52 protein-coding genes and 6 pseudogenes (2 of these 58 running past the window's edge) are annotated in these 56,193 nt (G+C 69.4%); 29 read left to right on the top strand and 29 right to left on the bottom strand.

Features of this window, described 5'->3' with window-relative positions; genetic code table 11:
* From ACWD68_RS14890 to ACWD68_RS14865, 6 genes are all read right to left on the bottom strand, one after another.
* On the bottom strand, window positions 1-481 hold the beginning of the coding sequence (locus tag ACWD68_RS14890; RefSeq protein WP_451806824.1) for an ABC transporter ATP-binding protein. 1,472 nt of this gene lie to the left of the window's left edge; 481 of the gene's 1,953 nt are visible here — the first part of the coding sequence; the start codon lies at window positions 479-481; the stop codon falls past the left edge of the window.
* A 397-nt stretch (window positions 482-878) separates the two neighbouring features.
* A complete protein-coding gene (locus ACWD68_RS14885) occupies window positions 879-1,379 on the bottom strand; it encodes a LuxR C-terminal-related transcriptional regulator (RefSeq protein ID WP_451806823.1) in 501 nt (166 codons plus the stop codon).
* A 31-nt stretch (window positions 1,380-1,410) separates the two neighbouring features.
* Window positions 1,411-2,841, bottom strand: coding sequence for a glutamine synthetase family protein (locus ACWD68_RS14880; protein ID WP_451806822.1), 1,431 nt, complete (start codon window positions 2,839-2,841; stop codon window positions 1,411-1,413).
* Window positions 2,841-4,370 (bottom strand): amino acid permease, encoded by a 1,530-nt coding sequence (locus ACWD68_RS14875; protein WP_451806821.1) that lies wholly within the window; start codon window positions 4,368-4,370, stop codon window positions 2,841-2,843. The genes ACWD68_RS14880 and ACWD68_RS14875 overlap by 1 nt, the downstream gene beginning before the upstream one ends.
* A gap of 78 nt (window positions 4,371-4,448) precedes the next feature.
* Entirely contained in the window at window positions 4,449-5,453 is a 1,005-nt protein-coding gene (locus ACWD68_RS14870; protein ID WP_451806820.1) for a hypothetical protein, read from the bottom strand.
* Window positions 5,454-5,668: 215 nt separating this feature from the next.
* Window positions 5,669-5,863 carry a hypothetical protein gene (locus tag ACWD68_RS14865; protein WP_388967310.1) on the bottom strand — a complete coding sequence of 65 codons (195 nt, stop codon included), beginning with the start codon at window positions 5,861-5,863 and terminating at the stop codon, window positions 5,669-5,671.
* Window positions 5,864-6,331: 468 nt separating this feature from the next.
* Between ACWD68_RS14865 and ACWD68_RS14860 the strand changes: the two genes are divergently transcribed.
* The 3 genes from ACWD68_RS14860 (at window position 6,332) to ACWD68_RS14850 (ending at window position 8,198) form a co-directional block, all read left to right on the top strand.
* Complete coding sequence (locus ACWD68_RS14860; protein WP_451806819.1) at window positions 6,332-6,991, top strand: hypothetical protein; 660 nt, start codon at window positions 6,332-6,334, stop codon at window positions 6,989-6,991.
* Window positions 6,992-7,104: 113 nt separating this feature from the next.
* On the top strand, window positions 7,105-7,470 hold the full coding sequence (locus tag ACWD68_RS14855; protein WP_451806818.1) for a hypothetical protein: 366 nt from the start codon (window positions 7,105-7,107) through the stop codon (window positions 7,468-7,470).
* Window positions 7,467-8,198 carry an HAD family hydrolase gene (locus ACWD68_RS14850; protein WP_451806817.1) on the top strand — a complete coding sequence of 244 codons (732 nt, stop codon included), beginning with the start codon at window positions 7,467-7,469 and terminating at the stop codon, window positions 8,196-8,198. The genes ACWD68_RS14855 and ACWD68_RS14850 overlap by 4 nt, the downstream gene beginning before the upstream one ends.
* Window positions 8,199-8,282: 84 nt before the next feature.
* Here ACWD68_RS14850 and ACWD68_RS14845 read toward each other — a convergent pair whose 3' ends face one another.
* The 7 genes from ACWD68_RS14845 to ACWD68_RS14815 form a co-directional block, all read right to left on the bottom strand.
* Window positions 8,283-9,329 (bottom strand): hypothetical protein, encoded by a 1,047-nt coding sequence (locus tag ACWD68_RS14845; RefSeq protein WP_451806816.1) that lies wholly within the window; start codon window positions 9,327-9,329, stop codon window positions 8,283-8,285.
* Window positions 9,323-10,345, bottom strand: a complete 1,023-nt coding sequence (locus ACWD68_RS14840) for a glycosyltransferase (protein WP_451806815.1) — start codon at window positions 10,343-10,345, stop codon at window positions 9,323-9,325. The genes ACWD68_RS14845 and ACWD68_RS14840 overlap by 7 nt, the downstream gene beginning before the upstream one ends.
* 1 nt (window position 10,346) lies before the next feature.
* Window positions 10,347-11,639: a serine--tRNA ligase gene (serS, locus tag ACWD68_RS14835; protein ID WP_451806814.1), complete on the bottom strand. Its 1,293-nt coding sequence runs from the start codon at window positions 11,637-11,639 to the stop codon at window positions 10,347-10,349.
* Window positions 11,632-12,342, bottom strand: coding sequence for a histidine phosphatase family protein (locus ACWD68_RS14830; RefSeq protein WP_451806813.1), 711 nt, complete (start codon window positions 12,340-12,342; stop codon window positions 11,632-11,634). Before ACWD68_RS14830 ends, serS begins: the two co-directional genes overlap by 8 nt.
* Window positions 12,339-13,262 (bottom strand): aminoglycoside phosphotransferase family protein, encoded by a 924-nt coding sequence (locus ACWD68_RS14825; RefSeq protein WP_399363639.1) that lies wholly within the window; start codon window positions 13,260-13,262, stop codon window positions 12,339-12,341. The genes ACWD68_RS14830 and ACWD68_RS14825 overlap by 4 nt, the downstream gene beginning before the upstream one ends.
* Window positions 13,262-14,512: a methionine adenosyltransferase gene (locus ACWD68_RS14820; RefSeq protein WP_451806812.1), complete on the bottom strand. Its 1,251-nt coding sequence runs from the start codon at window positions 14,510-14,512 to the stop codon at window positions 13,262-13,264. Before ACWD68_RS14820 ends, ACWD68_RS14825 begins: the two co-directional genes overlap by 1 nt.
* A 78-nt stretch (window positions 14,513-14,590) precedes the next feature.
* A complete protein-coding gene (locus ACWD68_RS14815) occupies window positions 14,591-15,484 on the bottom strand; it encodes a phosphotransferase (protein WP_451806811.1) in 894 nt (297 codons plus the stop codon).
* A 350-nt stretch (window positions 15,485-15,834) separates the two neighbouring features.
* Here ACWD68_RS14815 and ACWD68_RS14810 point away from each other — a divergent pair, with 350 nt between their 5' ends.
* Together ACWD68_RS14810 and ACWD68_RS14805 are read left to right on the top strand one after the other, a co-directional pair.
* Window positions 15,835-17,196 (top strand): helix-turn-helix domain-containing protein, encoded by a 1,362-nt coding sequence (locus ACWD68_RS14810; RefSeq protein ID WP_451806810.1) that lies wholly within the window; start codon window positions 15,835-15,837, stop codon window positions 17,194-17,196.
* Entirely contained in the window at window positions 17,183-17,884 is a 702-nt protein-coding gene (locus tag ACWD68_RS14805) for a 2'-5' RNA ligase family protein (protein WP_451806809.1), read from the top strand. The genes ACWD68_RS14810 and ACWD68_RS14805 overlap by 14 nt, the downstream gene beginning before the upstream one ends.
* A 478-nt stretch (window positions 17,885-18,362) precedes the next feature.
* Here the strand turns inward: ACWD68_RS14805 and ACWD68_RS14800 are convergent.
* From ACWD68_RS14800 to ACWD68_RS14790, 3 genes and pseudogenes are all read right to left on the bottom strand, one after another.
* Window positions 18,363-19,205, bottom strand: a pseudogene (locus ACWD68_RS14800) (tetratricopeptide repeat protein); the annotation flags it as partial.
* A 126-nt stretch (window positions 19,206-19,331) separates the two neighbouring features.
* Window positions 19,332-19,730: a hypothetical protein gene (locus ACWD68_RS14795; RefSeq protein WP_451806808.1), complete on the bottom strand. Its 399-nt coding sequence runs from the start codon at window positions 19,728-19,730 to the stop codon at window positions 19,332-19,334.
* A 619-nt stretch (window positions 19,731-20,349) separates the two neighbouring features.
* Complete coding sequence (locus ACWD68_RS14790) at window positions 20,350-21,315, bottom strand: pirin family protein (RefSeq protein WP_451806807.1); 966 nt, start codon at window positions 21,313-21,315, stop codon at window positions 20,350-20,352.
* Window positions 21,316-21,586: 271 nt separating this feature from the next.
* Between ACWD68_RS14790 and ACWD68_RS14785 the strand changes: the two genes are divergently transcribed.
* From ACWD68_RS14785 to ACWD68_RS14775, 3 genes are all read left to right on the top strand, one after another.
* Window positions 21,587-22,102 (top strand): MarR family winged helix-turn-helix transcriptional regulator, encoded by a 516-nt coding sequence (locus tag ACWD68_RS14785; RefSeq protein ID WP_451806806.1) that lies wholly within the window; start codon window positions 21,587-21,589, stop codon window positions 22,100-22,102.
* A complete protein-coding gene (locus ACWD68_RS14780) occupies window positions 22,099-22,539 on the top strand; it encodes a MarR family winged helix-turn-helix transcriptional regulator (protein ID WP_451806805.1) in 441 nt (146 codons plus the stop codon). The genes ACWD68_RS14785 and ACWD68_RS14780 overlap by 4 nt, the downstream gene beginning before the upstream one ends.
* An 80-nt stretch (window positions 22,540-22,619) precedes the next feature.
* Window positions 22,620-22,967 (top strand): tetratricopeptide repeat protein, encoded by a 348-nt coding sequence (locus tag ACWD68_RS14775; protein WP_451806860.1) that lies wholly within the window; start codon window positions 22,620-22,622, stop codon window positions 22,965-22,967.
* 221 nt (window positions 22,968-23,188) lie between these two features.
* Here ACWD68_RS14775 and ACWD68_RS14770 read toward each other — a convergent pair.
* Window positions 23,189-23,475: pseudogene (locus ACWD68_RS14770) on the bottom strand (M56 family peptidase); the annotation flags it as partial.
* A 21-nt stretch (window positions 23,476-23,496) separates the two neighbouring features.
* Between ACWD68_RS14770 and ACWD68_RS14765 the strand changes: the two are divergent.
* Both ACWD68_RS14765 and ACWD68_RS14760 read left to right on the top strand, forming a co-directional pair.
* On the top strand, window positions 23,497-23,988 hold the full coding sequence (locus ACWD68_RS14765) for a class I SAM-dependent methyltransferase (RefSeq protein WP_451806804.1): 492 nt from the start codon (window positions 23,497-23,499) through the stop codon (window positions 23,986-23,988).
* Window positions 23,946-24,302 carry a hypothetical protein gene (locus tag ACWD68_RS14760; RefSeq protein ID WP_451806803.1) on the top strand — a complete coding sequence of 119 codons (357 nt, stop codon included), beginning with the start codon at window positions 23,946-23,948 and terminating at the stop codon, window positions 24,300-24,302. Before ACWD68_RS14765 ends, ACWD68_RS14760 begins: the two co-directional genes overlap by 43 nt.
* Before the next feature lie 18 nt (window positions 24,303-24,320).
* Here the strand turns inward: ACWD68_RS14760 and ACWD68_RS14755 are convergent, their stop codons facing one another.
* The gene (locus ACWD68_RS14755) at window positions 24,321-24,773 is read right to left on the bottom strand and encodes a transposase (protein ID WP_451806802.1); all 453 of its coding nucleotides are present in this window, start codon (window positions 24,771-24,773) and stop codon (window positions 24,321-24,323) included.
* On the opposite strand from ACWD68_RS14755, the gene ACWD68_RS14750 reads away from it, so the two are divergent.
* On the top strand, window positions 24,748-25,962 hold the full coding sequence (locus tag ACWD68_RS14750) for an RNA-guided endonuclease InsQ/TnpB family protein (RefSeq protein ID WP_451806801.1): 1,215 nt from the start codon (window positions 24,748-24,750) through the stop codon (window positions 25,960-25,962). The two genes, ACWD68_RS14755 and ACWD68_RS14750, sit on opposite strands and share 26 nt — an antisense overlap.
* Window positions 25,963-26,004: 42 nt before the next feature.
* Here the strand turns inward: ACWD68_RS14750 and ACWD68_RS14745 are convergent, their stop codons facing one another.
* Together ACWD68_RS14745 and ACWD68_RS14740 are read right to left on the bottom strand one after the other, a co-directional pair.
* Window positions 26,005-26,472 (bottom strand): BlaI/MecI/CopY family transcriptional regulator, encoded by a 468-nt coding sequence (locus tag ACWD68_RS14745; protein ID WP_451806800.1) that lies wholly within the window; start codon window positions 26,470-26,472, stop codon window positions 26,005-26,007.
* Between the two features lie 31 nt (window positions 26,473-26,503).
* The gene (locus ACWD68_RS14740; protein ID WP_451806799.1) at window positions 26,504-27,910 is read right to left on the bottom strand and encodes a PepSY-associated TM helix domain-containing protein; all 1,407 of its coding nucleotides are present in this window, start codon (window positions 27,908-27,910) and stop codon (window positions 26,504-26,506) included.
* Between the two features lie 203 nt (window positions 27,911-28,113).
* On the opposite strand from ACWD68_RS14740, the gene ACWD68_RS14735 reads away from it, so the two are divergent.
* The 3 genes and pseudogenes from ACWD68_RS14735 to ACWD68_RS14725 all read left to right on the top strand — a co-directional run bounded on the left by ACWD68_RS14735 (window position 28,114) and on the right by ACWD68_RS14725 (window position 30,260).
* Window positions 28,114-28,773: a peptide deformylase gene (locus tag ACWD68_RS14735; RefSeq protein WP_451806798.1), complete on the top strand. Its 660-nt coding sequence runs from the start codon at window positions 28,114-28,116 to the stop codon at window positions 28,771-28,773.
* 242 nt (window positions 28,774-29,015) lie between these two features.
* Window positions 29,016-29,516, top strand: a pseudogene (locus ACWD68_RS14730) (ATP-binding cassette domain-containing protein); the annotation flags it as partial.
* Between the two features lie 477 nt (window positions 29,517-29,993).
* On the top strand, window positions 29,994-30,260 hold the full coding sequence (locus ACWD68_RS14725) for a hypothetical protein (RefSeq protein ID WP_451806861.1): 267 nt from the start codon (window positions 29,994-29,996) through the stop codon (window positions 30,258-30,260).
* Window positions 30,261-30,399: 139 nt separating this feature from the next.
* Here the strand turns inward: ACWD68_RS14725 and ACWD68_RS14720 are convergent.
* Window positions 30,400-30,654: pseudogene (locus tag ACWD68_RS14720) on the bottom strand (ISAzo13-like element transposase-related protein); the annotation flags it as partial.
* 67 nt (window positions 30,655-30,721) lie between these two features.
* On the opposite strand from ACWD68_RS14720, the gene ACWD68_RS14715 reads away from it, so the two are divergent.
* Window positions 30,722-32,080 carry an IS4 family transposase gene (locus ACWD68_RS14715; RefSeq protein ID WP_451806797.1) on the top strand — a complete coding sequence of 453 codons (1,359 nt, stop codon included), beginning with the start codon at window positions 30,722-30,724 and terminating at the stop codon, window positions 32,078-32,080.
* 17 nt (window positions 32,081-32,097) lie between these two features.
* Here the strand turns inward: ACWD68_RS14715 and ACWD68_RS14710 are convergent.
* Window positions 32,098-33,060, bottom strand: a pseudogene (locus tag ACWD68_RS14710) (ISAzo13 family transposase); the annotation flags it as partial.
* Window positions 33,061-33,107: 47 nt separating this feature from the next.
* Here ACWD68_RS14710 and ACWD68_RS14705 point away from each other — a divergent pair.
* Window positions 33,108-34,212: pseudogene (locus ACWD68_RS14705) on the top strand (ABC-F family ATP-binding cassette domain-containing protein); the annotation flags it as partial.
* 170 nt (window positions 34,213-34,382) lie between these two features.
* Here the strand turns inward: ACWD68_RS14705 and ACWD68_RS14700 are convergent.
* Window positions 34,383-35,816 carry a dihydrolipoyl dehydrogenase family protein gene (locus ACWD68_RS14700; protein ID WP_451806796.1) on the bottom strand — a complete coding sequence of 478 codons (1,434 nt, stop codon included), beginning with the start codon at window positions 35,814-35,816 and terminating at the stop codon, window positions 34,383-34,385.
* Window positions 35,817-35,935: 119 nt separating this feature from the next.
* On the opposite strand from ACWD68_RS14700, the gene trxA reads away from it, so the two are divergent.
* Window positions 35,936-36,313: a thioredoxin gene (gene trxA, locus ACWD68_RS14695; RefSeq protein ID WP_266764259.1), complete on the top strand. Its 378-nt coding sequence runs from the start codon at window positions 35,936-35,938 to the stop codon at window positions 36,311-36,313.
* Between the two features lie 127 nt (window positions 36,314-36,440).
* Here trxA and ACWD68_RS14690 read toward each other — a convergent pair whose 3' ends face one another.
* The 3 genes from ACWD68_RS14690 to ACWD68_RS14680 form a co-directional block, all read right to left on the bottom strand.
* Complete coding sequence (locus ACWD68_RS14690) at window positions 36,441-37,877, bottom strand: aldehyde dehydrogenase family protein (protein ID WP_451806795.1); 1,437 nt, start codon at window positions 37,875-37,877, stop codon at window positions 36,441-36,443.
* Window positions 37,878-37,998: 121 nt separating this feature from the next.
* Entirely contained in the window at window positions 37,999-39,177 is a 1,179-nt protein-coding gene (locus ACWD68_RS14685) for a 4-hydroxybenzoate 3-monooxygenase (protein WP_451806794.1), read from the bottom strand.
* A gap of 94 nt (window positions 39,178-39,271) precedes the next feature.
* Complete coding sequence (locus tag ACWD68_RS14680) at window positions 39,272-40,306, bottom strand: LacI family DNA-binding transcriptional regulator (RefSeq protein ID WP_451806793.1); 1,035 nt, start codon at window positions 40,304-40,306, stop codon at window positions 39,272-39,274.
* A 170-nt stretch (window positions 40,307-40,476) separates the two neighbouring features.
* Here ACWD68_RS14680 and ACWD68_RS14675 point away from each other — a divergent pair, with 170 nt between their 5' ends.
* From ACWD68_RS14675 to ACWD68_RS14660, 4 genes are all read left to right on the top strand, one after another.
* Window positions 40,477-41,901 (top strand): amidase, encoded by a 1,425-nt coding sequence (locus ACWD68_RS14675; RefSeq protein WP_451806792.1) that lies wholly within the window; start codon window positions 40,477-40,479, stop codon window positions 41,899-41,901.
* 20 nt (window positions 41,902-41,921) lie between these two features.
* Entirely contained in the window at window positions 41,922-42,146 is a 225-nt protein-coding gene (locus ACWD68_RS14670; RefSeq protein WP_451806791.1) for a hypothetical protein, read from the top strand.
* A 292-nt stretch (window positions 42,147-42,438) separates the two neighbouring features.
* A complete protein-coding gene (locus tag ACWD68_RS14665) occupies window positions 42,439-43,929 on the top strand; it encodes a flotillin family protein (protein WP_451806790.1) in 1,491 nt (496 codons plus the stop codon).
* Between the two features lie 208 nt (window positions 43,930-44,137).
* Entirely contained in the window at window positions 44,138-44,584 is a 447-nt protein-coding gene (locus ACWD68_RS14660) for a type II toxin-antitoxin system PemK/MazF family toxin (protein WP_451806789.1), read from the top strand.
* A gap of 459 nt (window positions 44,585-45,043) precedes the next feature.
* Here the strand turns inward: ACWD68_RS14660 and ACWD68_RS14655 are convergent, their stop codons facing one another.
* Window positions 45,044-45,877, bottom strand: coding sequence for a TIGR02452 family protein (locus ACWD68_RS14655; protein WP_451806788.1), 834 nt, complete (start codon window positions 45,875-45,877; stop codon window positions 45,044-45,046).
* A gap of 258 nt (window positions 45,878-46,135) precedes the next feature.
* Between ACWD68_RS14655 and egtA the strand changes: the two genes are divergently transcribed.
* The 4 genes from egtA to egtD are packed head-to-tail and all read left to right on the top strand — an operon-like array spanning window position 46,136 to window position 50,551.
* A complete protein-coding gene (egtA, locus tag ACWD68_RS14650; RefSeq protein WP_451806787.1) occupies window positions 46,136-47,473 on the top strand; it encodes an ergothioneine biosynthesis glutamate--cysteine ligase EgtA in 1,338 nt (445 codons plus the stop codon).
* Entirely contained in the window at window positions 47,470-48,801 is a 1,332-nt protein-coding gene (gene egtB, locus ACWD68_RS14645; RefSeq protein ID WP_451806786.1) for an ergothioneine biosynthesis protein EgtB, read from the top strand. Before egtA ends, egtB begins: the two co-directional genes overlap by 4 nt.
* On the top strand, window positions 48,801-49,592 hold the full coding sequence (gene egtC, locus ACWD68_RS14640; protein ID WP_451806785.1) for an ergothioneine biosynthesis protein EgtC: 792 nt from the start codon (window positions 48,801-48,803) through the stop codon (window positions 49,590-49,592). The genes egtB and egtC overlap by 1 nt, the downstream gene beginning before the upstream one ends.
* Window positions 49,589-50,551: an L-histidine N(alpha)-methyltransferase gene (gene egtD / locus ACWD68_RS14635; protein ID WP_451806784.1), complete on the top strand. Its 963-nt coding sequence runs from the start codon at window positions 49,589-49,591 to the stop codon at window positions 50,549-50,551. Before egtC ends, egtD begins: the two co-directional genes overlap by 4 nt.
* 136 nt (window positions 50,552-50,687) lie before the next feature.
* On the opposite strand, the gene ACWD68_RS14630 is transcribed toward egtD, so the two are convergent.
* Complete coding sequence (locus ACWD68_RS14630; protein WP_451806783.1) at window positions 50,688-51,950, bottom strand: extracellular solute-binding protein; 1,263 nt, start codon at window positions 51,948-51,950, stop codon at window positions 50,688-50,690.
* Between the two features lie 217 nt (window positions 51,951-52,167).
* On the opposite strand from ACWD68_RS14630, the gene ACWD68_RS14625 reads away from it, so the two are divergent.
* Entirely contained in the window at window positions 52,168-52,383 is a 216-nt protein-coding gene (locus ACWD68_RS14625) for a dodecin (RefSeq protein ID WP_266764246.1), read from the top strand.
* A gap of 42 nt (window positions 52,384-52,425) precedes the next feature.
* Here ACWD68_RS14625 and ACWD68_RS14620 read toward each other — a convergent pair whose 3' ends face one another.
* Window positions 52,426-52,917 carry a phosphatase domain-containing protein gene (locus ACWD68_RS14620; RefSeq protein ID WP_451806782.1) on the bottom strand — a complete coding sequence of 164 codons (492 nt, stop codon included), beginning with the start codon at window positions 52,915-52,917 and terminating at the stop codon, window positions 52,426-52,428.
* A gap of 289 nt (window positions 52,918-53,206) precedes the next feature.
* On the opposite strand from ACWD68_RS14620, the gene ACWD68_RS14615 reads away from it, so the two are divergent.
* The 3 genes in view from ACWD68_RS14615 to ACWD68_RS14605 are tightly spaced (at most 29 nt apart) and all read left to right on the top strand, a layout consistent with a single transcriptional unit that may run on beyond the window.
* On the top strand, window positions 53,207-54,610 hold the full coding sequence (locus ACWD68_RS14615; protein ID WP_451806781.1) for a glycoside hydrolase family 43 protein: 1,404 nt from the start codon (window positions 53,207-53,209) through the stop codon (window positions 54,608-54,610).
* Between the two features lie 28 nt (window positions 54,611-54,638).
* Window positions 54,639-56,018, top strand: coding sequence for a glycoside hydrolase family 43 protein (locus ACWD68_RS14610; RefSeq protein WP_451806780.1), 1,380 nt, complete (start codon window positions 54,639-54,641; stop codon window positions 56,016-56,018).
* A gap of 29 nt (window positions 56,019-56,047) precedes the next feature.
* Window positions 56,048-56,193, top strand: partial view of a jacalin-like lectin gene (locus tag ACWD68_RS14605; protein ID WP_451806779.1) — the start only. 1,204 nt of this gene lie beyond the right edge of the window; the window shows 146 of its 1,350 coding nt (coding positions 1-146); it begins with the start codon at window positions 56,048-56,050; the stop codon falls past the right edge of the window.

The following is a 56,193-nucleotide window of genomic DNA, read 5'->3' as shown; positions in this document are numbered from 1 at the left end:
CCACGCCTCTGTCGGCGGCGTCCCAACGGTCGTTGTATCCGGGGTTGTCGTACGCGGCCAGTTCCGCCTTGGTCGCTGCGTCGAGGAGCTTGAGTTCGGCCTCCCGGGCAATACGCGGGGCCAGCCGGGCGGACAGCGCGGTGGACGCGATGCCCAGCAGGGCACGCAGACCGATAGCCCCCGACAGGACGACAAGAGAAGGTACGGCGGAGCGGATCTGGTCGCTGCTGATGTGCTGGGAGGCGATCAGCGGCTTGATCACACCGGTGGTCGCCATCAGCCCGAACGCTTCCAAGACCCCCGAGAGGAGCTGGATGCCGAGCAAGGCGATGACCGCGGCGCGGTCGACCTGCCAGCCCAGTGCCAGGGATCGGCGGATCAGTTGGGGCAGACGTCGGGCCATCGAGCGGGTTGTGATCGCGTTGGCCGCCTCGATGCGGCGGTCGCCGGGGATGACGAACTTCAGCTCCTCGTCCGACACTCCGCTTCGCGGGTCGGCACGGTTGTGGCAGCGGGTTTCGGGATGGTGGTCATCGGCTCCAGCCCTCTGCCGACACGCGGTGCCCGGCCGGGATGCCGTCGAGCGCGGTTGGGCCGGCGTGCTGCTTGGCGAACCACCGCTCGCCGCCTGGGCCGTTGCTCTCCCACCCGGACGGCCGGATACCTCCAGGCCGAGGGTGTTCGGCAACCGACGTGTACGCGTTGGTTGCCGATTCCACCAACTGATGGAGTGCGCCGGGCATATCGGTCACGTCGGTGCGCCCTTCCGTCTGTCGAGCATCCCGCTGCACCACAGGTCGTGATTATGCGGATGCACTCAGTGTTCGCATTCAGGTGGGTAGCTTGGCAAGAGCCACTGACATTGCGGTCTGACCTGGTCATCTGCACGCCAGGACGGGAAGGACTGTGCCTGAGACCATCTCGACGAGGGACTCGTCGAGCACGCCGTACCTCCAGCCGAGCGACACGAGATGCGGGCCGTTGTCCGCCTTTACGCGCTCTCGCAGCGCCCTGAACCGCCGCAGAGCTTCGTTGCGGCTGATACCGGCGTTCTCCGCGTAGTCCTTCGACGTCGCACCGGCGGCGACCATCCGCCACGTCTTGATCTCCTCGTCCGAGAAGGCCTCCGGCAAGCCGGCCTTCTCGGGGCGCTGTATCTGCCAGGTGACGAAGCAGGCATGGACGACGGCCGCGCGACCGCGCACGCCGAGCTTCTGCCCGCAGTGCTTCATCTGCACGTTGATGGTCCCGGCGGTGATCGTGAGGTCGGAGGCGATCGTTTCGGTGCTCTGGCCCTGCGCGATCTTGTTGGCGATCCGAAGCTGTGCCGGTGTGAGATCAAGCAGCGTCGCGGGAGGGCGAGTCAGTCGGGCACTCACGGGTGTAGATCCTTTCTGGGGAGAGGGGGTGTCAGGCCCGGGCCAGCCACCGCTGCCGCTCGGCATCGGTGACCAGGCGCTGGTCGTGGTCGAGTTCCAGTCGGGCGAGCCGGGCGTAGTGCTCAACCGCCTCGGCGCCGAAGGCTTCCTGCGCGAGGGCGCTGTTCTGGAAGGCGGTCAGAGCCTGGCCGAGAGTGGATGGAACGGGGGGACCGCCTGCGCGGTAGGCGTTACCGGTCTCTTCGGGACCAAGGGCGAGCCTCCGCTCGAGACCGTGGTCGATGGCCGCCAGGACCGCGGACAGGGCCAGGTACGGGTTGGCATCCGCACCTGGCACACGGATCTCCAGGTGCAGGCCTTCACCGCGGCCGACGACGCGGACCGCGCAGGTGCGGTTGTCGTGGCCCCAGGTGAAGGTGGTCGGTGCGAACGAGCCGGGCGTGAACCGCTTGTAGGAGTTGACGCTGGGCGCGTAGAACAGGGCCAGCTCGGGCAAGCCGTTGAGCAGACCCGCAATGGCATGCTGACCGGTCCGGGACAGTTCGTGTTCGCTGCCGGGCTCGTTGAGTTGGCTGATGGCCTTCGACCACAGCGACACATGCAGGTGCAGGCCATTGGCTCGGCCGGTTTCCGGGGCCGCCATGAACGTGGGTGCCAGACCGGCGCGCGAGCCCAGGGTGCGCACCGCGTGCTTGAAGAGCAGGTGCCGGTCGCAGGCGGTGAGTGCGCCGCCGTACGGGAAGGTCACCTCGACCTGTCCGGGGCCGGCCTCAGTCTTGATGGCTTCGACGGGCATCCCGGCGCCTGCCAGCGCCCGCTGAAGACGGCGGAAGAACCGGTCGGACACGGGGTCGTAGTCGAGGGCGTAGTCCAGGTTCCCCGTCGTCAACGGCCGCAGGCCCTGATAGCCGGCCTGGTCCGCGTCCGCGTACGTGCCCTTGTAGAGAACGAACTCGGTTTCGATCCCTGTCCTGGGGTGCAGACCGTGCCGGGACAGCCGGGTCATCTGCTGGTGGAGGATCTGGCGAGGCGCGAACTCGATGGGTGTTCCGTCGTCGTGCACGGCGTCGCCGAGCACGACGACGGTGCGCGGCAGCCACGGCACGACGCGCAGGGTCGCCAGAGCCGGTTGCACGGACAAGTCCTGGTAACCGGTCTCCCACGAGGTCAGAGCGAAGCCGTCCGCCGGGCTCATCTCGGGATCGGTGGCCAGGATGTAGGCGCATACCTCGGCGCCTTGATGTGCGACGCGCCTGAGGAAGTGGTTCGCGTCGTACCGCTTCCCCTTCAACCTGCCCTGCAGATCGGGAACGGCCAGCAGCACGGTGTCGATCGCGCCAGCCTTGACGAGGTTCCGCAGGTCAGTCAGCGAGAATGCCTTCTCCGAGCGCCCGTCCGAAGCAGGAGCGGCTGCCGCGCTGAGGCGCGCCAGAGCGCCGTTGCTCGTCGCGGCCCCCGTCATCACACGACCTCGTCTTCGTACGTGCTCGCGGAGCGGTCGAAGTTCTGCGCCGGGACTTCGTACGAGCTGCCCTGCTTGCGCCACCATCCCCAAGCCAACGCAAGGACGACGAACAAAGCGACCGGCGCGTAGTTGAAGGTCTCGACGGACACCAGGGCGCCGCCGGGGCGGGTCTGGGGCAGGCAGAACAGCACCGTCACGAACACCACCCAGATGACGGCGATGGTGCCGACCGTCACGCCCCAGCGGCCGAGGTTCCACGGACCGGGCTGGAACCGGTCCCGGTTCCTGATGCGCAGATAGATCGGGAGGGCGTACGCCGGCGTGATGCCGACCACGTTGATGCTGGTGATCGCCGCGTACGCGACCGGGCTGTACAGGCTCGGCAGGGCGAGCAGGGCAGCGCACACGACGGACAGCAGCACGGCTTTGCGCGGCGTACCGGTGCGTCGGTCGACCTGCCGCCACAGGTGCGAGCCCGGAAGCGCCCCGTCGCGGGAGAACGCGAACACCATCCGAGAGGCGGCAGCGGTCTCGGCATTGCCACAGCACAACTGGGCGATGATCACGACCAGGAGCAGTGCCTTCGCCCCGGCCAGGCCCAGGGCGTCCAGGAAGATCTGTGCCGGCGGGACGCCCGTGGCTGTCCCCACGGTGCCCGCGTAGTCCTGGATGGCGAACGTGAGCCCGGCCAGCAGGACGAATCCGGCCAGCCACGACCATCCGATCGAATGGATGATCCCGCGGGGTGCGGACACCTGGGCGTCCGTGGTCTCTTCCGACAGGTGCGCGGAGGCGTCGTAGCCGCAGAACGTGTACTGGGCCAGCAGCAGACCGAGCACCGCCACGTACAGGGGGCTGGACCAGCCGGTGTTGTTGACGAACTCGCCGAACATGAAGTCGACGGACTGGTGGTGGGAGGGCACGATCACCAGTGCGCCGACGATCGCTATGACGCCGCCCAGGTGCCACCAGACGCTGATGTTGTTGAGAATGCTGACCAGCCGGACGCCGAACAGGTTCAAGGTGGCGTGCAGGGCCAGGATGCACACGTAGATCATCATGATTTTGCCCGGCGTCGGCTCGAAGCCCCACTGCAGGTTCAGTAAGGCGCCGGTGAACAGGGCGGCCCCGTAGTCGATGCCGGCGATCGCGCCGAGCAACCCGAGCAGATTCAGCCAGCCCGTGTACCAGCCCCACTTGCGGCCGCCGAGTTGCTCCGCCTGGTAGTACAGGGCTCCAGAGGTGGGATAGGCGGAGGTCACCTCGGCCAGCGAGGCACCGATGAACATCACCATGGCACCGACGAGCACCCAGCCCCACAGCATCACGGCGGGACCGCCGGTGTTCAGGCCGAATCCGTACAGCGTCATGCATCCGGACAGGACACTGATGACGGAGAAGGAGATCGCGAAGTTCCCGAACGGCCCCATGCGCCGGGTCAGCACGGGCTCGTAGCCGAGCTCCCGCAGATACGTATCGTCCGGCTTTCGAGGCACCGCACGGTGGGTGGGACTCACACGAGACATGGACAGCTCCTAGGTTCAGAGAAAGTGGACACTCGGCAGGTTCATGCCAATGTGCGGATGGTGGGTGGCCGATACTGATCACGGGTGCCGCCCGGTGCGCGGCCTGTGGGTACGGGCGAAGGAAAGAGACTCGGCGCGTGCTCGAAGGAGCAGCGTCTCGCCGGGGTCCGGTCCCGCGGCCCCGTCATGGACCGAAGTCCACGGCTCACGGGCTGCATATGGGCCCATCGCCTCGAAGACCTCGGCTGCTTCCAGATACTGGTGGCCGGCCCACAACGCATAGGCGAGAAGGTTCAGATCAGCCACCGAACACTGGCTGACCGTCGTTTTTTGGAACCAGTCGTGGAAGGCGTTCAACGTGCAGTCGAGCGTCGACTCCTGCGCCCACTGGCGCCGCCACAGCGGATCGGCCCGCGATCGCCGTCGCTGCTCGATCTGCGCGTACGCGGGCAGAAGCAACAGTGGCGATCCGACGGGCCGCTGCGACGCGATCCACCGTCCGAAGTCAAAGATCGCGGCCAAGGAAGCCGCGCGCGGCCCCTCAAGGGCGAGCAGGAACTGCAGGACGCGGTGGTAGGCCTCACGGTTGTACGGATCACGCTGGTTGACCTCGTAGAGCAGCCCCCACGGCCCCGCTGGCAGCATCGGCTCGGCTGGCCTCAGGCGATGTTCATGGCGCAGCTGCCGCGTGTCGATCTGTGCCAACGCGACAAGGCACACCCACGGCACGGGATCGTGCGGCGCACGACGAGCCGCCAGCAGGGCCTCACGCCGCGCCCTCATCTCGAACTCCAAAGTCTGTGGATGTTCTTGACGGTGCGCACGCAAGGCCCGCTCGACGGCCACGCGAACCCCCATCAGTTGGGCGTCGTAACTGCCGGGCTCTTCGGCGAGCCACACGCCGACCACATCCGATCGGGCTGCTGCCACCGCCAAGAGCTGGGTACGTGACGTTCGCAATGTCCAGTGCGTGCCCGTGTCCAACAGCAGTTCCCGCGCCGTCTTCCAACGTCCCGCCTGCAGTTCGACCAAGGCGACACGGAGTGCGTCGTCATGGCCGGCCGGGTGATACACGAGACGCATCACCGCCCCTCGAACCGGGAACGACGACGCTCTGAAGCAGGAACAGGACTGCCCGCCTGAGGAACACGGATGGTGCGATGCGACGGGCTTCTCAAATTGATCGCGTATGTCATCAAAGGGCCTCAGGAGGATGGGGGGGTGAATGAGCCACAGAATGGATGGCGCGAACTGGTTCGGGGCGAACGACAAACACCTCACCCATAGGATGTATGACCCTAAAAGCGAATCTGGCCGATCATGTCCGCAACACCGTTGACGAACCGGTTGATGCTCGGAGCCATCGAGGTGCTCGCCAAGAAGAACCCGAAGAGGCTGCACACAATTGCGTGCGCCGCATTCAGGCCACTCTTCCTGACGAAGACGAAAACGAGAATGCCCAGGAGCACGACGGCGGAGATGCTAATGGCCACCGCACACCGTCCAGTGACAGTGCGCTCCTGACGGGTGGGTTGCATCATGCGAGCGGCGGAGCGACAGGAGCGGGCTCCGGGCCGACCCTGCTCGTGTGGCGGAGGACAACGTGGACTCCGTTGGAAGAGATCAGCAACAGCTTCGCGTTCCCTGCAACACGACGAGCGCCAGCTCGGCAGAATGACCATGCTCTCGGTCAGTTCGTCTCCATGTCGTACTGCGGGCCTCCCCCAACACTGGCGGCAAAACATCCCACGCACACATTCCCAGGGTGATATCACTTGTGTGATTCCCGCTCCACCAGGAGTAATTGAGGTTGCGCGCACTCACTCACGGGGAGGCATAAGGTACATCAGCAGTCGCTGCGAAGCTGCGCCCGGTGCGGTGGCCAACTAAGCAACTACAACACCGAAACCCTGCGCTTCGCATGCACCCGCTCCAGGGTCCTGGAAGAGCACACACCTATCGTGCCGGAACACGTATGGCTCGATCCAGACGTCCGCAAGGCACTCACGGCATGGGACTTCGGCCGAGCCAGCCGCCTGATCCGACTACGCGGCGCCCTTCGGCAGGACGACATGGCACAACTCACCGGCCTGAGCCAGGCATTTATGTCCATAGCACTTACCGCCTTCGTGAACCAATGGGACATCACCGAAACCGAACCCCTCCACCGCTCGGCAGCCGGAAGCCGCCTCTCCTACGAACTGCTCGATGGCCTCCAGCGCACCACCGACAGCCTGCGGACCATGGACGCGAGCGACGGCGGCGGCACCCTCACGGAGCTGGGCGACGCGCACCTACAGTTACTCAAGGGCCTCGTGAAACAGACCTCGTACGACGAGGCGACAGGCAGACGGCTCGCCGCGATCATCGCCGACACCGCCTTCAAACAGGATGGTTCGTCTTCGACTCCGGCGAGCGCGACCGAGCGCTCGGATACCTGTATGCCGCGCTCCGTGCAGCCAAGGCCTCAGGAGACATCCGGCTCGGCGCCGGCGCACTGTCCTACATGCCCATCCACGGCTACTCCACCGGGGCACTGCACAACACTGTTACCGCAGTACGACGAGCCCGCGAAAGAATCAAGCAGCTCGGCACGCCCGCCCTCGAAGCCATGCTGTTGACCCGACAGGCCCGCGGACACGCGAAACTCGGCGAGCGGCAAGCGGCGCCTACCGCGCTGGGACGGGCAGCTGAACTCTGCGCTCAAGGACGCTCAGAGCACGACCGCAAGTGGTTGTACTGGATCAACGAGGGCGAGATCCACGGACAGGCTGGCAGCTGCTACCTGGACCTCGGCGACGCCTGCGGCGCCGTCGCCAGCTTCGCGAAGGCCCGGAAGGCACTCAACCCGGCGGACCACCGCACCAGGGGTCTGTTCCTCTCCCGAGCCGCAACGGCCCACATCGAGCAGGGCGACCTCGAAGCCGGCTGCGCCACGGCACACGAGGTCCTCGACCTCGCCGAGAATCTTCAGTCGGCACGGTTCGGCAGTCACGTCACGAGCATGATCCAACAACTCTGCCCCGTCGCCCACAGCCCGTACGCTCAAGACGTACTGGAGCGACGCGCCGCCATGGCAGCAGCAGGGAGCCTAACTTGACCGACGCCAGGCAGATTCTCGTGCTGTGGGACATCGACCGCACCCTGCTGTACGTCGGTGACTTCGACCGGCAGGTGTACCGGGAGACCTTCACGGAGATCGTCGGACGTCCCGTGGAACACCTTCCAGCCCGCGGCACCGGCGTCACCATGCCTCTCGCGATTCGGTCCCTGCTCCTGGACAACGGCGTCCCCGAGGCAGACGTCCCCGGCCTGGTGCCGCGCATGGTGGAACTCCTGCCGCGGCGTCTCGCCGCGCACGTCGACGACCTTCGTGAGCGAGGCGTGCTCCTGCCTGGCGCCGTGGACGCGCTCAAGGCCGTGCACGCACAACCGGGCTGCGTTCCTACCGTCGTCACGGGAAACCTCAAGCCCAACGCACTGCTGAAGCTCGAAGCGTTCCACCTCGACGGGTTCCTTGACACAGAGATCGGCGGATACTCCTCGGCCGACGACCACCGCCCAGCTCTCGTCGCCGTCGCACAGGAGCGAGCTCAGGCCAAGTACGGAGCCACCGCCTTCAGCCGCTCCAACACGGTCATCATCGGAGATTCCCTCGAAGACGTCCGTACCGGGCTTGAAGGCGGCGCTCCTGTGATCGGAGTCGCATCCGGCAAGACCACCGCCGCCGAACTCTCCACGGCCGGAGCCGACGTGGTCCTCGACAGTCTCGAAGACGTCCCACGGCTCTTGGACGCGATCGTCAAAACGACCCACGACCGCAACTGATGACAGCTGCCCGCCAGGGGGCCTCAACTGCCCGTATTACATGAGTGATACCGGCACTCGCGTCTCCGCCCTCGACTCAATAAATCATCCAGTGTGCCTGACTCGATCTACTTTGACAGAGAGGGAGATGCCGAGCTCCTCCTCAATCGCCATGGCCACGGCTGGCCATGGGACATTCGGCTCACCGAACAGTCGCCAATAGCGATACGAGGCACGAACCAGGGAGCTGACGCCCAACCTCGCCGAATCAGGGTCGATCGTTCCGATCACCCGACGTGTGATTCCGCCAGCCCCTCGCGCGGTGGGACGGATGCCGTGCGCGAGGAGGAGAGTGGCGGTGCGGACGGCGTCCAGAGTCGGTGGGGGCGCCAGGGGCGCGAACCTGCCGAAGACGAGGTCCATCCACCCCAGCCGCGTACGTGCCCAGGCCAACCGCTCCAATCCGGTGCCGAGGTCTACCGCCATTCGCGCAGGGTTGGCGGCGTTCCATAGAAGGACGATGTCACCGAGAGACAGGTCGAGATGGTTGAAGCGAAGGGTGACGCCTTCGACTTGGCGACGTCGCCATGCTGCCAGCTTTCCTTGGACGCTGATGTGGCGCGCGTGGAAGCCCAATCGCGACAGCACATTGAGCCAGCCATCCAGGATCACACCGTATTCGTCCATGCGCTGAATTGGCTGGACACGGGAAACGTTGACGAACGAGGTCAGAAATCCATCCCGGAGGTCGCCCGATGCGTCGCGTTGCCCGGTGAAACGGACAACAGGCTGAGGCAGGAAGCCGCTGCGGTAGGTCACCGGACGCCCATCTTTGAGGAGGGGGTCGAGGGCTTGGACGGCCGAGATCGTCAGCTCGGTCTCGCGGCCCCACCGAAGTGGCAGGCAGGCGTCCTGCGGGACGCCCTGGGCGGCGAAACTTGCCTTCAGTTCCGCCAGCAGCCCCTGCCACGACGGGGCTTGGCGGGGCGGACGGTACGGCGAGCCTCTGTGGGGGTGCTCGATTGCAATCCGCCCGTCGGCGATGGTGAACTCCCAGTGGGGTCCCAGAGCTTGGCGCAGGACCGCAGGTAAGCGGCCCTCTGTATCGGTCGGCGGACCGGGCGCAAGCTCTCTGAGACCGCTCGTCAGCATGGCCGAGTCGACATCGCCGTGAAGTGGCGGGCCGGATCGAAGCGATGCATTCCGATCTCTTGGGTCTCCGTGTGGTTGAGGTCTTCGGCCTGCTCAATCGCGAGGGCGAGAAGCTCCGCAGCGGTTTCGTCGTCTTCGTCGGCATCGGCCACCGTAATCACGCCTGTCCGTTCACACAGGGCCGCCTCGGCGCAGGTCCCCTCGCGCCATGTGAGCGCAGCCATAGGGGTGCCGGTGCGGAGGGACTCGCCGAAAACGGCAGCGCCGGCCTCCACGTAGGTACGGGCGTAGGTGTAGACGAAGACGGAGGCGTCGCGGATGGCGGCGGTCTTGGCGGGACCGCCGAGTTCACCGGCCCACTTCACGTGGTCCGCGCTGAAGAGGCGTCCGTGGCGTTGTACATACGCTTGGTCGAAGACCGGGCCGACGATTTGTATCCGGCGGCGGAGGATCTGGGCGGCTCGGACAGCGATGTGGGGCGCCTTTTCCTCGTCTATGCGGCCGAGCCACACGAGGTCGTCACCGGCGACGGCCGACGGCTCTTCCTCGTCCAGGCCGAGGTGTACAGCGAGTTCAGGGATCGGCTGGTGGTCTGCGTACCGCTCGACCATCTCAGGCGAGTAGCAGTAAAGCCGTGACCGTTTGCCGTCGAAGGCCGCATCGGCGTGCTCGAAGACGGGCGAGTGCTGGAACGTGGCAACGTCGCAGTCCAGGTCGTTCCAGGTACGCGTCCAGGCCGGCAGCGACGGGTATTCGTGCCCCACGACCAGGAGGTCGTATCCGGTGCTGCGGAGATCGCGCGAGGCGAGCGACCCGGTGGTGGTGTCCTCCAGGCGGACCGGCCGACGAACCCAGTCGTTCTCCAGGTTCGTGAGCCAGCCCGGCCCGAGGAGGTGTACGTCGGCGCCTGCGGCTCGGGCGCCTACGGCGACCGCCCATAGCCATCGTTCGATCCCGCCGTAACCGGCGGGTGGAAAGGCGTAGCTACTGGGGAAGTCGCAGACGCCGACGAGCACGTTATGCCTCCGGTGTTCCGTCCGCCGAGATACGGCGGAAGCCGAGGTACGGGACGAGAGATGCGGGCAGGACGATGGAGCTGTCCTGTTGCTGGCACTGCTCAAGGAGAGCGGCCAGGGTGCGGCCGACGGGGAGGCCGGAGCCGTTGAGGGTGGCGACGAGCTTGGGCTTGCCGTCCTCGCCGCGGGTCCGGATGTTGGCCCGGCGGGCCTGGAAAGTGCCGAAGTTGGAGACCGAGGAGATCTCGCGGTACGTGTTCTGGCTCGGGATCCAGACCTCGATGTCGTACGTGAGCTGGGCTGAGAAGCCCGTGTCACCGGCGGCCAGCTTGACGACGCGGTAGACGAGGCCGAGTTCCTTCAGGCACGCCTCGGCGTGGCCGACCATCGTCTCCAGCGTTGCGTCCGCGTCAACCGGGTCGACCATCTGGACGATCTCGACCTTGGCAAACTGGTGCTGGCGGATCAGGCCCCGGGTGTCACGACCGTACGAGCCTGCTTCGGACCGGAAGCACGGCGTGTGCGCCGTGAGCGCCAGCGGCAGCTCGGCCGGAGGGATGATCTCGTCGGCGTAGAGGTTGGTCAGCGGCACCTCGGCGGTCGGGATCAAGAACAGCTCGCGGTCGGCGACGCCGGTCTTGAACAGGTCCTCCTCGAACTTCGGCAGCTGCCCAGTGCCGGTCATCGTCTTGCGGGTGACCAGGTACGGGACGGCGTGCTCGATGTACCCGTGCCGACGAGTGTGCAGATCGAGGAAGAGCGTGGCCAGGGCACGCTCCAGGGCTGCCCCGGCGCCGCGCGAGACCGCGAAGCGGGGGCCGGACAGCTTCGTAGCCCGCGCGAAGTCGAGGATCCCCATGCCCTCGCCGAGGTCAACGTGGTCCTTCGGCTCGAACGGGAAGGCCGGCGGAGTACCGACCCGTCGGACCTCGACCGCGAAGTCCTCGGAATCGCCGTCTGGGGCCGCTTCGTCCGGCAGGTTCGGGATGCTGAGGAGGAGGTCGCGAAGCTGCTCCTCGATCTGGCTCTGACCGGTCTCGATGTCCCGGATCTGCTCCTTCAGCTCGCGAGCCCGATCCTTCAGCTTGGAGATGTCGCCACCCTGCTTGGCCGTCTGCTGGACCTCGCTCGCCACCCGCTTGGACTCAGCCCGCAGCTCGTCAGCCGAACGGATGTTCTGGTTTCGACGAGACTGGAGGGACTCCAGCTCGGACAGGTCCAGAGAGTAGCCGCGACGAGCGAGCCGACGAACCGCTTCGGCACCCATTTCGATTAGGGCGCGGGCATCATGCATGAGGAAGATCCTTTTGATCCGGCGGGTGGGATACGGAATCGACGGTAGCAAGCGCCGAGCCCTCGTCGATCCGGAATATGTCCACGCCACCGCGGTCGACGCGACCTCGGGGAACATCTCTGTCAAGATCGCTCAGCAGCGCCGAGCCCCAGTCAGGCAGCTCGTCGTCGGGTATGGCGATCGGCTCGACGTACGGCGCCTCCGGGAAGAAGAGCGGCATGGCCTTCTTCGACGATCGGCACTGGTACCAGAGGAGTACGGAGACCAAAAGGCCGTGGCCTACGAGGACACGGGGACCTGGGTGCTCCAGGGCCGCCAGGACTCCCGTGAGCATCCTCCGAATGCCGTCGCGCTGTGACTCGGTGCCACCCGCCGGCCGCTCGCCCGGACCCTGGCCGTCAAGCCAGATCGCGTACTCCAGGAACGGGCGGCCCTCGAACTCTCCATAGTCGAGTTCGTTCAACCGAGGATCGATGACCAGGTCCGCCGCCGACACATCCATCAGTAGAGAAGCTGTCTGCTGGGCACGCGGGAATTCGCTGGTCAGCCACGTCTGTACGGTGTGGAGGGGGAGAGTGGAGCGGCTCAAGCTCAGCGATTGCCGCCCCTCCTCGGTCAGGCGGATGGGTTGGGATGGGGCGCCGTTGACGAGGTACCGCTTGCTGCAGTCCGTTTGGCCATGGCGGAGGATGTACGTCGTCACGATCCGCTCCAAGAGGTCGGCGCCAAGAGGTGGGTGAGCACTTCCGCCATAAGGTCCGCTCGTGGGTCGCCGGACTCCACGTAGAAAAGGAGGCCGTCGACGCCCAGGAGACGGCACCAGGGTGCGAGCACCGGGACGGGAATCCGGGAGACGCGTGAGGCGGTGGCCAGCCGCCTGTCGGTATCGCGCCCCAGGTCGTAGTAGACGGTCCAGAACGCCCAGTCGAACGCCGGGTCACCCACCATGGGAAGCGGATCGATCAGCCGGGGGTGACCCAGCCGGTCGAACAGTACGTTCTCCCGGTACAGGTCCGCGTGCAGCACCGTCGCCCGGCGGGGGCCCTCCTCCAGGTCGGCAGCAGGGCGCCCGGCTTCGGCGAGGGAGCGCCAGCCGCCGAGATCGAGTTTCTGTAGCCGCCATTCGATCCGGGGCCGGATTTCCTGCGCGAGGTAGTCTGCGAGGCGCGGCAGACTCTCCGGCCGGCGCCTGCGCTGCCCAAAGACGTGCAGCCCCTGGAGGGCCGCAGCCACGATCTGGATCTCCCGCCTTGGCCACTCCGCGCCACCGGGTTGTCCTCCGACGAGTTCGAGTGCGGCGACAGCCAGGTCGTCCGCGGCCTCCACGACGCCGACTGTCGGTCCGCCGGACCAGAGTCGTAGCGCGTCCACCTCACGGCGGTAGCGGGTGGGATCGAACCACGCCTTGAGGAGCAGCGGACACCCGTCAAGGCAGGTCGCCGTCGCGATCACCGAGGCGTGTCCGGCGTCGTGATAGGACACAAGCGACAGCTTCCAGCGTTCCGCCGCACGTGCCAGCCGCCCCGGCGCGGCATCGAGCCACCGCTGGGCAGCAGGCCCGTAGTGCGCAAGTAATCGCCGTCGGCACCCTGCGGGGATCTCTCCGAGCGTCCGCTTCGTCATCAGCTCAGCACGATCCCGTCGGAGACCAACTCGTCGGTCAGCGCCGGGAACTCTCCCAGCGTCTCCGCTACGAGGGCCTGCACCTTGTCGATCTCGGCGTAGGGAGCCGAGAGGCGGACCAGGATGCGCCACGGCTGATCGAGGCGCTGCCCGGTGGTACTGACCAGGTGCACTTCCGCGTGCCCGTTCGTGCTCTCGTGCAGGCGCTCGGCCAGGCGCTGGGCGGCGATGTTGTAGAGCTTGCCCACGTGGTAAACGGGGTTCTTGCCGTTGGCTCCCTCCAGGTTCATCGGACGCAGCGGCGTGATCAGGCCGTTGACTCGGTTGCCGCGCCCGACGACACCCTCGTCCCCCGACTCGATCGAGCTTCCGGTGTAGGTCAGGTACAACTCGTCCTTCTCTGGCACGTCGCGGGCGTTGAGCCGGAAGCGCGCCTGAGCACCAGGCAGCCGAAGGCCCGCCAGCCGGTGGCACTCGGCCAGGACGCTCTCCGCGTTGCGGACATATTCGACCCGGCTGGCGACGTGGCGCGATTTCTGCGGAACACACAGCACGACGTCGGCCTGATCGCCGTCCCAGTAGCCCATGAGCTTGACATCGGACCCGCACCAGGCATGGGCGCGAGTGAAAACGCTCTCGCCGGAGAAGTGGTTCACCAGCTCACGGACGAACGACTCGAAAGCGTTCTCCGGAGCCCAGCCGGTCCCCAGTGAGGTGTCGTTCGACAGCCGCACCCGCCGCTCCCGCAGGTCATCGACGGAGCGCGGATTGAACCAGCGTGTACGGTCCGGGACCCCGTCGCCGGTAAGGACCGCGCCCGGGCTGGAGTTGCTGGTGATGTTGAAGACGATGTCGAGGTGGTCCGACACCTCGGGGAGCCGTTCGGCGAAGAACGCCCTGACCTCAGTCTCGACGATCTCCTCGACCGGGATCTTCTCGCCCCCGCACATGGGTGCTGCCCGGCCATTGACCAGGACACGCACCGGGGCTGTCATCCTGCCGGCGCCGTATCGGACCTCGCTGCCCCCACCGAGTAGGGCGAGCTTGTCGAAGTTGTGGTGAAGCACGGCGCCAAACCGCGCGACGGTGTGGTGGCTGTAGGCACGGGACAGCCGCTCGGCGAGGTGGTCAGCCAGGGTGTCCGGGTGTCCGAGGCCCTTCCGCTCGACGATGGTCGTCGTATCCGGCTTGGCCATGGCGGTATCGATGACGAGGTGACTGTTGTTGATGATCGTGCTCGTACGAGGCATCACGAACTCCGTTCAGGGGGACAGAAAGGTGAATGAGCGCGGGTGTCAGCACGCCTGGACGGGCGATGCGCGAAGGAATCAGCGAGGTACGCCGACGACACGCAGGAGTGAGACGGTCCGAGCCAACGCCGCATAGGCGGCTGGAGCCTGCTCCTCGGCCGTGAGGCGGCCGACTTCGCGGGCCGTGACGAGGTCGATGTCTTCAGGACGACGGCGATCGAGCCAGAGCAGCAAGCGCCAGGCCAGCACAGGACCGCTGAACGGCAACCGGGTCATGAGGCCGACTGGGACGTCTTTGGGTGGCACGCCCTCGTACAGCAGGTCACGTACAAGATGGAACACCACGTCGGTGTAGTCGACGACGGCGGGGCCTCGGGCGCTGGCTTCCCAGTCCACGACGTGCACTCGGTCGTCGTCGACCAAGAGGTGCTCGGGCTTGAGGTCGCCATGCAGGTGGACGACGGGATGCGATTCAAGCGGTTGAAGGGCCTCGGTCAATGCCTCCCACCACGGTCGTAGTCGGCAGCGTGGAGAGAACTGGTCGAGCAGGAAGCGGTGCTGGGGCACAAGGCGACCGTGGCGGTTCTCCCAGCCGAGGCCGGGTGCAAGACTGGCCGAAGACCGGTGGAGTCGGTGGGTCAGATTAAAAACGTGACCGAGGTACCCCTCGATTGCCCGGCCGGTACGCACCCCACAGGGCACGCCCGGCAACATACCGAACACCGTCCAAGATCCGTCCTCTCCCGTGCCCGTGGCCAGGACCTCGGGGACCGACAGACCCAAGTGAGCGGCGCGCTCCACTGACTCCACCTCCCGCTTACGGCGGCCCTCGGGATCAATCCCCATGTAGATCTTGAGCAGAGACCGTTCGTCTACTGCCCGCCGCGTTCTGGCGAACGGCTTCGTGATCGCCTGGCCGAATGGACCGTGTTTGAGCTCGATCTCGTGCATCGTCGTGTCAACGGCGGGCACAAGTCACCTCCTGTAGCCGGGGTCTTGACATTCGCCCTTTCCAGGCAGGGGTCCGCAACGACCTGAGTGTTGATCAGCGGCCAGGGAATGCGGGCTGGCTGTGGCCATCAACGATGTGGCAGGAACCGGCTGACGGCACATTCCGGCGGTGATATCACTTGGGTGATCAGACTCTTGAAGGCCCGCAAGAAGGTGGCAATGGAGGGGCGGCGGTAGCGGTGGCAGGCAAACCAGGACGGTGCGAGGGGTGCGGGCTTGTGCTGAGCCGGTACAACCGTGAGCCGCGCTGTGCCCCTTGCAGCCGGTTGCTGACAGCCGCCGAGCCGGACCCGGTCCGGGTGCCTAACCACGTGTGGCAGGACGCGCAGGTCGTCATGGCCTTGCGGGACGGCGACTTTGGGACGGCTCTCACCCGCGTGCGCAAGCTGGCCTCCTTACGGCAAGAGGAGATGGCCCGTCTCACGGGCCTGAGCCAGCCGTTCCTCTCCGCTCTCGAGTCCGGTTCGAGGCGGCTGACCAACTTCGACAAGATCGTGACTGTGCTGGAGCGGCTGGCCGTGCCGCCGCACGCGCTGCCGCAGCTATTCGCTCGGAACGCTCCCGAGCCGTTCGAGGAAGCTCACCGGCACCCGGAACCTGTCCGCGAGACAGCTGCCCGGGAACCTTGGGAGAGCCCGCTCGACGTGGCGAGGCGCCTGAGCACGACCATCTCGTCCAACACCGACCCCACCACCTTGACCGTGCTGGTCCAGCAGGTGGGCGCCATAGTGGACCGGTACGAGGCCGACGGTCCGCACCAACTCGGTCCCAAGACTGCCGAGTTGCGTAATTTCATCCAGACACTGCTGGAAGGGCGCCAGCCGCCTGGGCAGCGGGCAGAACTCTTCCGTCTTGCAGCCCAAGCCTCCGGCCTGCTCAGCTACATGGCGGTCAACGCGGGTCACGAGGCCATCGCCGAGGCCTACAGCACCGAAGCCCTCCAGCTCGCCCAGGAGATCGACGACCTGGAGCTGATGATGTGGATCTTCGGCACCCGCTCTCTGGGCGCGTACTACGCGGGCCTCTACGACCAGGCGCTCGAATGGGCCGATGCCGGCTTGGCCATCGATCGCGACAACGCGCAGGCGATCCGGCTGCTTGCTAACGGCCGAGCACGTGCTCTCGGCAAGCTCGGCGACGCCGTGGGCGCGCAGAGGGCCATCGCAGAGGCCGAGGATCTCAGCAGTAACCACCGGCTCCCGGGCGGGCTGACACCGTGCATCTCTTTCGCCCCGTACAGCATCGCCCGCACACTGGCGAACGCCGCTACCGCCCATGTCGCCCTCGGCAACACACGGGACGTCATCGAGTACGCGGAACAGGTCGACGAACTCATAGAGCAGTCCGACTCCGACTGGAGCCGGGCCTTGGTCCGCCTGGACGTGGCCACTGCTCTGCTCGCAGGGCCTCAGCCGGATGTGGAGCAGGCCATGGTGCTCGGCAGGCAGGTTCTCGAAGCCGGGGGTGGCCCGCCGATTCGATCGGTCATCCAGCGAGCCGGTGAACTCCACGCCCGTGCAGCATCGTGGCACCAGCTACCTGTCGTCAGGGATTACGCCGAGGCGCTACGCACTTGGCACACCACCCCGTTAACCCGAGCGGTGACCAACTTTGCCAAGATGGCACGCTTGAGCGATAGCCGTACGAGAAGGGCACCGAGTGCTGCTGACTGAGGATCCCAGCGCGTTTCCCACCGCCCCGCCGCCGAGCGTCGATGACCCCGAGGTCATCGCGGCACACGACTGGGCGGCCTTCGACCAGGTGCAGGAGATGAGTAACCACTGGGACCGGGCTGGGTGGACTCCATCTACGCGGGCCTACTACTGGATGCTCAGCTTCCCCGCTGACTCGGCGCTCGCCGAGCACGCTCGACACTGCCAAGACAAGATCCGAAACCTGAACTTCGACTCCATCGACGCGGACGGTCTGCACCTGACCCTCGGCCGGATCGGCACCACCGACGACGTCACGCTGGAGCAGTTGGACACACTGCTCGCCACCACAGCCGCGATACCTACAGCCAGGTTCCGGCTCCAGGCCATACCGATGACCGCATCCCGCGGCGCGGTCCGCTACAGCATCGCCCCGTGGACTCCCGTGCTCGACCTCCACTCCAAGCTGTCCGCCACCACCGCGCAATGCCAGCTGCCTTTGCGGAAGCCGACCGCGGTGCTGCGGCCGCACATCGGCATCGCGTACTGCAACCGCCCCACGGACGCCTGCGTTGTCCGGGAAGCGATCCACCCGCTCCGCGACATGGACAGCGTCGGCGTCCCGGTCGATCGCCTGGATCTGGTCGAACTGCGTCGCGAAGACCGCGCCTATCGCTGGCGCGCCATCGATCAAGTGACTCTGAACTGATCGCATCCCCGGCACCCTTCGCAGACGTACCAGCTCAGAGGCGCCCCCGCCTCTCCGCTCCTGGGAGTTTTCAGGGACTTTCAGCGCTGTCCGAGGGACTTCCGAGGGACTTTTCGCCGCCTAACACGGCAAGCCCCCGAAAGATCGGAAAGGGCCTCCGACACAGGTCAGAGGCCCTTCCAAGGCAAAGCCGCAGGTAGCGGCAGACGAGTCGGGCTGTACGTCGGGTTCTGTCGTCCAGACAGCCCGTCCACCACGTCGTGGAGCACTCCGCCCGCAACCTCCCGCGCTCGACTCGCGGCGATCGCTCCACCGGTTCGAGGGCGTCGAGCGTTGCTATCGGTCAACGCTCCTCGAAGGACAGATGACGTTGCTGTGGGGATGGAGCTCGAAGCCGACCGCGAACCAATGCAGAAGCCCCGCATCATCTGAAGGTCCGAGCCAATCAGGACCTGCTCGCCGTCGTCCCAGGCGGGGCCGTAAGCGTGCGGGCGGTGTGGTTGGCGATAGTGCCAGCAGTGGGGCCACTGACGTAGCAATAGCTGGGCTGGGGGACGTCGTCGCGCAGGAGGGCGTCTTCAGCGGCGAGCAGGGCGCGGGCGCCTGCGGACATCTCGCCAGTGGCGGCGTAGGCGCGAGCGTGGGTGATGCGGAGCAAGACTTCGGTCTGGCCGTCGACGTGACCGGAGCCGCAGGTGATGGCGCCTTCGACACGGCCGACGCAGTGGAACGCGCATCATCGAGGCGGCGCAACCGTGCGGGGCGGCTTCACAGACGAGCTGATAGCAGCGCTGGGCGGCCCCTCCATGGCCCGAGATCATGGTGCTTCCAGCCTGCGAGGTACGCGAGTTCGACCCGAGCGCCAAAGGCGGCCCGCCGTAAGGCTTCACTCGCGAAACTGCCCCGGAGCATGGGCGGCGATGTCGGCCCGGTAGGCGGTGACCGTGGTCAGGCCATGCCCACCACCGAGGCGTTCGTCGGCCGCGCTGAAGGCCTCAGTGATCTGGGATACGACATCCACGTCCTCTGCCCCGACCACGAACCTGCCGGTGCGGGTGCGGAGCATGCGGGCGTGGCCTCGTGGTCGTGGGCGACGGCATGGCGACGCCAACAGGGGTGAAGGCGGCAACCCACTCGGAAGCGGCGGCGCTCGACGTCGGCGCGGCCGAGGTCGGTTGCAGCCAGGACGGGATCCCGTTCGGCAGGCCCCTCGGTATATCCGGTGCGTGTAGGCCGATCTCGGTCTGGGCGATGATGCGGCCTGCCCGCGGGACAGCGCTTCAGCGAGGTACTGCCCAGTCCGCACGGTGGGCTGGCGGGTGTAGGGGTCCGCCCCGGCCCGGAGGCGACAGGCTCGCCCAACAGCAAAACCCTCGCTCACTGGCGACGCCACGAAGAAGCGACGCCAGCAGCAGACAGCCGGCGATTCAGAAACCTTGAGGGCGCCCTAGGACTCTTGTCGCGTTCCCGGCGTGAACCCCGGATCGGTCAACAGCGAGATCTCATAGCCGCCATCACCCGACACGAGCGAGTCGCTCTCCCAGTGCAACCCAACCTCGTCCAAGCCCTTGTTTCGGACGAGCCAGTCGTAGTTCTTCAGCGCGATGATCGTCTCTTCGGTCATGAGACCGAGGCTAGTGAACTGGACATTCAGCCGCTGGTGTTCACCCAAAAGCGTCATGGAACAGCCGCCCGCAATCCTCCAGCGCTCGATTCCGCGGCGGTCGATCCCACCGGTTCGAGGAGCGTCGAGTGATGCCATCGGTCGACGCGCCTCGAACCGAACCGATGACATTGCGGCGAGGTTGAAGCCTCGAAGCCGACCGCAAACCAGTACAGAAGCCACGTATCACCTGGAGCTCTGAATCAATTCAGGGCCGCCTCAACTTCGTCCTGCGCGCGGCCTACGTCTTCGCTGCTCACAGTAAAAGCGACTCCGGTGCCGTCATGAGACCAATGGTGACTGCCGCTCACACGTTCTGGGGCACGGCATGGCTTGCCGACAAGCCACTTTCGAGACCCGTCGGTACAGCGGCACCCTCCCCATGGCGGTCCGCCCAGGGGGTGAGTAGGCCATCAGCGGCACGCCGGGGCATTGTCCGATTCCCACAAAGCCCCCTCGTCACGGACCTCTCCTCACTATCGCTGCCCAGGCACTTGGTGGCGCCTTGCCCCAGCACAAGAACCAAGGGTCAGCATCCGCCTGGCGAACACGCGAGCGGCAGTTTCCGGGGCAGGTGCTCCAACAGCTGTGACGGCAATGCAATAGTACTGACACTCCGTCAAGAAAGTCAGCGTTGGGTCAGCATTAGGCTGACTAAACCCGTCTACAGGCGGCCAGACGTGAGAACGCAGCTTTGTCCGTCGGTTCGTTCCCGAGGAGCGATCGCCTCTCGGGAACTCCGGGTGCCGAGCGGGGACAGCTGTGTCCCGCGAGAGGCGTGCATCAGAGCTGGAACCCCAGGTCAGCGCACCCTTCCGCGCGGTTTCAGCGGGCCAGGCGGGAGTTCGGGAGCGGTCAGTGGTGCCCCGTCGTAACCCACCACCTCACCGAATCGGGAGCCCTTCATCCAGTCCGAACGGGCCTGCGCGATATCCTCGTTGGACCGCCCGATGAAGTTCCACCACATGATCAGCTCTTCGTCGAACGGCTCACCGCCCAGGAGCATGAGGCCCGCGTCCGACTCGGCGCGCAGGGGGAGTTCGGTGCGGCCGCAGCCGAGGTAGAGCATGGAGCCGGGGAGCACCGGCACGCCGTCGACATGGGCCTCGCCGGACATGGCGAGAACGGCGTACTCGAAGTCGGGGTCCAGTGGCAGACGTACGTCCGCGCCGCCCGCGAGGGCCAGGTCGGCGCCGACGATCGGCGTGTACGTCGTTCCGGGTGAGGCCGTGCCGTCGAGCGTGCCCAGCAGGAGTGTGGCCCGCAGGCCGGGGGCGGTGACGACGGGTAGTTCGGCGTGGTGCTCGAAGTGCGGGTCGGTGAGCCGGTGGCTGTCCGGCAGGGCGACCCAGAGCTGTGCGCCGTGCAGGAGGCGGGAGTGCGAGCGGGGGCTCTCCTCGGAGTGGCTGATGGCGCGGCCCGAGGTCATGAGGCCCAGCTCGCGCGGGCGGATCGTCTGGAGGCTGCCCGTGGAGTCGCGGTGCAGCACCTCGCCCTCGTGCAGCCAGCTGACGGTCTGCAGGCCCATGTGGGGGTGCGGCGGGACCTGCATGCCGGGCTCGTCGGCGATGTCGTCGGGCCCGTAGTGGTCGACGAAGCACCAGGCGCCGACCATGCGCCGGCCCAGATTGGGCAGCAGGCGGCGGACTTCGGTGGACTCGCCGAGCTTGACCCGGCGGGGGCTGAGGAGTTCGCGCACCGGCTCGGCCACCACGAACCCGCGGCCACCGCAGAGGGCGGGAACCGCCTCCCGATCAAGATTGCTCATGTCGCACAACCTAGCCCTGTCGGGGACCTCTCGTCAGGTCATCGATCCGCCCATTGAGGGGCACTTGGCTCAGAACCGGCACGGTGACCGAGGACCCGGACCACAGGCCCGTACGCCATGGGACGGACCGCCGGCGGACTGTCGACGGTCCGTTCGAGGGACCGTTTGAGCGAACGATCGAGAGGCTGTTGACGGACTGTTCGGCAGAGAGTTCGAGGCGGCACCCAGGAAATAGTAGCCATGGACATAATAGCCATGTACGGTTTCTCGTATGAGTTCAGCGAAGTCGGTATCCGAGAACGCGACGCCCGGTTTCCTCGTCTGGCGACTGTCCATGAAATGGCGTGTCGCGGTCGACCGGGCGGTGGCCCCCCTGGGCCTGACCCACGCGCAGTACTCGCTGGTGGCGTCGCTGTACGGCATGCACCGGGACGGCCTGCGCCCCAGCCAGCGGGAACTCGCCGACCACACGGGACTCGAACCGCTCTACGTGTCGAAGCTGGCCCGCTCTCTGGAAGCGGCCCGCATCATCGATCGCGTCCGGGACCCGGCGGACCCCCGGGCGGTGCGACTGTCCCTCACCGAGGACGGGCGCGCGATCACCCGCCGCGCGATCACCGTGGTCCAGGGCCTGCTGGAACAGCTTCTCGAACCACTGGGCGGCCTCGGCGGCGAACGCACCCAGGCGTTCAGCCGCGAACTGGCCACCCTGCTCGACGTACCGCTCGATCCGCACACCGGAGCCGAGCCGCATCCCGACGAGGTTTCATCCAAGGAGCAGCCATGACCACCTCCCCTCCCCCCGTCAACGGCCAGGTCATCGGCCTCGCCCACTACGCGAGCCGCGCCGCCCTGGAGCGGGTGCTGGCCCGCAGCGGCACCACCTTCGAGCAGTCCGTGGCCCTGCGGGCCGTCTCCGACAACGGCGGAACCGTCGAGCGCGACCGGCTCGTGGCCCGGCTCACCGGCGCGCTGAAGATCGAGGAGCCCGCTGCCCGGCGGACCGTCGACGCGATGACGGCGCTGAAACTGCTGGAGGAGCCCACGACCGAGCAGGTGTCCCTCACGGACGGCGGCCGGGAACTGTTCGAGTCGATCCGCACCGCCGGCAACGAGATCGCGGCCCGGCTGTACGCCGGGATTCCGGCCGAGGACCTGGCGGCCGCCGGACGCGTGCTGACCCTCGTCACCGAGCGGGCCGACGCGGAACTGGCCGAGGCGTAGCCATCCCGCCGCCACACCCCTGACGGTAGTGGAATATTCAACCAACCAGTGCGGTTGTGGCTCGTCGAAGGAGGTCAGTGGTGGAAATGACGTACTACGACCACGGGACGGCCGCGGAGCGCTGGGAGCGGGCGCAGCTGTTCTTCGAGGCCAAGGACTACGCCGCGGCGGCGCGGGTGCTGGGCGGACTGGTCGAGGAGACGCCGCAGCAGACCGGACCCCGGCTGCTGCTGGCGCGCTCCTACTACCACTCGGCCCAACTGCGGCGCGCCGAAACCGAGTTGCGCGCCCTCGTGGAGCTCGACCCGGTCGAGCACTACGCCCGGCTGATGCTCGGACGCACGCTGCAGCGCCTGGGACGGAACGACGAGGCGGCGTCGCACCTGCGGATCGCGTCCGCGCTCGCGGGCGACTTCGAACAGGCTTGATCCGAGATCCGGATCCGCGATCCGCGATCCGCGATCCCGATCTCGGGCTCGGGCTCGGGCTCGGGCTCGGCAAAGGCCTGCGTTGCCAGGCCTCCGTCGCGAAGGGCCGGTCACGTCCGTGACCGGCCCTTCGCGCGTGTCCGGCCGCGCGGCGGCCGGGAAAGGACGGTCGATCAGGCATTGGATCGGTCAGGGTGAGCGGATCCACCGCGGAGGGGGATCTAGAACGGCGTCGCCGCGTGCAGGATCAGGAACATGGTCACCGCCGAGTTGGCCGAGGACATCGCGGAGACGAGCGTCCCGGCGGCAGCGCACCAGGCCGCCGGCCCCACCGCCGTGCCAGCAGGGCCGCGACCCGGCGCGGCACCGGGCCCACGGCCGCGAACCCGGCGAGCGCGGGCACGGGGCCGCCACGGGACAGCAGCGCGGCCTTCCCGATCGCCCGCGCCACCACCCTGCGGCTACCGACCGCCCGCGCAGCCTCCTCGTCCGCCCACCGCTCCGCCGTGATCGCGGTCAAGGCTTGCTCATGCGGCAATTACGCCGCTGCCCCTTCGATCTGCTGGGCTTGACCCCATGGACCCGCCGCTGCCGACCGCCCGTCGGCGACCTACGACCGCATCGGCATTGGATACAGCGACATCCGACATCCCGATCCCCGATTGCACGCCTTGATCGGCCAGGCACTGGGAAGCGCCCGCACCGTTGCCAATGTGGGTGCCGGTACCGGCTCCTACGAGCCGGAAGGCAACGTGGTGACCGCAGTCGACCCCTCGCAGGTCATGCTCGACGAACACCCTGGGACGAAGAAGGTGAAGGCCGGAGCGAGGCGCTGCCATTCGCGGACGGCTGCTTCGACGCGGCCATGGCCACCACGACCGTCCACCACTGGCCCGACCTGCACCGCGGACTCGGCCAACTACGCCGCGTCGCCGGCAGGCAGGTCGTCTTCACCTGGGATCCCACTACCGGCCGGAGTTGTGGCTGCTTGAGGAGCACCTGCCGGAGATCCGCGAGCTGAACCACGCCCGCTTCACGCCTGTGACCGAGGTCGCCGACGCGCGCGACGCCCACACTGTGACGCCCTTTCCCATCCCGCACGACTTCACCGACGGCTTCCAGTGCGCCTGCTGGCGCCGACCGGAGTGCTACCTCGACCCGGTCATCCGCCAGGCCAGCTCCACCTTTGCTCAGCTGCCGCCATCCGTCGTAAAGCCGGCATTCGCCCGGCTCCGCGCCGACCTCGAATCCGGCACCTGGCAGCGCTGCCACGCCGACCTGCTGGCTCAGCGAACCATGGACAACGGATATCGCCTGCTCATCGCAGGCGGGTAGTCGCGTCAGCCTCACTGGCTACGCGGTCCGTAGGCTGACAACTCCTGCCAGGCCGAGAAAGCTGTTCAGCAACTTCACGTCGTCCTGGGGCAGGGCCGCGCGAACCTCGGCGTCCGACCAGGCGTCCGGCAGTGGATTGCCCGGTAGTCGGGCGGTTCCGACCACCATCAGGAGGGCGAGGCTGAGCGTGCTGCAAAGAGCCATGACGGTGAACTCGATCAGGTCGGTCTCGAAGTCCTCGCAGACCTTCCACATGATCTCTTCGCAGCACGTCCGCATTTCGTCGTTGAAAACGGTCCGTCGATGCTTGATATCAAAGACCAAGTGTGCGTGCAGGTTGTAGACGACGTGATGGCCACGCCGTACATCGGGTTTTTGATTCGCAGCGCGGTGATATGAACCAAGGATAGATTTGACGCCGAGTCGAACCGAGGGGGTGGGCTCAATGATCCGGGCGTACAAGTTCCTCATGCGGCCCACCGTCCGTCAGGACCAGGCCCTTCGCGAAATGCTGCGGGATCACTGCTCCCTCTACAACGGAGCCCTGCAAGAACGGCGCGACGCCTACCGTCATCCCTCAAAGACCACCGTCAGCTACGGGATGCAGTCCGCGCAGCTCAAGGAGATCCGGGTGTTCGACCCGGCGCGTCAGGGCCGCTGGTCGTTCAGCTCGCAGCAGGCCACCCTGCGCCGCCTGGACAAGGCGATGCAGGCGTTTTCCCGCCGCGTCAAGTCCGGTGACACCCCGGGGTACCCGCGATTCCGTGGGGTGAACTGGTTCGATACGGTGGAGTTTCCCAAGGATGGGGACGGCTGTCGCTGGGACTCCACCCCTCATGACCCGGTCACCCGCGTCCGCTTCCAGGGCGTCGGGCACGTCAAGGTCAACCAGCACCGTGTCGTGGCCGGCAGGGTCAAGACGGTGTCTGTGAAGCGTGAAGGCCGCAAGTGGTTCGTTGTGCTCACTGCCGACCAGGACCAGCCGGAGCCGCTGCCCGGGACCGGCAGTGTGGTCGGGATCGACCTGGGCATTGCGAACTTCCTCGCCGACTCGGGCGGCGCCTTCGTGCCCAACCCGCGACACGGCCGCCGTGCAGCCGCCAAGCTGCAAGCCGCACAGCAGGCCCTGTCCCGGTTCCCGCGCCGCAAGGCCAAGGACCGCACCGCCAACCACCAGCGCGCCGTGGAGAAGGTCGCCCAGCTCCACAGCAGGGTCCGCCGCCAGCGGCTCGACCACGCGCACAAGACCGCGCTCGACCTGGTCCGCACACACGACTTCATCGCGCACGAAGACCTCAAGATCCGCAACATGAGCAGGGCTCCCGCGCCGAAACCCGACCCCGACCGGCCGGGCAGCTTCCTGCCGAACGGAGCCGCCGCGAAGGCTGGGCTCAACAAGTCGATCAACGATGCCGGATGGGGGGTGTTCCTGACGATCCTGCACGCCAAGGCTGAAAGCGCCGGACGGGAAGTGATCGCCGTGGACCCCCGCAACACTTCACGCACCTGCCCCCAATGCGGGCACACCGCCAAGGAGAACCGGCCCACACAGGAGAAGTTCCACTGCGTCGCCTGCGGCCACACCGCACACGCTGACACAGTGGGCGCATGCAACGTCCTACGGGCCGGGCTGGTCCGTCGCGAAGCACAACCCGCTTAGCGAGAAGCCACCCCGTTCACGGGGTGGAGGAGTCACGAGGCGTCAGTCTTCCGTACCCCCCGTACCGCCGGCCGCCCCGTGCGGCACTCCCGCACCGCCGTTCGCCCGCGCCACCTCAGCCGTCGGCGCCGCCTCCAGCAGCGCGCGCAGCACCTGTTCGTCGTCCGGCGACAGCGCGGTGACGAAGCTGGCGAGCACGGCCTCGCGGTCGTGTTCGCCGTCGAGGAGCCGGCGCATCTTGAGCGCGGCGAGGCCCGCGACGTCGGCGGTGGGCGTCCAGACGAAGGACCGTCCCTGCCGTTCGCGGGCCACCGCGTCCTTCGCGAGCAGCCGGGTCAGGATCGTGACCACGGTGGTGTAGGCGAGGTCGCCGCCGAGGCGTTCCTGCACCCAGGCGGCGGTCACCGGGACATCGCTCCCACGCAGGGCGGCGAGCACCTGGACCTCCAACTCGCCCTGCCCGCGGCGCCGGTGGCGGGGCGGCCGGTCCTCGCGGTTGCGGTGCGCCATGTCCCTCTCCCTCCGGCTGTCGCGTGTCGGATCACGCTACCCGGCCGTCGCGGGTGCGCCTGCCCTTCCGGTGGGCGATCTCGCCGAGGAGCACGTCGACGGCGATGAACACGGCGAGCGGGATGCCGAGCAGGGGTACGAAGTAGCCGAGGACGGCGACGGTCGCGAGCGCCGGGACCAGGATCTGCGGCGGCACGTGCTGCCAGGCGCCGCGCGGGATCGGCCGGCCGAACGCGGAGGCCCGGCCGCGCAGCCACCACATGCGGTAGCCCCACACGATGAGCAGGATCAGCGACAGCGCGAGCGCCATCAGGGCGATCTGGTTGACCAGGCCGAAGAGCGTCCCGGTGTGGGCGTCGATGCCCCAGCGGGTCAGCTTGGCGAGCAACGGGTAATCGGCGAAGCGGAGTTCGTCGACGACCTTGCCGCTCGCCGGGTCCACGGCCACCGCGTCCTGCTTCTCGGGCCAGCTGCGCTGGATCTGCTTCACCACGTACGCCGAGGAGGCGTCGGCGGGTGGGACGACCTCGACGGGGTCGCCCAGTCCCTCGGCACGGGCGGCCGCGAGGATCGTGTCGAGTTCCTCCGGAGTGGCGGCGTCCTTTCCGGCACCCGTGCCCGAACCGTTGTGGCCCCCGTGGTCGCCGCTGGTCGCCGCCGAGATCGAGGGGGTGGCCTGGTGGAGCGAGGTCCGCAGGGTGTCGATGTTGGCTCCGGCGTACGTCGACCAGGTCAGGCCCGTCGCGGAGAGGAAGATGAATCCGACGGCCGCCCAGACGCCGACCGTGCCGTGCAGTCCGAGGGTGCGGCGGCGGCCGCTGGTCCCCCGCACCTTGCGCTGCGCCCTGCGTCGGCCGTACCACAGCGCGAGGCCGCCACCCGCGATCACCCACAGCCAGCTCGCGGCGAGTTCGCTGTACAGGCGGCCGGTCTCGCCCAGATGGAGATTGCCGTGCAGCCCGTCGAGCCAGGTGCGCAGCGGCAGCGCGCCTGTCGAGCCGTACTGCTCCAGCGAGCCGCGCACCTTCGCGGTGTACGGGTCGACGAACACCGCGAGGCTGTGGTCGGGGTCGACACCCGGGACGCCGGAGAGCAGGACCCGCGTCGTGGTGTCCGCCTCCGGGGAGGGGCGGACGGCCGAGACCGTGCCCTCGGGGTGGGCCTTGCGGGCCGCCGCGACCTGCTCGGACAGCGGCAGCTTGTGGTCACCGGCGGGAACGGTCAGTTCGTGCGTGTACAGGATCTTCTCGGCCTGGAAGGACGCGGCGTACAGCAGGCCCGTCGTGGCGGCCACCAGCAGGAACGGGGCGACGAGCACGCCCGCGTAGAAGTGCAGACGCAGGATCAGCGGGCGCAGGGCGGACCCGATACTTCGGGCCGGCGCGGGGGCGGCGGACTGCGGGGACGCGTCCGTCGTCGGAGCGGGAGCGGTGGACATCGGCGGTGTACTCCGGTTGTGCGGGGGACGGAAAGGAGCCGTGGGCCGGGGAGTTGGGCTCCCTTCGCCGGTGGCGGTCCAGTAGTCGGGGCGCGAAGGCGACGAGTTCCCGCGCCTCCATGTGGCCTGCGTCACATACGGAAGTCGCGGGACTCGCCCGGCGCCGCCTCGATCCGCTCGATCCGGCTTGGCATCCTGGCGCGATGGCATCCGAACGTGACCCCAGCGACTCCCGCACCTCCCTGAGCGACCTGGTCGAGGAACTCCTCGGCCACGAGGGTCCGTTGCCGATCGTCGCGGCCGGCGACCCCGTGCTGCGCCGGCGCACCGAGCCGTTCGACGGTCAGCTGGACCCTGGCCTGCTGGCCCGGTTCGTGGCCGCCCTGCGCGCCACCATGCACGCGGCGCCGGGGGTCGGTCTCGCCGCGCCGCAGGTCGGGGTGCCACTGCGGCTCGCCGTCATCGAGGACCCGGCGCCGGTGTCGGAGGAGGTGCGCCGCGCTCGCGAGCGGGTGCCGCAGCCCTTCCGGGTCCTGGTCAATCCGTCGTACGAAGGGATCGGTCCGGGCCGTGTGGCGTTCTTCGAGGGCTGCCTGAGCGTTCCGGGCTGGCAGGCCGTGGTGGCCCGGCACACCGAAGTGCGGCTGACCGCGCTGGACGAGCACGGGCGACCGGTCGACGAGGTGTTCAGCGGCTGGCCCGCGCGCATCGTCCAGCACGAGACGGACCACCTGGACGGCACGCTCTACCTCGACCGCGCGGAGCTGCGCTCCTTGTCCTCGAACCGGGCGACGGCGGAACTGTGGGCCCAGCCGACACCGGAACACGCGGCCGAGGCCCTGGGCTTCACCCTGCCGGACTGACGCGCCGGGCGGATGTCACCCTGCCCGGCGAGCGGACGCCACCGGCCGTCGGGCCACCGGTGGTGTAGCGGCATCGCCTCCCGGCAGGCACTCATCGGCCACCCGGCCGCTAATTCGGAGGCGCTCCGGCGTCCGCCTCGCTACGTTGAAGACATGTCCACGCCTCGAATCTCTTAGCTCAAGGACCCGCTTCCACGCCACCCGTGTGTCCTTCTGCCGATAGATTCCTGGAGCGTTTTCCCATGATCACCGTTCGCGGTGTCGACGTGCGCGTGGGCGCCCGTCTGCTGTTGTCCGACCTCTCCTTCCATGTCTCCCCCGGCGACCGCATCGGCCTCGTCGGCCGCAACGGCGCGGGCAAGACCACCCTCCTGAGCACCCTCGCGGGGCAGGATCGGCCCGCCACCGGGTCCGTCTCCCGTACCGGGCCGGTCAGTTACCTGCCCCAGGACCCTCGCGCGGCCGACCCCGCGGCCACGGTCACCGACCGGATCCTGTCGGCCCGGGGCCTCGACCGTGCCGTACGGGCGCTCCGGGCGGCCGAGACCGCTCTGGCCGACGGATCCGAGCGCGCGATGAACACCTATGTGCGCGCCGAGGCGGAGTTCCAGTCGCGCGGCGGGTACGCGGCCGAGGCCGAGGCGGCACGGGTCGCCGCGGGCCTCGGGCTGCCGGCCCGGGTGATGGACCAGCCGATCGGGACCCTGTCCGGCGGGCAGCGCCGCAGGGTCGAACGAAGCCGTAAGGAATCAATGTGGTGTTTCACCTCCTGCCGCGACGAACTTGAGTACGTCGGCGGCCGTGGCGAAGCGTCGTTCGGCGGGTGTCACGACATATTGGTCCTGATCGAGGAGAGGCCGAACGTCCTCAATGGCGTTGCGGATGGTGCCGCGACTGACGCCGAACACATCGGCCAGAGCCTGCTGGTCGCATAGACCTCGTCGGGAAAGAACTGTTGCCAGGATCCGGTCGGCGTCGGTGATCTTTTGGCGGAAAAGGCCACCGCGGGTTCCTGCGCGCCGGTCACCGCCGCGCTGGCGATGTCGGCGTTCTTCGAGGGTGGCCTGGTAGGGCACGGCGATCCTGTCGATCAACGCCTGGAAGTCTGATCGGGGCATGCCGGTGAGAGCGGGGTGGGACAGAGCCTGGGAGAGTTCCATGCGGCTGGTGGTCGCGCCGCCCTCCGCCCAGTCGCGCAGTTCGCGGGCGGAGGAGAAGTAGTGCGCGGTCTGCGTGACGGTGTGCTTCTGCGCGTCCATGAGCGTGCGGGTCTCGCCGATGACCTTGCCGATGGTGACCGCGTTGATGGCCAGCAGATCTACCAAGACCTTCTGGGAACAAACGCGGCGCAAGTAGATCACGGTGATGAGGATGCGGTCGGCGTTCGAGAGCAGGGGTCTGCCGTGTGCTCCGGTGGCCTGCAGGCGCCGGCCGCCGCGCTGCTGGAACTTGCGTTGTTCCGCCTGGGCGGCTTGCGCGGGGGCTAACTGGTCGCGCAGCGTGTCCAGTTCCGAACGCGGTCATGCCGCTCAGACGCGGATCGGCGAGCATCGCCAGAACCTGCGCCCTGGTGCGGTCGCGATCATTGGCGCTGACCTGGCTGCCGCCGCCAGCACCGGTGGCGGCGATCGTGTAGTTCCAGGATCCGTGCTGGTCATGGGGCGTGATCGGCAGCGAGCGTAGGTGGTCGCGGCTGACGGAAATGCCCACCGGGTAGGCATCGGTGTCCAGTTCGGCGTGAACACGCAGGCCGGTGCGGGTGCGGGTCGCGGCGATGCTGTTGACCACGACTTCGTGGCTGGCCAGAGGCCTGCCACGCCAGTTCATGGTGATGTGGGAGAACAGCCGGTGCTCAATCTTGTTCCATTTCGATGTGCCCGGCCAATGCCGTTGCTTGAGGTCGTCAAGCAGTTCGTGACGCCGGAGCGGCGTAGTCGTTGGGCGGGGCATGCATCCTTGGGTGGGGTTGTCTGATCACGTGCGGCTGGGTGTGGTGACTCGGTGGGTGACGCCGGAGCTGGTCGCCGAGGTGCTGGAGGACTGCGGGGTCCGGGACAAGAAGCCCGGCGCGCTGCCAGCGGGGTTCATGGTCTACTTCACCTTGGCCCTGGCGCTGTTCCAGCAGGATTCCTATGACGATGTCGCCGAGCAACTGGTCGGCAACATCCCGGAGTTGAGTGCCAGCATCCCGAACAAGTCGTCGTTCACGCGGGCGCGCAGACGTCTGGGGCCACAGGTTTTGGAGTCCCTGTTCCGTGAGCTGGGCGGCCCTCTGGCGCCGATCGACCCGGAGGGCTCCTTCTACCGTGGGATGCGGCTGGCCGCGGTCGACGGGTTCGTGCTGGATGCGCCGGACACGAAGGCGAACCGGGCCGCGTTCGGCGGGCCGACAAAGAACGACTGGCCGGCTGGGTTCCCTCAGGTGAGGGTGGTGACGCTGACCGAGTGCGGCACGCACGCCCAGATCGACGCGGCCGTGGGTGGATTCAACGGCGGTGAAAGGGAGTTGGCGATCGATCTGGCGCCCTCCGCGAGCAGAATGCTCGTCATCATGGACCGGGGCTTCCCCGGGGTCGAGTTGTGGAAGGCCTATCTCGGGGCCGGAGCGCACCTGCTGATCCGGGCCCGGTCACCGGTGGCGCACCGGCCGGTCGAGTATCTGCCCGACGGGACCTATACGGCGAGGATGAGCCTGGCCGGCCAACGGGCCTCGCATCCGGGCGGAGTGACCGTGCGGGTGATCGAGTACCGCGTTGACGGCGGCGAGGTGGTCAGGCTGCTGACCGATCTGCTGGACCAGACCGCGTATCCGGCGGCGGAGCTGGCCCGGCTCTACCACGCCAGGTGGGAGGCGGAGTCGGCGTTCCGGCAGATCAAGACCGTCCAGCGCGGGCCGGCCGAGGTCCTGCGCTCAGCGGACCCGGAGCTGGTGCGGCAGGAGGTCTGGGCGCACCTGGTCGTGCACCACTGCCTCACACGAGTCATCATGCGTCTGGCCGACGACAACGGTATCGATCCCGACCGGATCTCGTTCGTCAAGGTCCTCAAGCACACGCGGCGCAGTGTGGTCCGGCAGTGCGCGGACACACCGAAGAAGATCAAGAAGTTCCTGGCAGTGCTGGCGGCGAAGGTGCACCGAAAGCTCGACAACGGCGTCAGACGTCTGCGTGAGGCGGACCGACACCTCAAGCGGCCGGACTCGAAGTACTCCTCGAAGCTCTCCTATCGGATCAACACTCGAGACCGGCAGCCGACACGGCACGTCACACCCAAGGTCATCACCCTGCAACCAGCGATAGTTCACTGAGTCAAGCAACGGCATTGTGTGCCCGGCGGAAAGTGGCAGACAGTCACCGTGAGACCCATCTGGGCGGCGAACGCGGCCAGTTCAGCCTTCCAGAGCCTGTAGCGGTAGCTGTTGGATCCTCCGCAGTCCACAGTGATCAACAACCTGTCGGCATCCGGGTAGTCCGCCCGGCCACGGGCCCGCCACCAGCGGCGGATCGACTCGACGGCGAACACAGAGGTGTCGTGATCGGTGCCGACGTTCACCCAGCCGCTGTCGTTGGCCAGATCGTAGATGCCGAAGGGTATCGCCACGTCGACCTCGGGGCCGATGAAGTAGAAGCTGTGGTCTTCCACCTGCACCGGATCGCCTGCGGGGCGCCACTGCCGCCCGGGGTTCGGCAGCTGGCCCAACTGCTCTTTCTTCTTGGCATCAATGCTGATCACTGGTTGGCCGGCCGCCTGATGCTTCTTGACCTGTTCGTTGATGTAGCGGAACTGTGCGTCTCGATCGGGGTGTTGCTTTCCCTCCAGCGTCTTGGTGCTGGCCTGCGGACTGAAGCCCTGCCCCTTCAGCAGCCGGCCGACAGTCGGAGCGGACACCGGGTGCCCTTGCCTGGTCAGCTCCTCTGCGAGGTTGCGCAGCGACTTGGTAGTCCAGCGCAGCGGCGACATCGGATCGCCTCGTTCGTCCGGCTCCACCAGCTTCAGCAACGCCGGGACCAGAGAGGGATCTTGTTCCTCGGTGGGCTTGCGGCCGCCCCCGGGACGCCGGACGCAGCCGTCCGGCAGCGGATCCTCACCGGCCTCCAACTCGAACACACCGTTGCGGACTGTCGTCTCGCTCACCCCGGCCACCCGCGCCACGGTCCGTACTCCACCGTGTCCGAGCAGCCGCGCTTCCTGCGCCAGCATCAGACGCCGCTGACGCTCGTTCAGATGCGGCAACACGACCCGGAACCGCAGCGCGAGCTGATCCAGAACGTCGCCAGTCAACCTCATACCAGAGCAACGAACTCATCCTATGAAAGCAACGGGTTGTTCCTTTACGGCTTCAACTGGCCCGCATCCTGTTCGCGGACGGCGGCACGCTGCTCCTCGACGAGCCGACGAACCATCTCGACGTCGACTCGATCGCCTGGCTGCGCGGGTTTCTGACCGGTCATCGGTCGGGGCTCGTCCTCATCAGCCACGACACCTCCCTGCTGGCCGACGTGGTCAACCGCGTCTTCCATCTGGACCCGCACCGCGCGACGCTCGACGTCCACAACACCGGCTGGGCGGCCTACCTCGCCCAGCGCGACGCCGATGAGCGCCGGCGGATCCGGGAACGGGCGAACGCCGAACGCAAAGCGGCGGCACTGCGCGCGCAGGCCGACAAGATGCGCGCGTACGTGTCGACGGCCGTGGCGGCGAAGAACATGGCCCGCCGTGCCGACCGCCTGCTCGCCGGGCTGGAACCGGTCCGGCAGACGGAGAAGGTGGCCCGGATCCGGCTGCCCGAACCCGCGCCGTGCGGACGGATGCCGCTGGGCGCGGTCTCCCTGACCAAGTCGTACGGCGATCTGCGCGTCCTCGGCGGCGTCGACCTCGCCGTCGACCGGGGCAGCCGCCTGGTGATCCTCGGGCCGAACGGCTCGGGCAAGACCACCCTGCTGCGCCTGCTCGCCGGTCACGACAGCCCGGACAGCGGGCGGGTGGTGCGCGGTCACGGGCTGCGCCTCGGCTACTTCGCGCAGGAGCACGACACTCTGGATCCGGCCGGCACGGTCCGCGACCATCTGGCCGCCGCCGCGCCGCATCTCACCGACGGCGAGGTGCGGCGGGTGCTCGGCTCGTTCCTGTTCACGGGCGACGACGCCGACAAGCGGGTCGGAATCCTCTCCGGGGGCGAGAAGACCAGGCTCGCCCTGGCGGGTCTCGTCCACTCCGGCGCGAACGTGCTCCTTCTGGACGAGCCCACCAACAACCTCGACCCGGTCTCCCGCGCCGAGGTCCTGGCCGCGGTGGGCACCTGTACGGGCGCGATCGTCATGGTCACCCACGACGAGGAAGCGGTCGACGCGCTGCGCCCGGACCCGGGTGCTGCTGCTCCCGGACGCGGACGAGGATCTGTGGAGCGAGGAGTACCGGGAGCTGGTGTCACCGGTCTGACAGCCGGGTCCACGGCATGCACTCCTGGCGGCACGCGCCGCGGTGCCCGGAGTGCATGGAGTGCCGGGAGTGCCGCCCGGGGGCGCATGGCGCCCCCGGTGGGCCGCTCCCGGTCACCCGGCGCTTCGCCCCCGCTCGGGCGCTCCGTGGCCCGGTGTGCCGCTCCCGGGTCACGCGTCCCGGTACGCCTCGAGCAGCCTCAGCCACACCTCACTGACCGTCGGATAGGACGGGACGGCGTGCCACAGGCGGTCGATCGGCACCTGTCCGACGACGGCGACGGTCGCGGAGTGGATCAGTTCGCCGACGCCGGGGCCGACCAGGGTGAGACCGAGGACGATCTGACGGTCGAGGTCGACGACCATGCGGGCCTTGCCACGGTAGCCGTCCGCGTACAGGCCGGCGCCGGCCACCGAGGCCATGTCGACGTCCGCGGCCCGGACCCGGTGACCGGCCCGCTCCGCCTCCGCGAGGGAGAGGCCCACGGCCGCCGCCTCCGGGTCGGTGAAGACGCACTGCGGGACGGCCGCATGGTCGGCGGTCGCGGAGTGCGCGCCCCAGGGGTCCGTCTCCAGCAACGGCACCCCAGCGGCGCGGGCGGCGATGGCGGCACCCGCGATCCGGGCCTGGTACTTGCCCTGATGAGTGAGCAGGGCGCGGTGGTTGACGTCGCCGACCGCGTACAGCCACTCGCTCCCGACGACCCTGAGGCTGTCGTCGACATCGAGCCACGAGCCCGCTGCCAGGCCGACGGTTTCGAGGCCGATGTCCTCGGTGCGCGGGGCGCGGCCGGTGGCGAAGAGGATCTCGTCGGCCTCGATGCGGTCACCGGTGTCCGTGAGGGCGACCACGGTCGAGCCCTCGCGGGAGACCGCGGTCACCGAGGTGCCGGTGCGCACGTCCGCGCCCGCCTCGGCCAGGGCCTCGGCGACCAGCTCCCCGGCGAAGGGCTCCATACGGGGCAGCAGGCCCTTGCCGCGGACCAGGAGGGTGACCTGGGAGCCGAGGGCCTGCCAGGCCGTGGCCATCTCGGCGGCGACCACACCGCCGCCCACCACGATCAGCCGCCCGGGCACCTTGTGCGCGCTGGTGGCCTCGCGGCTCGTCCAGGGCTTGACCTGTGCGAGCCCCGGCAGATCGGGGAGCTGGGCGCGCGTGCCGGTGCAGACGGCGACCGCGTGCCGGGCGGTCAGCACCTGGCGCTCGCCGTCGGGCCCGTCGACCGTCACGGTGCGTGATCCGGAGAGTCGGCCGTGGCCGCGGTGGAGGACGGCTCCGATGCCGTCCAGCCAGCCGATCTGGCCGTCGTCCTTCCAGTCGGAGGTGAAGTAGTCGCGGTGGGCGAGCACCGCTGGGGCGTCGAGGGGGCCTTGCACGGCTTGGGCGAGGCCGGGTACGCGTCGGGCGTCGGCGCGGGCGATGGCCGGGCGAAGGAGGGCCTTGCTGGGCATGCACGCCCAGTACGAGCACTCGCCGCCGACCAGTTCGCTCTCCACGACCGCGGTGGAGAGGCCGGCGGCGCGGGCGCGATCGGCGACGTTCTCCCCCACGGGCCCGGCACCGAGCACCACGACGTCGTAGGCGATGGATTCCGTTTCCGTCATGGGGCCAGTCTGGTTGCTGGTGTGCGCCGTGGCCACACGGGTACGGGCGCGGAATACGCCCCCGGTGGGTGGCGTTGTGGAAACCGGCATGACCCGCACGTGAGGAAGAGGGAAATCGAATGAGCAGCACCGTGGAGCTCACCAAGGAGAACTTCGACCAGACGGTCACGGACAACGAGTTCGTCCTGATCGACTTCTGGGCGTCCTGGTGCGGGCCGTGCCGTCAGTTCGCCCCGGTCTACGAGAAGGCCGCCGAGGCCAACCCCGACCTGGTCTTCGCCAAGGTCGACACGGAGGCTCAGCCGGAGCTGGCCGCCGCCTTCGACATCCAGTCGATTCCGACCCTGATGATCGTCCGCGACCAGGTCGCGATCTTCGCCCAGCCCGGGGCACTGCCCGCGGCCGCCCTGGACGACGTCATCGGGCAGGCCCGGAAGCTGGACATGGACGAGGTCCGCAAGTCGGTCGCGGCCCAGCAGGCCAAGGCCGCCGAGTAGACCCGGGCACGGGTGCGCCCGAGCCCACGGGTCCGCCCGATCCCCTGGACGCGGGCCCTTGGGACCTGAGCGCCTCGCAAGCGGAGGCCCGGGCCTCCGAAAGCCTGATCCCCCGCGCGGGGTACGCCTAGAAGGGGTACCCCGCCACGTCCCCGCGCACCGTCGTCCACCGCACGTCGGTGAAGGCCTCCAGATTGGCCTCGCCGCCGAAGCGGGCGCCGGTGCCGGAGGCGGCGGTACCGCCGAAGGGCGCGACGGCCTCGTCGTTGACGGTCTGGTCGTTGATGTGGACGATTCCGGTCGGGATGCGCTCGGCCAGGTCGAGGCCGCGCGCGGTGTCACGGGTGACGATGCCCAGCGACAGGCCGTACGGTCCCGCGGACGCGAGGGCCGCCGCCTCGTCGAGGCTGCCGAAGGAACGGACCGGCGCGACCGGGCCGAAGACCTCCTCGGCGTATGCCGGGGTCGCCTCGTCGACTCCGGCGAGCACCGTGGGCCGGTAGAAGAGCCGGTCGTGCGTCCCGCCCGCCGCCAGCTTCGCGCCGTGCGCCGTGCTGGACTCCACCAGCCCATGGATCTTCGCGAGTTGGGCGTCGTCGATGATGGGTCCGAGGTGCACCTGTTCGCGGTGGGGGTCGCCGACGGCCAGCGAGTCGGCCTTGGCGGCGAGCCGCTCGACGTACTCCTCGTAGAGCGAGGCGTGGACGAGGTGGCGGCCGGTCGTCATGCAGATCTGGCCCTGGTGGAAGAACGAGCCCCAGGCCGCGGTGGAGATGACCGCGTCGAGATCGGCGTCCGCGAGGACCACCAGGGCGGAGTTCCCGCCCAACTCCAGGTGTGCGCGCTTGAGATGACGGCCCGCCGCCTCACCGACCGCGCGTCCGGCGGCGGTCGAGCCGGTGAAGGAGATGACCGGGACCAGAGGGTCCGCGACCAGCGCGCGGCCGGCCTCGGGGCCGCCGGGCAGGACTTGCAACAGCCCGTCCGGAAGTCCCGCCTCGGCGAAGACGGCGGCGAGCGCGAGGCCGCCGCACACGGCGGTGCGCGGGTCCGGCTTCAGAACGACGCCGTTGCCGAGCGCGAGCGCCGGGGCGACCGAGCGGATCGAGAGGATCAGCGGCGCGTTGAAGGGCGCGATCACGCCCACGACCCCGACCGGGACGCGGCGCGTGTACGACAGGCGCGGTGCCTCCGAGGGCAGGACCTGGCCCGTCGGGCGCGAGGCGAGGGCGGCCGCCTCGTAGCACTCCTGGGCGGCGACGTGCAGCTCGAAGTCCGCCTTGCCCGGGATGGAGCCGGACTCCCGCACGATCCAGTCGCGCAGTTCGTCGGCGTGCGTCGCGAAGAGGTCCCCCGCCCTGCGCAGCACGGCGGCGCGCACGAAGTGCGGGGTCCCGGCCCACTCGGCCTGGGCGGCGCGGGCGGTTCGCGCCGCCGTCGCGATGTCCTCGGCGGCGGCGAGCGCGACGGTGCCGAGGCCCTCACCGGTGGCGGGCTCGGTGACGGCGTACTCCCCGCCCGAGAGCGGGCGGGACTGCCAGGTCGTGGGGTCGAGCAGCGGCATGTCGGCTCTCCGATCGTTCACTGATCACCAGCGGGACTCGGCGGTCCCCTACGGCTCGGGGCTTCGGTCTCTTCGGGGGCTTTCGAGGCTTCCGGCTCCCTGTCTCCGGGACCCGGCGAACTCACAGGGCGAGCGGAAGTCCCGTGTAGTTCGCGGCCAGTTCGGCGGCGGCGGGGCGGGACGCCGTGATCCGGCGCAGCCGCGCGAGCTGCATCCGGGTTTCGAAGGCGTCTCCATCTGGTTGAGCGTGCAACATCCTAGTCATGTCGTACGAGAAGCGCGTCGCCTGCCACACGCGCTCGAGAGCCAGCTCCGAGTAGCGGTCCAGGAGTTCGCCCGATCCGGTGTGCAGCAGCTCGGCGAACCCGCGCGCCAGGAGCCGCACGTCGGACACCGCGAGGTTGAGCCCCTTGGCACCGGTCGGCGGCACGATGTGGGCGGCGTCCCCGGCGAGGAACAGCCGCCCGTGGCGCATGGGTTCGTGGACCCAACTGCGCATCGGGGTGACCGACTTGGCCGTGACCGGGCCGCGCTCCAGCCACCAGTCCCCGTCGACGGCGAAACGCGCGGCCAGTTCGTCCCAGACTCGTTCGTCGGGCCAGTCGGCGGCATCGGTGCCGTTCGGGACCTGGAGGTAGAGCCGGGAGACCGATGGGGAACGCATGCTGTGCAGGGCGAATCCGGTGGCACCCCGCGCGTAGATCAACTCCTCGCAGGAGGGCGCCACATCGGCGAGGATCCCGAGCCAGGAGTACGGATAGTCGTGCGCATACGAGCGGCCCGTCCCGGCCGGGAACGCGGCGCGCGCGATGCCGTGGGAGCCGTCGCAGCCCACCACGTAGTCGCAGCTGAGCGTCCGCTCGCGTCCCTCGCGCACGAACCGCACGACGGGTGAGTCGCTCTCCGGCTTCTCCACGGCGAGCGCCTCCGCCTCGAACAACAGCGGTGGTCCGCCCTGGAGTTGGAGGGCGACGAGATCCTTCACGATCTCCGTCTGGGCGTAGATCGTGACGGTGCGCCCGCCCGTGAGCAGGGGGAAGTCGACGTGGTGGCGCTCGCGGTCGAAGCGCAGCTCGATGCCGTGGTGGACCAGGCCCTCGGCGTCCAGCCGCCCGCCCGCTCCGCACGCGCGCAGCGCGTCGACCGTGCCCTGCTCCAGCATGCCGGCCCGCTGGCGGCGCTCCACGTACGCGCGCGTCCTGCACTCCAGGACGACGCAGTCGATCCCCGTCCGGTGCAGCAGCCGGGCCAGCAGCAGCCCTGCCGGGCCGCCGCCGATGATGCCGACCGTGGTCCGCATGACGCGCCTCCGGTGTCCGATGCCGCCGGGGCGGAGCTCCGGCGGGGGACCAGTCCCGGCCGCGGTCGGGCCGGGCGAACAGGCCCAGCCTCTCTCAGCTCGACGCGCGGTGCACGACGCGTGCGCCCAGTACCTCGTGCGTCTCCGGCTCGGCGCCCGGCTCACGGACGGCGCGGTCGACCAGTTCGGCGAGGTCCCGGCCGGAGGGCAGCTCGATGTGGACGGTGCTCAGCCGGGGCCGGAGCAGCCGGCCGAGCATGAGGTCGTCGGCGCCGACGACGGCGGTCTCGTCCGGGACGGCGACGCCCTCGTCCTGAAGGGCGCGCATGAGGAGCATCGCGTACTCGTCGTTGTACGCGAAGACGGCGTCGAGGCCGAGGGAACGCCAGCGCGCCGCGAGCCGGGCGGCGGCTTCCTCCTCGTACGCCAGGGAAAGCTCGGTCACCGTCGCTTCCGTGCCGTGCAGGGCCCGTCGTACGCCGTCGAGGCGGGGCTTGGAGAAGATCTCCAGGCCCTTCTCCTCGGGCATCACCACGCCGATGCGGCGGCGGCCCACGGACAGCAGATGGACACCCGCGCAGTGGCCGACCCGGTCGTGGTCCATGAGCAGCGCGTGGGCGCCCTCGACCCGTTCGGGGCCCAGCGTGACCACGGCGCGGGCGCCGGCCCGCTTGAGGACCGCCACGCCCTGCGGGCCGAGCCCGCTGCCCGGCACGAGGACGGCGACGGGCCGCAGCTCGGCCCAGGCGCGGGCTGCCTCGTCGCCGCGCAGGCCGACGCTGCCGTACTGCACGACGGTGTAGTCGAGCCGGCCGAGCGCCCCCTGGAGCTCGGAGAAGAACTGGCTGTAGAGGGGGCCCACGGGCACGGTCGGAGCGGGCATCAGGACCATGCGGCTGTGCCCGGCGCGCAGACTGCGGGCCGCGGCGTGCGGGACGTACCCGAGTTCCTCGGCGGCCTCGCGGACCCGGCGCCTGGTGGGATCGCTGATGCGGACGGCGCTGGTGTTGTTCAGGACGTACGAGACGGTCGCGCGCGAGACACCCGCGAGGTGCGCCACGTCGGCACTTGTCGGCACGGGGCGTTGTACGGGCGACTGCTGGGCGGACTGCTTCGGTATCTGCACCATGACGTACCGCATCCTTGCAGAAGCCCGCGACGCCGCTTCGTGCCGGGGGCACCCGGGCGGCTCCCCGCCACACGGAACTACCGCTTCCACAAAGCAAGTTGCGCATCCTGTACCGGTGGCCCCGCACAAAGGTTACCGTTCGGTAGACAACTGCTTCGGAGGTGACCCGGATGGCTCCCGACCGTGCCGCAGGCCTGACAGAGAGCGTGCGTGCCCTGGCCGACGGCGAGGTGACCTCGCGTCGGCTCGTCGAGCGGGCCCTCGCCCGGATCGAGGCCGCCCGGCCCACGGTGAACGCCTTCCGGCTGGTGCGCGCCGAGGCCGCCCTCGCCGAGGCCGACGCGGCGGACAAGGAGCTGGCGGCGGGCCGACGGCTGCCGCTGCTGGGGGTGCCGCTGGCGGTCAAGGACGACATGGACGTGGCGGGCGAGCCGACCGCGTTCGGCTGCCCGGGCGACTTCCCGCCGGTGGCCGAGGACGGCGAGGCGGTACGCCGGCTGCGCGCGGCCGGTGCCGTGGTGATCGGCAAGACCAACACCTGCGAGCTGGGCCAATGGCCCTTCACCGAGGGCCCGGCCTTCGGCGCGACCCGCAATCCCTGGCACCACGGGCACACCCCGGGCGGCTCGTCGGGAGGCTCCGCGGCCGCCGTGGCCGCGGGTCTGGTCCCCGCCGCGCTGGGCTCGGACGGCGCGGGCTCCGTGCGCATACCGGCCGCCTGGACCCACTTGATCGGCATCAAGCCGCAGCGCGGCCGGATCTCGACCTGGCCGCGCGCGGAATCCTTCCAGGGCATCACGGTCAACGGCACGCTCGCCCGTACGGTCGCGGACGCGGCCCTGCTGCTGGACGCGGCGAGCGGCAACCACGACGGCGATCTGCACCGGCCCGCCGCGCTGCGCGTCCGTGACGCCGTGGACCGCGATCCGGGCCGGCTGCGCATCGCGCTGTCGCTGAAACCGCCCTTCACCGCACTGCCCGCCCGGCTCGACCCCGCCGTACGGGCGAAGGTCGTCGCGCTGGCGGAGCGGCTCGCCGGGCTCGGGCACACCGTGGAGGAGGCCGACCCGCGCTACGGGCAGATCGGGCTCACGTTCGTCCCCCGCGCCACGGCCGGCCTCGCGGAACACGTGCGCGACGTACCGTTCCCCGAGCTCCTCGACCGGCGCACCCACGACGCCGCGCGCCTCGGCCGGCTGCTCGGCGGAGCGCCCCTGCGGGCGGCCCGCCGGGCCGAGGCCACCCTGCACCGGCGCATCGGCGCCCTCTTCGACACCTACGACGTACTGCTCGCGCCGACGACCGCCGCTCCCCCGCCACGGATCGGCGAGATGCTCGGCCTGAGCGGCTTCGGCACCGACCGGGCCATGATCGCCGCCTGTCCGTACGCCTGGCCGTGGAACATCCTCGGCTGGCCCGGCGTGAACGTCCCCGCGGGCTTCGTCGGCGAAGGGCTCCCGGTCGGCGCGCAGTTGCTCGGCCCGGCGGACAGCGAGCCGTTGCTCGTGTCGCTGGCCGCGCAGTTGGAGGCGGACCGGCGCTGGCACGAAGAGTGGCCGACGTACGAGGCCGTCGCGGACTCTCCGGCCGCGTAAGGGAGTTCCAGCCTTACCCTGTGACCATGGACGATGCGTCGATGGTCGGTTTGATGGGGCGGGTCACCGGCACGGTCGGACCCGGGCTCGTCGGCGAGGTGATCGTCCGGGTGCGCGGTGGCGCCGAGCACTTCCTCGCCTACCCGGCCGCCGCACAGGACCGCATCGAGCGGGGCACCGTGGTGATGGTGGTGGAGTACCTGCCGCCGCGCACGGTGTACGTCGCGGCCGCGTACGACGCCTGACCAGGGCCCGGACGAGGACCGGCGGCGCTCGCGGCCCGCACGGCGCAGGCCGCGCCCCGGCCGGAGCCTGCCCGCGCGGGGCCGCCCGACGGCGCCCGCTCCTCATGCGGACGGCCGCGATCTCACACCGCAACTCACGTCTTCCATACGACAGTTGAGCTGACTTCGTCCCAGGTGAGAGCCGTATGCGTCAAGAACGCAACAAGGATTCGCCGGGCTCTGTACCCGGGTGTCGGCAAGGAGCACACTCCCGTTCGTTCGGTGCCGACAGGGCACCATGCAAAGGGGGCGTATGCCGATGGTCATCGGCGTCGTGGCGGGGACGGTTGTCCTCGCACTGATCTTCATCGTTGTGGTCTTCAAGCTCATGTGGCGTGTCGCGGAGCCCAACGAAGCACTCATCATCTCCGGTTCGAAGCATCGGACCGAGGGCCTCGAGGAAGGCATGGGATTTCGCATCGTGACGGGGCGCGGCACGCTGGTGATGCCGGGTGTGCAGGCGGTGCGGAAGATCTCGCTCGACCTCAATGAGACCGAGCTGCACGTGGACTGCGTGACCACCCAGGGCATTCCGCTCAAGGTGCGCGGCGTGGTCATCTTCAAGGTGGGCGACGACTTCGTGTCGATCGCCAACGCGGGCCGCCGGTTCCTCGACCAGCAGAAGATGATGGCCGAGCGGGTGCACAACGTGTTCGCCGGTCATCTGCGGTCCATCGTCGGCGGGTTGACCGTCGAGGACATGATCCGCGACCGGGAGAAGCTGACGGGCCAGACGCGGGCCGCGTGCGGCACGGAGATGGAGAAGCTCGGCCTGATCGTCGACTCGCTGCAGATCCACGAGATCGAGGACCCGACCGGGTACATCAAGAACCTCGCGATGCCGCACGCCGCCGCCGTCCAGCGGGACGCGCGCATCGCGCAGGCGGAGGCGAACCGTCTGGCCACCGAGGCCGAACAGAAGGCCGCGGCACGGATGTCGGAGGCGACCCGGGACAGCGAGATCCTCCAGGCCGGCTACCAGGCCGAGCGCGACAAGGCGGCGGCGAAGGCCCGGCAGGCCGGACCGCTCGCCGACGCCGCGGCCCGGCAGGACGTCGTCGTGCAGGAGACCCGGATCGCCGAGCTCGACGCCCTCCGCCGTGAGCAGCAGCTCCAGGCGGACGTCCGCAAGCCCGCGGACGCCCAGGCGTACGAGACGCGCGCCCGTGCCGAGGCCGAGCGTGACGCGCGTATCTCGGCGGCACAGGCCAAGGCCAAGGAGACCGAGCTGGCCGCCGCGGCCGAGGCGAACCGGGTCAAGACCGCCGCCAACGCTGAGGCCGAGGCCATGAAGGCGCGGGGTACGGCCGCCGCGCTGGCCACCAGGGCCACCGGTGAGGCCGAGGCGGCAGCGGCCCAGGCCAAGGGTCTCGCCGCCGCCGAGGCGACCCGGGCACAGGGCCTCGCGGAGGCGGAGACCATCAAGGCCCGGGCCGCCGCGCTCGCCGAGAACCAGGAGGCGGTGGTCGCCCAGCAACTCGCTGAGAACTGGCCGGAGATCGTCCAGGCGGGCGCGAGCGCGTTCGGCAACGTGGATCACATGGTGCTGCTCAACGGGGCCGACGGCATGTCGGACCTGTTCGCCAAGGCGCTCACCATGGGCGGCACCGGCCTGGGCCTGGCACGCCAGTTGCTCTCGTCGATGAACCCGGAGGGGAGCCAGGCCACTAACCCGGCGGCGGGGGCCAACGGGTTCGTGCCGCCCCTCACCGAGAAGGTGCCCGTCGAGAAGGACGAGGGGTGAGGGCGAGGGGTGAGGACGACGCGTGAACGCGAGAGGTGAGAGCGAGGGATGAGAACGGCGCGTTGAGGCACACGGGCAGGGGCACCGGCGCCTCGACGCGGTGAGGCTCGGGCGTAGGGGAGTTGGAGCACGACTCCCGTACGCCCGATGCCGTACGGACGCGGACCCGCCCGGCGTCTTCTCCCGCGAGGGCTCTACCGTGGCCCGCGTGACTGCCTCTACCGAAGAAGACGTGCCCGGCCGCTACGGCCCCTCCGCGACCTCCGAGGCCGAGCCCCGCGAGGTCGGCCCCGTGAAGACCGAGTACTCCCCCGCGCACGACGGAGACCCCGATCCCGGCGAGATCGTCTGGACGTGGGTGCCGTTCGAGGAGAACGACGGCCGGGGCAAGGACCGCCCGGTGCTGGTCGTGGCCCGGGAGGCCGCGGGCACGCTGCTCGCCGTCCAGCTCTCCAGCAAGCGGCACGACGGCGACCGCGAGTGGGTGGCGATCGGGAGCGGGCCGTGGGACCGGACCGGGCGGGACTCGTGGGTGGGAGTGGACCGGGTACTGCGGCTGCACGAGGAGGGGATGCGGCGGGAGGCCTGCGCGCTGGACCGGATGCGGTTCAACTCCGTCGTGCACCGGCTGCGGGAGCGGTACGGCTGGCGCTGAGCGCCAGGAGGCGGGAGCCGGCGGGTGGGCGGCCCGTCCGGGGCTGCCCGGCCCATGGGTCCCTGAGCGCGGCGGTGACGGCCTGCGGGGACCTGATCGGCCGGTGCGGACCTGCGGGCCCCCGGCGCGGCGGTGACCGCCTTCAGATGCGCAGGCCGACGGGTGCAGGACCCATGGGTCCCCGGGCGCGGCGCTGACGGCCTGCGATGCCTGATCGGCCGGTGCGGACCTGCGGGCCCCCGGCGCACCGGTGACCGCCTTCAGGTCCGCAGGTCGGGCGGGTGCCGGGCCGGTGGATCCCCGGGCGCGGCGGTGACGGCCTTCAGGTGCCGAGGTCGGCGGGTGCAGGGCCTGGGTCCCGGGTCTGCCGGTGGTGGCCTGCGTGCGCAGGCCCGCCGGTGGCGGGCGGGCAGGCGCGGCTCCTGCGGCTCCGGGGGTAACCCGCCGGAGGAGGGCCCGTCACGTTCCCTTGAGCTCGAATGCGAACGCCTGCTCGAATGCCTGGTGTGTCGTCCGGCCCGGGGTGCGGTCCAGGATCCCGAACACCACCTGGTCGAAGGACCCCGCGAAACGACCCTCGACCAGGAGCCCCCGGAAGGCGCCCGCCACCTGCGCCGGGTCGTTCTGGAAGACTCCGCAGCCCCAGGCCCCGAGGACCAGGCGGCGGTAGCCGTGGGCGGCGGCCGTCTCCAGGACGCGCTCGGCGCGGAGCGCGAGCGCGCCCGGCAGGTCGGCCACGCGCTCCGGAGCGGTGCGCAGGACGACTCCCGCGTTGGGGGCCGCCGCGGTCAGGAAACCTGCCGGAAACGGCTCGTCGAGGAGCCGGCCGCGGTCGTCACGGAAGACGGGTACACCGGGTGAGTGGATGACACGGTCCGTGTAGAACGCGTCACGGTGGGCGCGGTGATGGTCGTAGAACCCCCGGGCCCGCAGCAGGCAGGTGTACAGCGCGGAGGCCCGGCACAGGGCCTCCTCCTGGGCCTGGGCGCCGTTCAGATAGCCGCCCCCGGGATTGCGCGCCGAGGAGAAGTTCAGGACGGCGACCGGATCCCCGCCCGATCGGGTCAGCCGGTGGGCCGCTTCCAGACTGCTCTCGCCCGTGACCTCGAACGATGTCCCGACCGGGGTCACCGACGGTGTCCGAACCGGTTCCGGTCCGTGCAGGCGCGTACCGGCCCGCGCGGCCTCGACCGCCGCGGCGATGGACACCGTGCCACCGGCGGGCCCGCGATAGCCGCCCGCCGCCACGATCTCCTCGGTCTCCCGGGCGATCGCACGCAGGCGCGCGCTCATGGCGCGACCCCCGTACGCGCCACCAGCACGGCCTGCGTGCGCTCCCCCGTCGTGCCCATGAACGCATCGTGAGCGATGCTGGTCCTGCGGCGCAACAGAGTTTCGCGGCCCCGCAAACAGTGTTTCCCGGTCCCGAAAGCGACTATTTGCACCCTTGTGCGAACCGCCGAAAGGGTCTTGGGTGGGACGGGTGATTGCCGGTCCGGCCCAACCAGACCCCGGGCCGGCGGCATGGTGGAATCTCAGGAGGATCCCCACATGTCCGATTCGGTGAGTGACTGTACGGAGCCACGACGCTCCGCCGTCACCGAGGCCGAGGTGGAGGCGTTGGTCCGCGGCATCTGCTTCAAGACCGGTCCGCCCCGCTTCCTCGGTGTCGAAGTTGAATGGCTCGTCCACGAGCTGCGCAGGCCGCGGCTCCCCGTACCACCTGAACGACTCGAAGCGGCTTACGCCGCACTGCGGACCCTGCCCCTGCGTTCGGCGCTCACGGTCGAACCCGGTGGACAGCTGGAGCTGAGTTCCGCTCCCGCCACCTCCCTGATGGAGTGCGTGGGGTCCGTATCGGCCGACCTCGACGCCGTACGCGCGACCTTGCGCGAGGCGGGTCTCGGCCTCAGTGGATACGGCCAGGACCCCTGGAACCCCCCGAGCCGCTATCTCCATGAGCCCAGGTACGACGCCATGGAGCGGTACCTCGACCGCGCGGGACCCGAGGGCCGCGCCATGATGTGCACGTCGGCCTCCGTCCAGGTGTGCCTGGACGCCGGATACGAGGAACCGGGCCCGCTCGGGCACGGGCGCCGCTGGTGGCTGGCCCACCAGCTCGGCGCGGTCCTGGTGGCCGCGTTCGCCCATTCGCCGATGGCGCGGGGACGGCACACCGGCTGGCGTTCCACACGCCAGTCGCTGTGGGCGTCCATGGACCCGGGCCGCACCGACGCGCCCGCTCTGGCCGGCGACCCCCGCGCCGCCTGGGCCCGGCATGTGCTGGACGCGCCGGTGATGTGCGTACGGGCGCCCGAAGGGCCCTGGAACGTCCCGGAGGGCCTGACTTTCCGGGACTGGACCCGGTCCGACGAACCACCGGACCGGGAGGACCTCGACTACCACCTGACGACGCTGTTCCCGCCGGTACGGCCGCGCGGTCATCTGGAACTCCGGATGATCGACGCGCAGCCGGGCGAGAACGGCTGGATCGTGCCGCTCGCGGTGACAGCGGCGCTCTTCGACGACCCGCAGGCGGCCGAGATCGCCTACCGGACCGTCAAGCCTCTCGCGGAGCGGGCCGGCCCGGCTCCGGCGCCCCGCAACCCGCTGTGGGAGGACGCCGCACGGTTCGGCCTCGCCGATCCGGAGCTGCGCGAGGCCGCGGCGATCTGTTTCGCGGCGGCGTCCGAGGCACTGCCCCGGCTCGGCGCCGGTCCCGAGGTCCTCGACGTGGTGGCGGAGTTCTCCGACCGCTACGTGACACGGGGCCGCTGCCCCGCCGACGACCTGGTCGGCGCGGTCCGGTCCCAGCACGACGGTTCGTCCGGGCGCCGCACCGAGGGCGGCTCGCGAGGTCGGTTCGACGGGAAGGACATGAGCACATGACCGAGATGACCGCCATCGATGCGCTCACGGATCCGGAGTCGCTCCGGCAGCGTGCTCTGGACGCGCTCACCACGGCCCGCGACCGGACCGCCCTGCTCACCTCGTGCGTGGAGGACCCCGATCTGACCGCGCAGCACTCGCCGTTGATGTCCCCGCTGGTGTGGGACCTCGCGCACATCGGCAATCAGGAAGAGCTGTGGCTGCTGCGGACGGTCGCGGGGCGTGAGGCGATGCGGCCCGAGATCGACCGGCTCTACGACGCGTTCGAGCACCCGCGCTCCGCGCGGCCGTCCCTGCCGCTGCTGGCGCCCGCCGAGGCCCGTACGTACGCCGCCGAGGTGCGCGGCCGGGCGCTGGACGTCCTGGAGAGCACCGCGTTCCAGGGCACCCGGCTGACCGAGGCGGGGTTCGCCTTCGGCATGATCGCGCAGCACGAACAGCAGCACGACGAGACCATGCTGATCACCCATCAGCTCCGTCTGGGGCCCGCCGCCCTCACGGCGCCGGACCCCGCGCCCGCGCCGCCGTTCACCGGCCCCGCCGAAGTCCTCGTGCCCGGTGGCCCGTTCGTGATGGGCACCTCCACCGAGCCGTGGGCGCTCGACAACGAACGCCCCGCGCACCGGCGTACGGTCCCGTCGTTCTTCATCGACACCACTCCCGTCACGAACGCCGCGTACCTGGCCTTCATCGAGGACGGCGGCTACGGCGAGGCACGCTGGTGGACCCCCGCGGGCTGGGACCACATCCGCACGAACGGCATCGAGGCTCCGCAGTTCTGGCGGCGCGAGGGCGGACAGTGGCTGCGGCGCCGCTTCGGCGTCACCGAGGTCGTGCCGCCCGACGAGCCCGTCCTGCACGTGTGCTGGTACGAGGCCGACGCGTACGCGCGCTGGGCGGGGCGGCGCCTGCCCACCGAGGCCGAGTGGGAGAAGGCGGCCCGGCACGACCCGGTGTCCGGCCGTTCCACGCGCTATCCGTGGGGTGACGCCGACCCGGCCCCGGACCAGGCCAACCTGGGCCAGCGCCATCTGCGCCCGGCCCCGGCGGGAAGCTATCCGGCGGGCGCGTCGCCGCTCGGTGTGCGGCAGTTGATCGGCGACGTGTGGGAGTGGACGTCGAGCGATCTGGAGCCCTACCCCGGCTTCGTGGCCTTCCCCTACCGGGAGTACTCGGAAGTCTTCTTCGGTCCGGAGTACAAGGTGCTGCGCGGCGGTTCGTTCGCGGTGGACCAGGTAGCCTGCCGAGGCACGTTCCGCAACTGGGACTACCCGATCCGGCGGCAGATCTTCTCAGGGTTCCGCACGGCCCGCGACGGAGAATCCTGATGTGCCGTCATCTGGCGTACCTGGGCGACGAGGAGCGGCTCGGCGCGCTCCTCGTCGAGCCGGAGCACAGCCTGTACCGGCAGTCGTGGGCACCCCGGCGGCAGCGGCACGGGACGGTCAACGCCGATGGTTTCGGGGTGGGTTGGTATGCCGAGGGGGACCCGGTGCCGGCCCGGTACCGGCGCACCGGGCCCATCTGGGGCGACCAGTCGTTCGCGGACCTGGCCCGGGTGGTCGGGACGAGGGCGCTGCTCGCCGCGGTGCGGGACGCGACCGTGGCGGGCGCGGACGGGGAGGCCGGGGCGGCGCCGTTCGCCGCGGGGCCCTGGCTGTTCAGCCACAACGGCGCGGTCCTCGGGTGGCCGGACACGCTCGCCCCGCTCGCGCCGGGCCTGCCCGCGGCGGAGCTGCTGTCGCTGGAGGCCCGGTGCGACTCGGCGTTCGTCTGGGCGCTGGTCCTGCACCGGCTGCGCGCCGGTGACGAGGAGAGCCAGGCGCTGGCCGACACGGTCCTGGAGGTCGCCGAGGCGGCGCCCGGGTCCCGGCTCAACCTGCTGCTCACCAACGGCGAGACGATCACCGCGACCGCCTGGGGCGACACCCTCTGGTACCTCGTCGAGCCGGGCCGTCGCACCGTCGTGGCCTCCGAGCCGCACGACGACGACCCCCGCTGGCGGGAGGTCCCCGACCGCACCCTCCTCACGGCGAGCCGCACCGAGGTGCTGCTCACCCCGCTCAAGGACATGAGCGACGACATGGCATCCGCACAGCGCAAGGAGCCCCGTACGTGAGTCCGTTCCTGCTGACCCGCACCCTTCCCGAGGACGCCACGGACGCGGCCCTGCGCGCCGATGTCCTGCACGGCCTCGGACACCTGCCCAAGACACTGCCGCCCAAGTGGTTCTACGACGCTCACGGCAGCGAGCTCTTCGAGAAGATCACCGAACTCCCGGAGTACTACCCGACGCGCGCCGAGCGCGAGATCCTGCTCGCGCGGGCCGGCGAGATCGCCGCGGCGAGCGGTGCGCGCACCCTCGTCGAGCTGGGTTCCGGCTCGTCGGAGAAGACCCGCCATCTGCTGGACGCGCTGCCGGAGCTGCACACCTACGTACCCGTGGATGTCAGCGAGAGCGCGCTCACCCAGGCCGGGCACGCGCTGATCGCCGAGCGGCCGGGCCTGAGCGTCCACGCGCTGATCGCCGACTTCACCGGCGGTCTCGCGCTTCCGGGCACCCCCGGGCCACGGCTCGTGGCCTTCCTCGGCGGCACGATCGGCAATCTGCTGCCCACCGAGCGCGCGACGTTCCTGGCGTCCGTACGGTCGCTGCTGTCACCCGGCGACACCCTGCTGCTCGGCACCGACCTGGTCAAGGACGAGTCGGTCCTCGTCACGGCCTACGACGACGCGGCGGGGGTTACGGCGGCGTTCAACAAGAACGTGCTGAGTGTCGTCGACCGTGAACTCGGCGCCGATTTCGACCTCGACGCGTTCGAGCACGTCGCGTTCTGGGACGCCGAGCACGAGTGGATCGAGATGCGGCTGCGGTCGCGTGCCGCGCAGACGGTGAAGATCCCGGCCCTCGACCTGGCCGTCCACTTCGCGGAGGGCGAGGAGCTGCGGACCGAGATCTCGGCGAAGTTCCGCGAGGACGGCGTCCGCGGTGAACTGGCCGCGGCGGGCTTCGGCCTGACCCACTGGTGGACGGACGCGGAGGGCCGATTCGCCCTGTCGCTGAGCTCTGCGGAGTAGAACCCCGTCCGGGCGGTCACGGCGGAGGAGGCCGGTCGAGACCGGGGCGGCGGCCGCCGCGGATGGGCGGCCGCCGCCCATCCGTGTTTCCGTCGTGACGGCCCGGACAGATCCTGGCGCGGGAGAGCGCGCCGCCTCACCTTCGGTCGGCCTCCAGGATCTTCGTGATGCGGCCGGAGGCGCGCCGGGCCTCCGTGGCCGGGTCGGCTCCGCCGAGGATCTTCGACATGCAGTCCTTGATCGGGTTGTCGGCCTCGACGGCGGCCCACTGGGGTGAGGAGGGGGTCGCCCGGCCGTGCGCGGCGCCCGCCGCCATGGCGGCGACCCCCTCCTCACCCGATACGGCGCCGGCGAGTTTCGTCTTGTTGGGCACGTAGTTCATCGTCCGGGCCAGCTCCGTCTGCCACTTGGCGCCGACGAGGGCGGAGACGACGTCGGTGGCTCCGGCGCGGTCGTCGGTGTTCTTGGGCACCACGAGGTCGGAGCCGCCGGTGAAGACCGCGCCGGGCGTGGCTGCCGTCTTGCCGGGGACCGGGAAGAAGCCCAGCTTTCCCTTGAGGTCCGGGTTCGTCCGCTCGATGGCCTGGACGAGGCCGGGTACGGCCACGATCTGCGCGACCCGGCCCTTCGCGAACACCCCCGACTGCGGCGGGTGTTCCTCGTCGGCGTGCACGGGTCCGTCGCCGAGCGCCTGGAGACGCCGGTAGAAGTCCATGCCGCGCAGGGCGGCCGGTGTCCCCAGCGTGCCCTCCCAGTGTCCTGAACTCGACTCCTCGGCGAGGTCGCCGCCCTCGTCCCAGATGAACCCGGAGAGGGTGTACCAGTCCTGACCGGCCAGGTAAATGCCTTGCTTTCCACCGGTGTTGAGCCGCTCGGTGTCCGCGAGCCACTGTTCGCGGGTCTTCGGCGGCTGCTTGATGCCGGCCCCGGCGAACAGGTCCTTGCGGTAGACGACGACGCGGTTGGCGGCGTACCAGGGGATGCCGAACTGGCGGGTGTCGATCCGTCCCGGGCCGGCGAGGCCCGGCAGCCAGTCGTTCATGCCCCAGTCGCGCATCGACTCAAGGGTCAGGTCGCTCAGGCCGCCCCCGTCGACGTACTGCGCGACCTGGGTGTTGCCGACCTCGATGACATCGGGCACGGCGTCGTCCTCCGCCTTGAGGGCCGCCTGGACCTTCTCGCCGATCCCGGTCCACTGCTGGATGCGGATGTCGAGCCGGAGGTCGCCGTGCTGGTCCTCGAAGTCCTCGGTGAACCGCTTGAGGAATTCCTTGGAGGCGCTGTCCTTCATCAGCCACAGCGTGACGGTCCGCCGCTGCGCGCCACCGCCCGGCAGGGCGCTGCAGGCGGTGAGCAGGGAGGCCGTGACGCAGACAACGGCGAGGAGGCGACGTTTCACGAGGGGTCCTGTTCTGTCTTGCGGACAGGGGCAAGGGGCCCGACGTGGGGGGCCGAGCCGATCGCTCGCACGGGCGTCTGGAGTTTGGTATGGACCAATCAGCCCCGTCAAGGGCCCCCGTCACCCGGGCCACCCCCGCCGTCTCGCGGAGCGCCACGCCGTGGGGCACCGTGGAATCACGCCTGGCACTCGCGCCACGGCGGAGAGGAGCAGCCGCATGTCCGACCACACCTACCGGGTCACCGAGATCGTCGGGACCTCCCACGAAGGCGTCGACCAGGCCATTCGCAATGGGATCACCCGGGCCTCGCAGACCCTTCGCAACCTCGACTGGTTCGAGGTCACGCAGGTCAGGGGCCAGATCGAGAACGGGCAGATCGAGCACTACCAGGTCGGCCTGAAGCTCGGCTTCCGGCTGGAGGACGCCGACTGAGACGACCCGCTCCCCACGGGTCCAGCACCCGCCGAGACCCCCTCAGGTCCGCCCCTCCCGCTCCTGCGCGTCCTTCAGTGCCGCCGACGCGGCCGCCCACCGTGCCCGTACGACCGTGAAGCCGGCCCGCTTCGCGTCCTCACAGACGAGTTCGTCGTCGTCGACGAGGACCCGGATCTCCCGGTCGCGGGCCAGTCGGCGAAGGATCTCCAGCTTGGTGCGGCGGGCGGGCCTGCGGTCGTCGTTGCGCCGCATCCAGATGCGCCCCTCGGGCAGGCCCTGGGCGGCCAGCCAGTCCACGGTCGCCCGTCGGCACCGCTCGGGACGGCCGGTCAGATAGACCACTTCGCACTCCCGCGCGCTGCTCAGCGCCAGCGCGACACCCTCCGCGAGCGGCGGGTCCTCGGGCGCCGCCGCGAAGAACGCGTCCCAGTCCCGCGGTGTGCGCTCCAGAAACCGCTGCCGGTGCGCGGTGTCCGCGAGAGTGCCGTCCAGGTCGAACACGGCAAGTGGCCTGCTGCTCTGTTCCTTCACGCGGACCAGCCTAGAGAGCGGCACCGACACCGGGCCGCGCCACGCCCCCGGCCCGTGTGTGAGCACGCTCAACTTCCGCCCCGACAGGCCCTGTTCACACCACCCGGCAAGCCCTTACCGTAATGCCTCGCACAGCATGTCGCACGGCATTCGACATTTCGAACAAGAGGGGGCGGCGGAGGGACACCACCGCCCCGCTCTTCGGCATGCGGAGGTCCAGGTGAACCCCCCTCCCTTCTTGGTGAGCCCCCTCTCGCCGGCCCAGTGACCGATCCGAGGAGAGCCGCACATGACCACACCCGACACCTCGTCACGCCCACCCCAGCCGTCCCGCCGGAGTCTGCTCCGCGCACTGGCCGCCCTGCCCGCGGCCGCCCTCGCCCTGGGCGAGCTGCCCGGGCTGCTCGGCACCGCCGCCGCCGCGGCACCCGCCCGCGGCTACGCCACCCGCTACACCATCGTGCCGTTCCTCAACAGCGACGACGGCACCGTCAACGTCTACGAGTCGGACGACGCGACCGACTTCCGGCTGCTGAAGGCGTCCGCGTACACGCCGCCGAGCAACCGGATCCGCGACGCCAGCGTGTTCAAGCACACCGACGGCTACTACTACGTCACCTACACCACGCACACCTGGCAGGACGTCAGCACGACCATCGGCTTCGCCCGCAGCGCCGACCGGGTCAACTGGAGCTTCCTGTACGACTACACGGTCCCGATCGCGGGCCTGTCACGGGCCTGGGCGCCCGAGTGGTTCGTGGACAGCGACGGCGGCGTCACCATCATCGTGTCCTGCTCGGTCACCAGCGACGAGTGGATCTTCACGCCCTATCTGCTGAGGGCGACCAACTCGACACTGACGGCGTGGAGTTCACCGGTGGCGCTCACCGGCATCGGCTCGAACCACATCGACACCTTCGTCGTGAAGAGCGGGTCGACGTACCACGCGTTCACCAAGAACGAGACGACGAAGTACATCGAGTACGCGACCGCCTCCGCCCTTACCGGCCCGTACACGATCCGGCGGACCGGCGACTGGGCGGGCTGGGGCGGCACCCGTGAGGGGCCGGCGCTGATCCAGCTCGACAACGGCGGCTGGCGGATCTTCTTCGACGGCTACGGCGACGGCGGTTACTACTGCAGCGACAGCTACGACGCGTTCGCCACCTGGAGCGCGCCGAAGAAGCTGCCGGGAATCTCCGGCACCGCGCGCCACTTCACTGTGGTCAAGGAGACGGTCGCCGGCGGGACCGGCCTGTCCACCGGCATCACCCGGTCCTTCCGCTCGGGCAACTACACCACCCGCTACTGGCAGGAGCAGTCGGCGCTGCTCAACCTCCCCGTGGTGAGCGCCTCCAGCACCGCCGCCGAGAAGCAGGCGTCCGCCTTCACCGTCGTGGCGGGCCTCGCCGACGCGAACGGCTGCTCCTTCCGGGACGCGGCCGGCAACTATCTGCGGCACTACGACTTCCGCGGCCGCTTCGACGCGAACGACGGGACGGCGACGTTCGCCAAGGACGCCACGTTCATCGCCCGGACGGGCACGTCGAGCGGCTCCCTGCGCTTCGAGTCGTACAACTACCCGGGCCACTACCTGCGCCACTACAACTACCAACTGCGCATGGACATGGCCGACGGCACCGCCCTCCTCCGCCAGGACAGCTCCTTCGTCCCCGTGACGGCCTGGGCCTGACCCCCGTATGAGCATCGAGGAGACCGCCATGAACGACAGTCCCCTTCAGCCGTCCCGGCGCGTCGCTCTGGGGGCGATGGCAGGCCTCACCGCCGCCGTCGCCCTCGGCGCCCCGCCCGCCCGCGCCGCGGCCACAGCCGCCTATGTGATGGGCTACTTCACCGAGTCCCCGAACTTCAGCGGAGCGGACTACGGCCTGCATCTGGCCGTCAGCACCGACTCCCTCCAGTGGACGCCGCTGAACCAGAACAAGCCCGTCGTGACGCCGACCGGCGGCACCGGCGGTCTGCGCGACCCCTTCGTCCTGCGCAAGCAGAACGGCACCTTCGTCGTGATCGCCACCGACCTCAAAGGCACCGACTGGAGTCTGCAGAGCCAGTACATCCACGTCTGGGACTCGGCCGATCTGCGGTCCTTCAGCGGCTACCGCCGGCTGAAGCTGCACGACATGGCCACCCACAGCTGGGCACCCGAGGCGTACTGGGACGCGGGACGGGGCCAGTACGGGATCATCTACTCCGCCGTCGACTCCAGCGGCCACAACGTCATCATGGTGAACTACACGACCGACTTCGTGACGGCGTCGGCGGCGCAGGTCTTCTTCGACCCCGGCTACGACGTCATCGACGGCGATCTCGCCGTGGGCGTCGGCGGCGTCAACTACCTGTACTTCAAGAAGGACCAGACCCTGGTGGGCGCCAGGTCGTCGTCCCTGAACCCCGGCAGCTTCAGCGTGTTCAGCACACCGGTCGCCCACGGCGGCACCGAGGCACCGATCCTGGTCAGGTCCGCGTCGACGGGAATCTGGTTCCTCTGGGGAGACACCTACACGCCGAACGGCGTGTTCTACGCCTGGCAGTCCGCCGACCTCGCGAGCGGCACCTGGACCCCGGTCGACCAGCGGCTCTACACACAGCCGCTCAACTCCAAGCACGGGAGCATCCAGCCGATCACCACGACGGAGTACGACAACCTCCTCGCCAAGTGGGGCGCTCCCACCTGGAACCGGCTCAAGTCCTACAACTATCCGGCGCGTTACGTCCGGCACTCCAGCTACACCGGCCGGATCGACGAGTATCCCTTCGACCCGTACGCGGACGCGCAGTGGACGCCGGCGCCGGGACTCGCCGACGCCGCGGGCGTCTCGTTCCGCTCGGTCAACTACCCGACGCGCTACCTGCGGCACAGCAACTACCAGATGGTGCTCGCGGCCGACGACGGGACCACCGCCTTCGCGCAGGACGCCACGTTCTACCGGACGGCGGGTCTGGCCGACACGTCGTGGTCGTCCTTCCGCTCCTACAACCACCCGGACCGTTACCTCAGGCACGCGGACTACGTGCTGCGCATCGATCCGATCTCCACCTCCACCGACAAGGCCGACGCCACCTTCTCGGTCGGCTTCTGACCTCCCTTCGTCCCTCAGGAGACGCCCCCATGTCCCCTCTCCGCAGACTCCTCGCCGGTACCGCGGCGGCAGCGGCCGCCCTCGGCGGACTCACCGCGGCCGCGCCCTCCGCCGCGGCCGCCGACTCGGGCACCTTCAGCGTGCTCACCTACAACGTCGCCGGGCTGCCCGACGC

This window comes from Streptomyces sp. NPDC005141, from assembly GCF_053599975.1.
This window is presented reverse-complemented; position numbering and strand designations above follow the sequence as displayed.

Bases quoted from the DNA above. Each gene is read 5' to 3' on its own strand.
- ACWD68_RS14880 (WP_451806822.1), bottom strand. From the start codon at position 2,841: ATGACGGGGGCCGCGACGAGCAACGGCGCTCTGGCGCGCCTCAGCGCG.
- ACWD68_RS14875 (WP_451806821.1), bottom strand. From the start codon at position 4,370: ATGTCTCGTGTGAGTCCCACCCACCGTGCGGTGCCTCGAAAGCCGGAC.
- ACWD68_RS14870 (WP_451806820.1), bottom strand. From the start codon at position 5,453: ATGCGTCTCGTGTATCACCCGGCCGGCCATGACGACGCACTCCGTGTC.
- ACWD68_RS14845 (WP_451806816.1), bottom strand. From the start codon at position 9,329: ATGCTGACGAGCGGTCTCAGAGAGCTTGCGCCCGGTCCGCCGACCGAT.
- serS (WP_451806814.1), bottom strand. From the start codon at position 11,639: ATGCATGATGCCCGCGCCCTAATCGAAATGGGTGCCGAAGCGGTTCGT.
- ACWD68_RS14825 (WP_399363639.1), bottom strand. From the start codon at position 13,262: ATGACGAAGCGGACGCTCGGAGAGATCCCCGCAGGGTGCCGACGGCGA.
- ACWD68_RS14820 (WP_451806812.1), bottom strand. From the start codon at position 14,512: ATGCCTCGTACGAGCACGATCATCAACAACAGTCACCTCGTCATCGAT.
- ACWD68_RS14790 (WP_451806807.1), bottom strand. From the start codon at position 21,315: ATGAGCAATCTTGATCGGGAGGCGGTTCCCGCCCTCTGCGGTGGCCGC.
- ACWD68_RS14785 (WP_451806806.1), top strand. From the start codon at position 21,587: ATGAGTTCAGCGAAGTCGGTATCCGAGAACGCGACGCCCGGTTTCCTC.
- ACWD68_RS14780 (WP_451806805.1), top strand. From the start codon at position 22,099: ATGACCACCTCCCCTCCCCCCGTCAACGGCCAGGTCATCGGCCTCGCC.
- ACWD68_RS14765 (WP_451806804.1), top strand. From the start codon at position 23,497: ATGCGGCAATTACGCCGCTGCCCCTTCGATCTGCTGGGCTTGACCCCA.
- ACWD68_RS14750 (WP_451806801.1), top strand. From the start codon at position 24,748: ATGATCCGGGCGTACAAGTTCCTCATGCGGCCCACCGTCCGTCAGGAC.
- ACWD68_RS14755 (WP_451806802.1), bottom strand. From the start codon at position 24,773: ATGAGGAACTTGTACGCCCGGATCATTGAGCCCACCCCCTCGGTTCGA.
- ACWD68_RS14745 (WP_451806800.1), bottom strand. From the start codon at position 26,472: ATGGCGCACCGCAACCGCGAGGACCGGCCGCCCCGCCACCGGCGCCGC.
- ACWD68_RS14740 (WP_451806799.1), bottom strand. From the start codon at position 27,910: ATGTCCACCGCTCCCGCTCCGACGACGGACGCGTCCCCGCAGTCCGCC.
- ACWD68_RS14735 (WP_451806798.1), top strand. From the start codon at position 28,114: ATGGCATCCGAACGTGACCCCAGCGACTCCCGCACCTCCCTGAGCGAC.
- ACWD68_RS14715 (WP_451806797.1), top strand. From the start codon at position 30,722: ATGCATCCTTGGGTGGGGTTGTCTGATCACGTGCGGCTGGGTGTGGTG.
- ACWD68_RS14700 (WP_451806796.1), bottom strand. From the start codon at position 35,816: ATGACGGAAACGGAATCCATCGCCTACGACGTCGTGGTGCTCGGTGCC.
- trxA (WP_266764259.1), top strand. From the start codon at position 35,936: ATGAGCAGCACCGTGGAGCTCACCAAGGAGAACTTCGACCAGACGGTC.
- ACWD68_RS14690 (WP_451806795.1), bottom strand. From the start codon at position 37,877: ATGCCGCTGCTCGACCCCACGACCTGGCAGTCCCGCCCGCTCTCGGGC.
- ACWD68_RS14685 (WP_451806794.1), bottom strand. From the start codon at position 39,177: ATGCGGACCACGGTCGGCATCATCGGCGGCGGCCCGGCAGGGCTGCTG.
- ACWD68_RS14680 (WP_451806793.1), bottom strand. From the start codon at position 40,306: ATGGTGCAGATACCGAAGCAGTCCGCCCAGCAGTCGCCCGTACAACGC.
- ACWD68_RS14675 (WP_451806792.1), top strand. From the start codon at position 40,477: ATGGCTCCCGACCGTGCCGCAGGCCTGACAGAGAGCGTGCGTGCCCTG.
- ACWD68_RS14665 (WP_451806790.1), top strand. From the start codon at position 42,439: ATGCCGATGGTCATCGGCGTCGTGGCGGGGACGGTTGTCCTCGCACTG.
- ACWD68_RS14655 (WP_451806788.1), bottom strand. From the start codon at position 45,877: ATGAGCGCGCGCCTGCGTGCGATCGCCCGGGAGACCGAGGAGATCGTG.
- egtA (WP_451806787.1), top strand. From the start codon at position 46,136: ATGTCCGATTCGGTGAGTGACTGTACGGAGCCACGACGCTCCGCCGTC.
- egtB (WP_451806786.1), top strand. From the start codon at position 47,470: ATGACCGAGATGACCGCCATCGATGCGCTCACGGATCCGGAGTCGCTC.
- egtC (WP_451806785.1), top strand. From the start codon at position 48,801: ATGTGCCGTCATCTGGCGTACCTGGGCGACGAGGAGCGGCTCGGCGCG.
- ACWD68_RS14625 (WP_266764246.1), top strand. From the start codon at position 52,168: ATGTCCGACCACACCTACCGGGTCACCGAGATCGTCGGGACCTCCCAC.
- ACWD68_RS14615 (WP_451806781.1), top strand. From the start codon at position 53,207: ATGACCACACCCGACACCTCGTCACGCCCACCCCAGCCGTCCCGCCGG.
- ACWD68_RS14610 (WP_451806780.1), top strand. From the start codon at position 54,639: ATGAACGACAGTCCCCTTCAGCCGTCCCGGCGCGTCGCTCTGGGGGCG.